This window comes from Paramesorhizobium deserti (genome assembly GCF_001558695.1).
Taxonomy (GTDB): Bacteria; Pseudomonadota; Alphaproteobacteria; order Rhizobiales; family Rhizobiaceae; genus Paramesorhizobium; species Paramesorhizobium deserti.
Map to the genome: position 1 here is coordinate 113,196 of NZ_LNTU01000034.1, position 55,806 is coordinate 169,001.

The following is a 55,806-nucleotide window of genomic DNA, read 5'->3' on the forward strand; positions in this document are numbered from 1 at the left end:
ACCGACGGTGCGCTGGGTCTCGGCCGCCCTTCATGCCATCGATCGGGTCCAGCACCCTGATTTCATCGCGGGCATCAGCATTCCCACGCTCATCATCGCTGCCGGCGCCGACAGCGTCGTCTCGACGCCAGCCATTGAGCGCTTCGCCACGCAGTTACGCAATGGTGCTTTGCTGACCATCGACGGCGCACGCCATGAGATCCTGCAGGAAGCCGATTTCTATCGCGAGCAGCTGCTGGCCGCTTTCGACGCCTTCATACCGGGTTCGGACGAGCCCGAAAACACGACCGCCACCGAACCGGCCGAAAGCCTTTAGGATCAGCTTGCATTGAGCAGATCGAGCGCCGCTTTGTGCAGCTCCGGCGTGGCGGCGGCGATGATGTCGCCGCCCTTTTCCGCCGGGCCGCCGTCCCAGCGCGTCACCACGCCGCCGGCCTTCTCAATGATCGGGATCAGCGCCACGATGTCATAGGGCTGTAGACCCGTCTCGACCGCTATATCGACAAAACCCGCCGCCACCATCGCGAAGGCATAGCAATCCACGCCATAGCGCGGCAGGCGCACCACGGCCTCCAGCCGGTCATAGGCAAGGCGCTTCGCCTCCTTGTAGAGAGCCGGCGTGGTGGTGAACAGGGTGGCATCGGCAAGCGCTGCCGTGTCCCGGGTCTTCAGCCGTTTCGTCTCCCCGGCCTCGCCTGTGCACTGGCGCTCGTAAAACGCAGCCTCGCCATCGCAATAGAAGAATTCACCGGTGAAGGGCTGCGACATCAGCCCGGCCTTGGCCTTGCCGTCCACCATCAACCCCACCAGCGTTCCCCAGACCGGCAGGCCGGAAATAAAGGCGCGCGTCCCGTCGATCGGGTCGATCACCCAGACATGGCTGTGATCGAGATTTTCCGATCCATGCTCCTCGCCCAGGATGCCGTGATCGGGATAGGCGCTGCGGATAACGGATCGGATCGCCCGCTCTGCCTCGCGATCGGCCTCCGTCACCGGATCGAACCCGACGGCATATTTATTGTCGACAGACACGGGACTGCGGAATCGCGGAAGTGTTTCGGCCGCCGCGGCCGCTGCAAGCTGCACAAGAAATGATTTATCGACGACCAAACCGGCCTCCTCATGAGGTATTAAAGACTGCAATCGAGGCAATTTCTGCCAAAACTGCCTTGAATTTAGGCATGAATATCCAATGCACAAATTATCGCTTTTTCAGCTTGACCCTTTGTGCGACGCAGCATAAAGTAAGCATCAGACAGGGCTCCCTGTCTATGCCCTCCTTGGGCGTTTCCTCCCTAGACTTCGGCCGCCTGCGGGCGGTCTTTTTTTTGCCTGCTCCGCTGCCGATGCAGCCGAGCGGCGCCAATTTGTGATTACAGCGATGTTCTGGAAAACGAAACGGCGTTCCCGCCTGCTATTCCGCGGCAAGCGGCGGCAAGCCGAAATGATAATCCGGCAATGACGACAAATCCGCCAGGAACAGGTCCAGGTCCTTGCGCAGCTGGTCGAAACCGGAGCTCTTCTCGAATGTACGCTCGTTGAGGTAAAGGCCGCGATTGACCTCGATCTGCAGCGCGTGGAAGCCCTTCGCCGGCTGGCCGTAATGTTCGGTGATATAGCCGCCCGCATAGGGTTTGTTATGCGCCACCGCATAACCCATATCGCGCAGAAGCTCGATTGCCGAGGCGGAAAGCGCATCGCTGCACGACATGCCGAACCGGTCGCCCACGATGAAATCCGGCCGTCCGATCCCGTCCCCCACCCGGATTCCCGCCGGCATGGAATGGCAATCGACCAGCACGCAGAAGCCGAAACGGCGATGCGTATCGGCGATGAGGCGGCTCAAAACAGCGTGATAGGGCTTGTAGAGCGTCTCTATCCGCTCCAAAGCCTCTGTGAGCGGCAATTTGCCGGGATAGATGTCCTGCCCTTCGCCGACCAGGCGCGGCACCGTGCCGAGCCCGCCCGCGACCCGCGCCGACTGCGCGTTGGCATAGGACGGCAGCGGCTCCGTGAACATGCGTGGATCGAGTTCATAGGGCTCGCGATTGACGTCGAGATAGGCGCGCGGGAAATGCGCCAGAAGCATCGGCGCGCCGAGCGCCACGGCGCCGCCGAACAATTCCTCGACATAGCAGTCCTCCGACCGCCGGATCGCATGCTGGTCGAGCCGGGACGAAGCAAGAAAGCGGGGCGGGTAATAGCGCCCGCTATGCGGCGAATCGAACACGAAGGGAATGCGCTGCTCCGCGGGTGCACGAACCTCATACGGCGGAACCAGGGAAAATTCGCACTCCACTGTCATCGGCCCAACACTATCCCTCGATCATCGTCCCAGGTGTCGCAATGGAGACCATCCGTCAAATGGCCATGTCATAGGGATGAAATTGCCAGCAGAAGCCCATGCTGTCCAGCCCTCCGGCGATCGCCGGTGCCCGGTTCTCGTCAATGTGACCGGACGCAGTTTAGCGCCCGTGCAATGCAGCCTCTCGACAAGCGAGCCCTTCTGTCTCTATTGTCAAGGCCCGCATTCATCCGATATTTACCAAAAAGGCGTTTCTTGAAATGGGTTGAGTCGCCCGCCGCGCACGTGCTGGGCAAATGGCAGGGCAACCGGAAATTTCGGACGGAGCAATGAAAAGAATCCTTCTTGCGGAAGATGATAATGATATGCGCCGCTTTCTGGTGAAAGCACTTGAGAAGGCGGGCTATCACGTAACGCATTTCGACAATGGCGCCAGCGCCTATGAGCGGCTTCGCGAGGAGCCCTTCTCGCTGCTTTTGACCGATATCGTCATGCCCGAAATGGACGGGATAGAGCTGGCACGCCGCGCCACCGAGATCGATCCCGATCTCAAGGTCATGTTCATCACCGGTTTTGCAGCGGTGGCGCTCAATCCCGATTCGAACGCGCCGAAGGACGCCAAGGTCCTGTCGAAGCCGTTCCACTTGCGCGATCTCGTCAACGAGATCGAGAAGATGCTGGTTGCCGCCTGACCGGCATCCGCCGGCAGCAAACGAAAAACCGGCGGAAGTTCAAAATCAGGCATTGACGGGCGCATGCCGATGTGGTGTATGCGCCCTCGTCGGATGGGCGTGTAGCTCAGCGGGAGAGCACTACGTTGACATCGTAGGGGTCACAGGTTCAATCCCTGTCACGCCCACCATCCTTTCAAAAACTTGCAAGCCGACATCGCTGATAGCTGGTGCAGTTGCTGCTCGACCTGCAGTTTCAGAAGTTCTGCGGCACCTCCATCCTGGCCTCATCCTCATCAAGGGGCTCGAAACGAGCTTTAAGCACCGAAAAGGTATTCGCCGCGATGTAGAGACTGCAATCCGGCGCGTTATTGCGGGCCTGAATGCGCTTCCATGCGATCTCGTCGGGGCATGTCAAACGATAGAGCCTGAAATCAGCCCCAAACTCGGTGATGACCGACCGAATACGGTCTCTTTCGGCCTGCGACCAAAATCCAAAGTCGAGAATGACATCCACATTCATGCGAAGACATCGAACCCATAATTCCTCCATAAGGAAGGAAACGCGCTTGGCATATTCCGCAAATTGTTGTTCAGGCGGGTCCTTACCATAGAGCCGCTGCATCCACTCGTTATGCGTGAAGCGGATGGCGGAAGTCTGATGCTCCAAACGTCGTGAAAATGTAGTTTTTCCGGATCCCAAATAGCCGTGAATCAGATGAGCCGTCGCCATGAATGGCACGTTATCACGAAAATTCCTCAACTTGCAGCATTTTAGAGGCGGCACAGCTGCTGGAATATCCCGAGCTATACCGCGCCGGGCGCCTCCCTGGTACGCGTGAGATGGTCATACGGTCAAATTCGTGGTGATCTATGCCGAGAATGTCCACACGGTGACGATCCTGCACCGCATGCAGCAATGATCTCCGCTCAGGCCCGCTCATAAGCGGCACCATACCGCCCCCTGAGAAAACCGTTCGAGAATGCCGTACCCGGCAACAGGGCGGCAAGGCTGTGCCCAGCCTCCTGCCCGCCCATTTGCGCATCGAGAACGCGCCGGAAGAGTTCAGCCACCGCAACCATCTTGCCGCCACCATGCGGTGACAGGCGGAACGATGTAACACCGGACGAGATCAGCCGCCCGATATCCTCCAGGAGACTGCAATAGGTGGAGGAAAGCGTCTGCACGCCGTTGACGGCGAGGAACGCCTCGCCATCCAGCGTATCCACCTCCAGCCCGTCCGGATCCTTACCGCAGACGAACTGGCAATTGTCCTTGGCAAGACCATGCACCCGCGCGTGATAGCAGCGTCCCGAGATGGCGAGCGGCATGCGGCCGAAGGCCCATACCTCTGGCTCGATACCATAGAACGCGGCTTCCCCTGACAAAAGCTCGATGGAAGCAAACGGCAGTTCGGGAGGCAGGCAGATGCGTGTGGCGCCACGCTGCGCGAGATAGGCGAGCGTGCCTTCATTATAGACGTTGATCAGTGGACCGACCGTGAAAGACCGGCCGTGGCCGAGACGGGCAAGCATGGTGAGATCATTGACCTCGACCTCCAGATCGTCATGAATGGCCAAATCAGCACACATCTGCCGCTCGCGCTTCAGGGTGACGAGCGCCAGGGAGGAGAGAATGATCTCTTTTCCCGCCCGCTGCAGCCGCTCGATCGCCTGGGGAATCCGGTCGATATAGAACGGCAGGCGCTTGGAGCAGACCACCTCGCCAAGACAGACGCGGTCGACCGGCGCCTCGTCCGCGATGCGGGCGTAAAAATCGCTCCACTGGTCCGCTGTCCAGTTGAAGAGCAGCGGCCCAAGGGTGATGGTGGAGTTTCTAGTCATGTTCTTCTCTTTCATCGCCATGTCTTGCGATAGGCGCCGGCGGTGGTCGTCTGGCCTTCGCTCAAATGCTGCAGCACGCCGGCCGGAATGGGCTCGCCTGCCATCTGTGCATCAACCGCCCGGCGGAAATTCGTCACCACGTCGCGAATATAGGACCGGCTCCGCTGCCGCCCCTCGATCTTGAACGCGCTGACCCCGGCTTGCACGAGTTGCGGAATAAGCGTTGCCGCATCTAGGCTCACCGGGTCCTCGAAGACATGCCCGCGATAATCGCCCGCCGAGAAGCAGCCCTTGCACAGGGTCGGATAGGGTGCCGGCTGATGCCGCGGCACACGGTCGATGGTGAAATCACCCAGCCGGGAGACGAGCTCGCCCTTCTCCTCGCGGTAGTGTACGTGGCTCGCCGGCGAACAAACGCCGTTCATATTAGGCGACTTGCCGGTGGCGTAGGAGGAGAGCGAGCATCGCCCTTCCGCCATCACGCACAGGCCGCCGAAGACGAAGACCTCCGTCTCGCAAGCCACCTCCCGGTTGATCGCCGCGATCTCATTGACTGTCAGCACGCGCGGCAGCACCACGCGCCTGACGCCGAACTCTTCCACATAGAAGCGGATTGCATCGGCATTCGAAGCCGCGGCTTGCACGGAGAGATGCCGCCTCAGATCAGGATGCCGCTCCCTGGCGTAGGCAAGAAGTCCGATATCGGCGAGGATGACGGCGTCGGCCCCGGCACGCACAGCATTGTCGATGGCCCGATGCCAAAGTTCCGCCGCCCCGGCCCGGGGGAAGGTGTTGATCGCGACGAGAATGCGCGCCCCGCCGGTATGGGCATAGCGCACACCTTCCGCAAGTTCCACGGACGTGAAATTGAGACCGGGAAAGTTGCGCGCATTGGTCTCGTCGCAAAACCCGCAATAGACGCTGTCGGCGCCGGCATCGACAGCGGCGCGCAGCGCCGCAGGCGTACCGGCCGGACAGACGAGTTCCGGGCGCCGGCTATTCTGCATGTTTCAACTCCTGTCCCAACGCGTCAGTGTGAGCCCGGTCAGGTGGGACGCCGCCGGTACCAGGCTTCTTGCGATCCGCTCGATCCCTTCACCCTTCGCGCCAAACATCGCCACCATCTCCGCGACGAGATCGAGTTCCGCATCGTCGAGCGCGTTGCGCAGCGCCAGCACCGCCTCCGTATCGCCCTCGATGATGATATCGCGCGAGAAGAAGAGGGCATCGCCATCCGCCTCACCATGGATCATGCCAAGGAGTGCGCTGAGCGTACCGGCGATCCGCGCATCCCAGACGCCGGAATTTTCACGGCGCAGCGCCTTGATTCGCGGCCGATCGCGGGAGGGGATCATTCGAAAAACGAAGGGAAAATCGGTCGGATCGATGAGGAAGACCTTGTCGCCCTGCGTGCCAAGCCGGGCAAAAAGGTCGGGTTTGCGCCGCCCGACGCTTTCCACCAGCCGCTGGAGAGCGAATTCGAGAGGAGCCAGAGGCAGTGGCGAGAGGATAAGCCGGACCGCACCTGGAAGGGCGGGAAGAGCATGTTCATCATTCATGACCGCAGCATGCAGGAAAAAAGCCTCATGTCTTTGCGCTGGCGCAAAGACATGGAACGGGCGGGAAGGGCATGGAAGCCACCTGAGGAAAAATCCATGCCCTTCCGCGATCTGCCCCCTTTCAGGAACCTGCGTGATTTTCTCGCCCATCTGGTGGCGGAAGATGACCTCGCCTCCATCGCGGCGCCGGTCTCGCTCGTCCATGAGATGACGGAAGTTCATCGCCGCGTATTGATGAACGGCGGCCCGACTCTGCGCTTCGACCGAGCGACAGGTGCGAATGGCGAGCCAGCGACCATGCCCGTCGTCGTCAATCTCTTTGGAACGGTCCGCCGCGTCGCTGCCGGTCTCGGTATATTGCCCGAACATCTTCCCGCCCTCGGCGAGGCGCTCGCCGCGTTGCGGGGACCGCAGCCTATCAACGGCCTGCGCGATGCGATGAGCCGCTGGCCCATGCTCAAGGCCGCACTGCGCACCCGCGCGCAAATCATATCGCGTCCGCCGGTGCAGGCCGTCATCCGCCGCGGAGCCGATGTCGATCTGGGCCTTCTGCCGATCCAGACCTGCTGGCCGGGCGAGCCAGCACCACTCATTACCTGGCCGCTCGTCATCACGCGCCCGCCACATGCCGATCCCGCCGATGTTGCGAGCCTGAACGTCGGCGTCTACCGCATGCAGGTGCTCTCCCGCGACCGCCTGATCATGCGGTGGCTCGCGCACCGCGGCGGCGCGGCGCATCACCGTGCCTGGACGGCGCTAGGGGAGGACACACCGGTCGCCATCGCCATCGGCGCCGATCCTGGCACCATGCTCGCAGCCGCCCTGCCCCTCCCGGAAACGCTGTCGGAGATGAGTTTTGCCGGCCTCATTCGCAGCGAGCGCCCGCGCGGCGCTCCCGCCGTCACCGTGCCGCTGATGGTCCCAGCCGATGCCGAGATCGTCATAGAGGGTTGGGTATCCGCCACCGAAACAGCACCAGAAGGCCCCTATGGCGACCATACCGGATATTACAATCAGGTGGAAAAATTCCCCGTAATGCAGGTGACGGCAATCACCACCCGTAACGACCCTCTCTATGTCTCGACCTTCACCGGCCGGCCGCCTGACGAGCCGTCGATCATCGGCGAGGCGCTCAATCATCTGGCCGTTCCGCTCATCCGCCAGCAGATGCCGGAGATCGCGGACATTCATTTTCCGCCGGATGCCTGTTCCTACCGGCTGGCGGTGGTGTCGATCCGCAAATGCTATCCCGGCCAGGCGCGCCGCGTGATGGCGGGTCTCTGGGGAATGCTGCCGCAGTTCAGCTATACCAAGGGCATTATCGTCGTGGACGACGATATCGACGTTCGCAGCGGCGCCGATATCCTGTGGGCCGCCTCGACGCGCGCCGATCCTTCGCGCGACCTCATGCTGCTGGAGCGCACGCCGATCGATTATCTCGATTTCGCCTCACCGGAACCCGGCCTCGGCGGCAAGCTCGGGATCGATGCCACCACCAAGGTCGGCGCCGAGACGATCCGCGAATGGGGCAAGCCGCTTATCATGCCTATCGAAATTTCCAGAAAAATCGATGCGCTCTGGCCGTATCTCGGCCTTCAGGCGCGAGCGGAGAAATGACGGTGCGTGTCGTGGTCGGGATCAGCGGCGCTTCGGGCGCCGCCATCGGGGTGCAGATCGTCTGGAATCTCCTCAATATTAGCGCCTCCGTCGATCTCGTCATCTCTGAAGCCGCCGAACGCACGATTGCTGAGGAGCTCGGCCGCGATGCCCTCGCCGAAATAGACGCCCTTCCCGTGCGCCGGCATGATGCTTCAGATATCGGCGCGGCAATCGCCTCGGGCTCCACCCCCACATCAGGCATGATCGTCGCGCCCTGCTCCATGCGCACGCTATCGGCCACCGCCCATTCGCTTTCCGACAATCTTCTGGTAAGGGCGGCCGATGTGCATCTCAAGGAGCGCCGTCCGCTCATCCTGATCGCCCGCGAAACGCCGCTGCATCTCGGCCATCTCCGGGCAATGACCGCGGTGACCGAGATGGGCGCGATCGTCATGCCGCCGGTGCCGGCCTTCTATTTGAGGCCAACTGGCATTGACGAGATTGTCGAGCAAATCGCACGTCGTGCCGTCGATCTATTGCGGATTGCACCGGCGACGGCCACTGCGTGGGACGGTACGAACCTATAGATTTTCCGTTCGCAATTCGGTGATTTTTCCATCGAAATCGATGAAAAAAACGTCGATCTTTCTCATTTTCTGCACCACCTCGCGCGCTTGTTCCGGCTCCATCAGGCTGAAAGCGGTAGAGAGCGCATCCGCCTCCTCGGCGCACCGCGCCACGACGGTGACGCTTGCATGGCGTCGTGCGGAAAGACCGCTCAGGGGATCGAGAAGATGATTGTGGCGACCGCTCTCCTCGAAACGAAAGCCGAGCGGACTTGATGTGGCGACCGCCCGGTCCGTGATTTCGAGAATCTTCGCCACCTCACCACTGTTGAGCGGATTATCGATTCCCACCCGCCAGCCACTGCCGTCGGCGGCCGTACCAAGCGCCCGGCACTCGCCCAGATCGGCGAGGCATGAGGTCAGTCCCGCTGCCTTGATCATGTCGATGATGCGGTCGGTGATAGCGCCCTGCGCAACCCCGTTCAGCGTAAGCCCCATGCCCGGTTTCGCGAAGGCGATGCGATTGCGGTCTGCCATCACACCGTCGAGCCCGACATTCGATAGCGCGACGGCGACGCATCTCTCCAACGATCCTTCGCTTGTCCCGGAAGCGAAATACTGCCGATAGGCCTCCCACAATGGCTGAACGGTCGGGTCGAAGACGCCGCCGGTGATCTCCCGATAGTTACGGCAGGCGTCAAGCAACGCCACCAGCTCCCGGGACGGGGAATCGATGGCGCAGTCCCGGTTGAGCACGGCCAGTTCGGAATCGGGAAGATAGAGACTGAATATCCGTTCGAGCCGCCGGATCTCCGCCTCGATCCTCTCGATCAGGCGATGCGCCTCTGCCGGGTCTGGATGATTGAGCGTGAGGCTTGCGGTCGCACCGAGCGCCCTGCCCCGCCACTGAACGGCGGTGGGGACGGCAGCCTGAAGACGGGCGGGCAGCAAGGCAAGTCCCGCCGCTGCGGCGCTGATCTTGATCATGCGACGACGCGAAAGCCTGGGGTGCATGTCACATCTCCTCTCGTCCCGTTGTGGTGGTCGACATACTCGTCTCCATCTCGCTTCCGCTGCCCAGAATGTAGTTTCTGGGTATCTCAGCCAAAGTGACAACCAGACCGCCATGCTGCTGCGAAAAGGCCTTGGCGGCGGCTTCGGTCGAGAAGGGCACCGCCTCGTCGGCGCCCATGCCGCCCTTCACCTCGCTTGCGATGACGAAGAAAGCCTTCGAGGCATCAACCCAGTTGTCCGGGCCGGGCTCCTCCCAGCTCGGCGCGTTGGCCATGTCAGAGACGAAAACGCCCCGGATGTCCTTCGCCTCCTCCGGCAGCATGGTGAAGGCGATGGCATCGCGCGCGGAAGAGAACCAGATCGGATGCTCAAAGCTCGCCACGATAGCCTGTCCCTTTGGACCCGGATGCTCCAGCACGTTCATGCCGCAATAATGGCCGAGCGCCTCCTCCGTCAGTGAAAAAGGCGTGGGGGGCGCATCCGCCTCACGCTGGCAGGCCTGCAGGGAAAGCGTCAGCGCCGCCATTGCGACGGCCAGCAGGAAACGTTTCATAATTCTCTCCGTGAGAAGGCCAGACCGGCAAAGGCGAGCGGCAGGAGGATCCAGACGGCGAGTGCCGCAAGCAGCGCCGGCGCGGTAAGAACGCTGCTGTCGGCGAGCCCCGACATGCCCGCCAGCATGCTCACAGAACCGGAACCGGCGAGATTCAGGAGCCGGTAAACATCGGCGGGGTTGAACAGCAGCACGGCATCGAGCACGGACGCCGTGATCACGCGGCCCTGATCGACGACCAGCACGCCGAGGAGCGCCATATCGAACAGGAGCACGAAGAAGAGCCACACGCCGATGGCGACGCCGGCCGCAGAGCCCCGGTTGGCGGAAAGCGCGCTAATCAGATAGCCGATGGCGACGAACACGCCGCCCAGCACCACCGACGAGCCGATCATCGCGGCAAAGGCGGTGAGGCTCCCGAGATTGACCGATGTGCCGGTTAGCGGCAGTGATGCCGCAGCCAGACCGTAGCCGATGGTGGTGGCGAAGGCGAGAATGGCGATATGTCCGATGAATTTGCCGAGCAATATCTGCCAGCGGGTAAGCGGATAGGAGAGCAGAAGCAGCATCGTTCCCCGCTCCACCTCGCCCACCAGCGCATCATGCGAGATCAGCAGCGCGATGAGCGGCACCAGGAAAATCGTCAAGCTGGAAAGGCTTACGATGACGATGTCTAGCGGCTCCACCCCGACATTGCCCGTCGGTGCGCTGCCTAGGAAGGTGAGTGTCAGCGCCAGCGTCGCCAAGAGCGCGGTAGCTGCGACCACCCATCTGTTGCGCAAGCCCTCCTGCACCTCTTTCAAGGCGATGATGAGAATGCTCTTCATGCCGCCCTCCCATTAAGAAAATGCGCGTAAAGCTCGTCCAGCGAAGGCGGCAGCACGTCGATATCGAGAACCTGGTCCTCGAGCGCCGCCGCATGATGGATGAACTGGATCTTCTGCGAGGATGCCAGATTCACCTCGATCGTCGTGTCGCTCAGCCGCCGGTGGCAGCCATTGAGTCCGAGGTGCGTTTCCACCTGCTGCAATTCGCCGGGAGCCGTCCGCAGGCGGATGCGCGATGGCATGCTGGCGATCCGGCGCAAATCGTCAATCGAGCCGTCCGCAATCTTGCGGCCCTGATCCATGATCACCACGCGATCGGCATAGCCTTCCATCTCGGCCAGCGCGTGCGAGGAGATGAGAACGGTGCAACCCTCGTCCCGCAGCGCCCGCACGATCTCGTAGAAATGCTGTCGCAAGGCGGGGTCGAGGCCCGTCGTCGGCTCGTCCAGGAGGAGAAGCCGCGGCTTGCCGATGAGCGCCTGGGCAAGCCCGAGCCTCTGCCGCATGCCTTTCGAATAGGTGCCGACCCGCCGGCCGCCCGCTTCACCGAGCCCGACATGTTCGAGCAGATCGCGGACCACGCCGCCGCTCTCTCCCTTCAGCCTGGCGTAGAAGGACAAGGTTTCGCGGCCCGTGAGCGCGAGATTGAACGCCACATTCTCCGGCAGGTAGCCGAGGCTGCGACGCACCTCCGCGTCGCCCCGCGCGGGATCGCTTCCAAGAACGCAGATTGTCCCCGCATCAGGGCGGATCAAGCCAAGCACCAGCTTGATCAGCGTCGTCTTGCCAGCCCCGTTATGGCCGACGAGGGCGATCGTCTCGCCTTCTTCCAGCACGAGCGAAAACTGGTCCGTCGCTACGCGCGCGCCATAGCGCTTCACCACGGCGTCGAGTTTGACATTGGATGTCATTGAGAAACCTCCATCGCTGGAACCGGCGAACTCATGAGGGGATGGCTATCGACCACGCCGCCCGGCAGCACGGCCGGGAACTGCGCCTGAGCCCAACGGATCACCTGGGTGGCAGGGCTCGTCAGCAATATCTTGGCGCGCGGCGCGGTCCACAGAACCTTGTCGACCAGATCGTTCGGCCGGTACGGATTGTCGGCCAGGCCGTCACCATCCAGATCGAAAGCGGGATTATCGCTCCAGAAATTGCCACGGCCGTCGCTCGACCAGTCGAGGTTTCGCGTGCCGACATATTTCACTTGGGTTTGGTTCGCGATGAAGGCGTTGCCGAAGATCGCGTTGCCTTCCGAGCCGGCGGTGAAATGGATGCCGATCTCGCAGCCCTCGAAGCGGTTGCCGTGGAAGCGGTTCTTGTTGGCGTTGTACATGAAGACGCATTTCTGCGGCCCGAGGCGCATACCACCCGCCGGCTGAGCAGGGCCTGCGTCTTGATCAGCCGCCGCAGGCGCATGCGCACCGGCAAGCCTGCCGGCATTCTTCCAGCGCTCGGCCGATTGCAGCCGCCCGATCACCACATTGCCGGAAATCTCGGAGCCGTTCGCATAGTTGAGGAGCAGGCCGTGATCGCGGTCGCCACGGGAGCTATTGCCGGCGATGGTCAGCCTGTTGGAATACATGATCGCGAAACCCACCGCATTGCTCTCGGAGCGATTATCGCGGATTTCGCTGTCGTTGGTGTACATGTAATGGATGGCAAAACGCAGGTCGCGGAAACGGTTGCCCTCGAAGAGATTGTGCCGGCTGCTCACCACGTAGATGCCGTCGCGGCCGAAGCGGATATCGTTGCCGATCACCTTGGCGCCCAGCGCATTCCAGACCGAGATGCCGTTGCCCGCCTCGTTGGATCGCCCCTCGCGAATGCCGGTGATCCTGTTGCCGCGCGCGACTGCATCCCGGGCGCCATGGAGATAGACGCCATAGAGATTGCCAACGATATCGTTGTTTTCCACCATGCTGCCATGCGCGGTCTTGGTCACGAATACGCCAGCATCCATGGCCTCGAGGTCGCGTCCCGAACCGCTGATTTCGAGATTCCGGACGATAACATTCTCGGCCTTGACGACGACGACGCTGCCAGCCCCGCTGCCGAGAATCCGGGCGCCGGGTTCTCCGTCGAGCGTCAATTTCTTGCCGATTTCGACCGGTCCCTGATGATTGCCGCGAAGAAGTACGACGACATCATCCTCCGCCGCCCGGTCGATGACCGCCTGCAACGGTTCGGCGCTCGCGGGCACTTCGATGCGCGCCGCAAAAGCCGGCAGTGCCATGGCGGCGGCAAGAAACGCCGCCGCCACGACCGTGCTTATGAGGCGTTGAAGCCGCATCGCCATCACGCAGGCTGAGGTTCTACGAACATCCGCCCCTTCATCTCCATGTGCATGGCATGGCAGAACCAGGAGCAGTAGTACCAGTAGACGCCGGGCTTCGTGGCTTCAAAGGTAACCGAGGCCGTCGCCTGCGGCCCGATCTCCATATTGATCCCGTAATTGACGATGCTGAAGCCGTGCGTCAGATCCTCGACCTCATCGATATTCGTCACATAGACGGTCACTTCGTCGCCCTGCCTCACCGTGAAACTCTCCAGGGCGAAGGCTGGTGCCGCAGAGGTCATGTAGACACGGACCTTGTTGCCGTCGCGGATCACCTCTCCCGCCGTCATGAGGTCGATGCCATCGGCCTCCGCCTGCTTCACCGCATCAGTGAACATCGGATCGTCGCGCTTCCAGACGCTGACGGGGTTGATCTTTGAGCGATGCACAAGGGTTGCGTCGTGCGGCTCGGCGAAGGTCGGATTATCATGCACCAGCACCATCTCCTCGCCCGATATGTCGATCAGCTGATCGTTCTCGGGCTTCAGCGGGCCGACGTTCAGATACCGGTCCTTGGAGAACTTGTTCAGCGAGATCAGCCACTTGCCGTCAGCTTCCTTGGTCTGGCCCATGGAGGTGTGATTATGGCCGGGCTGATAATGCACATCGAGCTTCTGGCGGATCGGATCGACCTCCTCGCCTTGATAGGCACGCTTGGCGTCCTCGATGTTCCACTTGCAGATCTGGCTGTCGATGAAGAGCGTCGTATAGGCATTGCCCCTGCCGTCATAGGCGGTGTGCAATGGTCCGAGGCCCAGTTCCGGCTCCGCCACAACCGTATCGCGCGGCTCGATCTTGCCCGCGAATAGATCGTCGAACTTGCGCACGTCGAAAACGGTGACGGTCGGCGACAGTTTGCCGTTGGCCACCACATGGATACCATCGGGCGCCGTGTTAATGCCGTGCGGACCGTTCGGCACCGGCACATAGCGCGTATAGGACGAGCCGTGACGGCCGTCGAGAACCGGCACGCCGCCCAACTCCTTGTAGTCGCCCTTAGCGACCGCCGCCTCAATCGCCTTAAGGTCGAAGATGACGACCCAGTCCTGCTCCTTCTCCATCATCTCCGCGAGGTTCACGCCCTCCTCGGAATTGTAGCAGGTGGCGAAGCAGTATTTGCCCTGATAGTCGGCATCGACATTGTCGAGATTGCCGTCCACCATCACCTGCCAGGCGATCTTCATCGTCTCGCCGTCGATGGCCGTGAAGATGGCGTGGTACTTCGTCTTGTCATCCAATACCGAGCCGTCATTCGGGATCGGCGCCCGATCCTCGCCGTTGCAGAAGACATAGCCGGTCTTCGGATATTTTTGGACCCGCAGCCCGTGGACGGTGTGCTGGTTGGGCAGTTGGATGATCTTGTCGCACTTCATCACATCGAGACGGATGCGGCAGACGCGCGTGTTCGCCTTGTCGTTGGCGAAGAGATAGCGGCCGTCATAGGTGCCGTCGGTGAAGGACGGATGCGGATGGTGCAGATCGCCGTTGAGATAGATCCCGCCCCGATCCTTCAGGAACTCGACGGTCTCCGGCAACAGCCCTTCGGTTAGGATCTTGCGGCTCTCATTGGTCTGCCCCCAGCCCGTCGCGCTGCAGCGGTTGAAGACCGGGATGCGCATCATCTCGCGCATGGATGGCGCCCCCAGCACGCGGATTTCGCCCGAATGGCCGCCGGAGAAGAAGACATAGTATTCGTCCAGTTCGCCGGGCTTCACCTCATACGAGCCCGTGGAGGATGCCGCCTGCGCACGCGCCGGCGTGACGAATTCGCCGCCGAGCGTCAGCATCCCGCCCGCGCCGGCCGCACCCGCCGCCGCGATGGCTGCCGTATTCCCCAGAAGCTGGCGCCGGCTCAGCCTGCTCTTGTTTTCTTCTTGAGACATGGGATTCTCCTTGCTTGGTTATCGGGTGGTAGGGGATTGGGCGGGTTCGGGTACCTTCACCGGAACGCCCCCATGGGAGATTACGGGCCGGGTCGGACCTTTCTTGCCGGTCCCCGGCGAGGACAGCGCCTGGAACTTCTCCCGCTTGCGCCTGACCTCGATCATGTGCGGGCAGCGCTGGTCGTCGTGATAGAGTTCCTGGCAGTGCATGCAGTAGATGCACTCGTTGACGTTGATCTGCCCCTCCGGGTGGATCGCCTGCACCGGACATTCCTTGGCGCAGCGGTGGCAGGGCGAGCCGCACTCGGCGTAACGCTTCAGCCAGTCGAACATGCGGATGCGCCCGGGGATCGCCAGCGCCGCGCCCAGCGGGCAGAGATAGCGGCAATAGAAGCGCTCGATGAAAAGCCCTGCGGCAAGCACCGTCAGCGCAAAGACGACGAACGGCCAGTCCCGCGCGAATTTCAGGATGATCGCCGTCTTGAACGGCTCCACCTCGGCATATTGCTCGGCAAGTGCAAGCGAATAGAAGGACAAGCCGAAGAGGCCGAGAAAGATGATGTATTTGATCGGCCACAGCCGCTCGTGCAGGCCGAAGGGGATCTTCACCTGCGGCACCTTCAGCCATTGCGCCAGATTGTTGGTGAGTTCCTGCAGGGCGCCGAATGGGCAGAGCCAGCCGCAGAACGGTCCGCGTCCCCAGAAGAGGAGCGCCGCCGCCACCGATGCCCAGAGCAGGAAGATCAGCGGCGCGGAAAGGAAGAACTCCCAGGCAAAGCCCGTCACCAGCGCGTTGAAGAAGGTCAGCACATTGACGACTGAAAGCTGTGCATTCGCATACCAGCCGAGCCAGACGAGCGTGAAGAGAAGGAAGCCCCGCCGTACCCAGGCGAAGAGCTTCGGCCGGCGTACCAGCGCGTTCTGGAAGAAGAAGATACCGGTCAGGATGACGATCGCCGCGACCGTGATCGCCACGGATACCCTGTTCATCTCCCATATGCGGATCCATAGCGCGATCTCGTCATCAGGCAGGTTGGCCTCGGCCGACCGCGTCTCACCGCTCGGCCCCATGGGTTTCACTTGCGCTGCGGTCGCGATAGGCGCGGCTACCGGTTTCAGAAACCGCTCCGGCAGCTGATAGCCCAATGTGAACGGCATGGTGACCTTGTCGCGTGCGCCGACACGGCGATGCACCAGCAATTGCAGGTCCCACGGTTCCGCGACGCGGAAATCGAAGTCCTCGGGAATTGTGAAGAGCGCGATTTCCTTGAGATGCGGCGCGCCCTCGGCCATGATGTCGCCGAGACGCGTATGATCACGGTCGCGGAAGCGGACACCCTGCCCCGCCTGCAGAAGCTCGATGCGGTCGAAGATGCCGCCGCGCACATAGCCCGACCCCTTGAACGAATAGGCGCCGTCGCCGGCGACGAGGATCGCCTGCTGGTCGGGCTTGAGTTTCTCCTTGAGCCGCTCAAAGCCCGTTTCGCCGAGCAGGCTAAGACCAATGGCTGGCACGCTGACGGGCGCAATGTAGAGGTCGATGAACCGGTCGGTGGGGTTTGAGCTTTCGGGATGTTCGGTCCCCCGCTTCTCGCCGGCGCGCAGGAACTCGTTCGTAACCTCGCCGACCGTCAGGCGCAGAGATCGCACCGCTCCCTCGCCGACGAGCGTCTGCCAATCGGATACGTCTCGTATCGCATCGTTGATTTCGCGCGGCCCCGCCGCCGCCATGCCTGGCGACGGATTGCCGCCCAGCCTGCCGCTGCGGATGATCCTGATGGTGGAGCGGACGACGCTGTCGCCCATGACCAGCACGGTCACGGTGGCGCCGCTGACGATATCCACCTGCGGCGCGGGCAGCTCCCCGGCCGCCACGCGCCCCATATCCGCGCCGATGAGCGCGTTGAGCGAGGCCACGACCTTCGCCTCCGGGATGCCGATCAATACGATCGGCTCCTTGTGATCCGCCAGCTTCAATCCGCGGATAGTCCCCTGCCTGTCGAGGCCGACCAGAATATGAATCGGCTTTCCCGAATAGCCGACCGAACTCGTGAAATCGGAATTGAGATAGGCGTAACCAGCCAGTTCCCCGCCCTTGTAGATCGGCGCGAGCGGCGGCTCCCCTTCGATCTCGCCGAACCGGTCGGCTCCGGGGATCAGTTCGCCCGGCGCGACCCTGCCGATATAATCCGACAATCTGCCGGCTGCCCGCGCGCTGTCCAGCGCAACGAGAGCGGCGAGCCCGGTTACGATAAGCAGAAGCAGCAGCGATCTCTTGATGATCGGCTGCGCTGCTCCTGCAGGATTCTGTATGCGAAACGCGGCCATTGAACTTTCTTCGCCGGTGATTCCCGGCCTATGCGGCACTGGAACGGTTCGGGCGTGACCTTCGCCCGAAGGTGGGGGCCATTCCTTGCGCCAGCGCAAATTCGTTTTCGAAACCGCGCTAAAAGGACGGAGCCGCCGCCCCTGCGGCCCCGTCCCCCCTGTCTCTTAGTTGGCGGCGACTACCTGGCCGAGAAGCTCGGCGAAAACGGCTTTCGCCTTGCCCGGATGCTTCACTTCCTTGGCCGCATCGACATTTTCCGGTGTCCCGACCTCGATGAGAGCGACCATGCCCATGCCGTAATGCGGCGCGCACTTGACGCCATAAAGGCCGTCCTTGGTCAGCGTCACAGCGAACTCTTCATTGATCTTGCCCTTGAAGGGTTCCGCCCCATTCGGGATCATCCCCTTGATGGTTTCCGCGCTATGCCCCTTGTCGGTAGGAATGAACCTGATGGTATCGCCCGGCGCGGCCCTGACGAAATCCGGCTCGAAGACCATGACGCCCTTCTCGCCCTTGTTCAGCATTTTGACCTCGAATTCGGCCGCATTGGCATTCGCTGCGAATAGGGCGGCGGCACCGAGGGTCACGGCGGCAAGGATATTGTTCATCGTTTTTTCCTTTCATGAACGAATTCGCTTGTCCGCGCTTATAATGATCCAGCCGCCGGCAATATTTGCGCTGGCTCAAAATCATGATGGTTAGTCCTGGCTATATGCGGGCGAGAAAATCGGAGTGCCCATGCCAAATCTGGATAAATCGTTGATCGCCGGATTCCCGCCGTTTCAGGATCTCTCAACAGAGGAGATGGAGTTCGTGCTCTCCCATGCGCGCTCGGCACACTATTCCAGAGACAGCGCGATTTTTTCGCAAGGTGAGGTGGCCCAGTCCTTCTTTCTGCTTCTCTCCGGCCACGTCAGGGTCGTCAGAACCTCGCCGGAAGGCGATCAGGTGATCGTGCGCTACATCAATGAAGGAGAGCTCCTGGGGATTGCCATAGCCATGGGGGCCCCCACCTACCCCGCCACGGCGGTGGCGGCGGTCGACTGCATCGTCTTGGCCTGGCCGAATGCGGTCTGGCCGCAGATGCAGGAACGGCTCCCCTCCTTCTGCACAAGCACCTATCGGACGATCGGAACGCGCCTGCAGGAGACCCATGATCGCATTCTGGAGATTTCGAACGAACAGGTCGAGCAGCGCATCGCGCGGGCGCTCCTGCGCCTCGTCCAGCAGGCCGGGCGCAAGTCCGATGAGGGCGTAGCCATCGACTTCCCCATCACCCGGCAGGATATCGCCGAGATGACCGGCACGACGCTGCACAGCGTCAGCCGCCTTCTCAGCGGCTGGGAGAGCGAGGGAATTGTCAAGAACGGAAGGCAGAAGGTGGTCGTCACCGACCCGCATCAGCTCGCGCTCATCGCCGAGAACAGGCATACCCGCCGAAAGGCATAAGTCAGGCGCGCGCCGCCGCCCGCGGGCGCAGCCTTGGCATCGTCAGCGCCTGCCCATAGAGAAGGGCATAGCCGAGAAACGCGACCGCCCAGAGCGCGGCGGATGCATGCAGCATGGCGGTATCGGATGCGAATGCCGCAGCAATGCGCAAGCCCGCTGAAAGCGTGACGCCCAGGAAGATCATGCAGGTGCCGAACCCGGCATGCAGCTCCCTCCCCGTATGCCCCAGCGTGGCGCGCGCCATCACGGCGAGCGTCATCGATCCTATCGCGCCGGCACCGAATGCATGAATGGCCGCAGCAGCCGGAACCGCTTCGGGAAACAAGATCGCAAGGCCTGCGAGCAGGAAGCCGGTGGGAACGAATATATAAGCCACATGAAGGACAAGAACGAGCGGATCGCGTAGCGTCCTGTCGCCGGCCCAACGCGCAAGTCGCAAGAGATTGAGTCCACCCGCAGCGATAAGCGCCAGTCCGACCACCGCTTGTTCGGGCATGAAGGTCCACGCGGCAAGTGTCGCGCCGGAGATTACGATCGCCACGGCGTCAAAGCGGGCGAACGGCACCGGCAGGCGGCCAGGATTCTCCCGGACGAGCCAGTTGCGCGTGAAGCTCGGAATGATCCTGCCGCCGATGATCATGATGAGCACCAGCGCCGCGCCGATCCCGAGCCGCCGGCTGATATCCGTCAGCCCGTTCACATGCGCCTCGATGTGGAAGAGGATATTCGCCATGAAGAGGACGGCAACCGGCGCCAGCACCTTCAGATTGCGCCAGTTGCGGCCGGCGACGATCTCCACGCCGGCGGCCGCCGCAACGGCCAGGAGGAAGGCGCAATCGACCACCGCCGCGACCACCCAGCCGATCTCGGCGGAAAAGAACACAGCGAACCGCCCGGCGAGCCAGATCGCCACCAGCACGAATAGTGGCATCCCCTGCACGGGCAGGCGTCCGGTCCAGTTCGGTATCGCGGTCAAGAGAAAGCCCGTGATGATCGCGGCGAGATAGCCGAACAGCATCTCATGGATATGCCAGTCGACCGGGGCGAACAGGCTTGCAGTCTCGAGCCGTCCGTAGAGAAGCGGCAGCCATATCAGGATCGATAGCCCGGCATAGAGGGCGCCCAGGAGGAAGAACGGCCTGAAGCCGTAGGAGAGGATTGCCGGATAGCGTCCTGGTTTTATTCTGGGTACTGGCATCGTCCTGTCTCATCTCATTCCATGATCGGCTCGATGCCGATCGAGGACTTGCCACGGTTGACCGCAATCGCCAAACGGAAGCTGTGCGCAATCCGCTGCGCCCGCTGCATGAAGAGGGTCGCGACCTCCGGCGGACAGTTGGACGTCACCGTCGCCCGGAAAAGCTTGAGCCATTGACGAAAATGCGCTTCGCCGAGTTCCGGAATCCTGAGATGCGGCGGCAGCGGCCGCCCGTCATAGCGGGATGTCCTGAGCAGTGTGGCGGACCAGAAATCGCACATCTTCGCCAGATGGTCCGGCCACCTGTCGGGCTTTATCGCGCCGTCGAAGATCGGGCCGAGGAGCGCATCCTTGCGGATCGCGCCGTAGAAGCCATGAACCACGTCGTGGATCATCTCCTCGGTCAGGACATCAGGCAGAGGCGCCCCGTCGATGAGGATGGTTTTCGCAGAATTTGCTTTTTCGCTCATGCCTGTCTTTCCGTTTTCTCCGGGATGCCCAGATGCCGCTTTGCGGCGTCGTCCATCATTTCGGGGCGCCAAGGCGGCTCATAGGTGAGCCTTACCTCCACATAGTGAATTCCCGGCACATTCCAAACCGCCGTCTGCACGGCATCCCTGAGATAGGCTGTCGCAGGGCAACCGCGGGTCGTGGTCGTCATCTCGACATAAGCGCCGCCATCGCCGCCGACCGCTATGTCATAGATCAAACCGAGATCGACGAGATTCTCTCCCAGTTCCGGATCGATCACCAATCTGAGCGCATCACATATTGCGTCTTCGAGGAGAGTTGTGGTGCTCATATCCGCCCCTTTTCACCGACGCAGGCGCGGATGACGATCCTGTAGGAACCGTCAGCCTCGAGATCGCCCCGCCATTTATGGCCGCGGTTTTGCAATTCCTCGAACAGGAATAGCGGCTCGCGCGGCAGCAGCGCGGCCAGAGTCTGGCCTGGTACAAGGGCCTCGACGGCTTCGAGCGTGCGGACCATCGGCTCCGGCGGATTGAGGTCGCGATTGTCGAGTTCGACAGAAGGCTCCGGCCATCCCGGCCCGTCTGCGGTGCTAATCATAACGGCCTTCGGCGTCTCGGCCCCCGTGGGCGTAAAGATCACCTCCCAATCGCCGCCGCCGATTTCCCGTGCCGACGGCTCGAAACCACGGGCGGCGAGCACCTGGAAGAGCGGCACCGGTTTGAACGGCGCGAGCAGCCGCAGGCCCTGGCCGGGCGCCAGCGCCGCGACAGCCGCCATGATGGCGCCGAAGGGTTCTCCGCCTTCCTTCAGGATAGGCCTGACATCGAGCTCACAAGGGGATTGGGTCATGATCTTCTCCAGTTAAGCGTCGGCGGCAGGAAAAGGCGTGGCTGCATCGTTCCCGGAGGCAGGCGCCTCTCGGCGGCGATATTCGAAAGCCGGCGAGCGCCGATCAGTTCCACCACGATCGCGACGGTCGCCATGAGCGGCATCAGCGCCAGAATACGAAACAATGTCGGTTGATCCGCCAGCAGCGCTGCCGTGCACACCAGCACGCCGAGGAAATAGACGGCGAACCACGGCATGTCGCGCTTTTCCACCACCATGTCCTGAACACGAGGCGTAGGCTGTCGTCCCATCACCGGGCCATAGCATTCGAGCCAGGTGAGAAACGGCACGATCTTGTAGAGCTGTGACAATCCGAGGCCGGTAAGCCAGCCGAAGGCGATGAGATGGATAAGCGCGCCCACGTGCTGTTCAAGCGTTCCGGTGAGGAGAAGCGCAGCGAACAGCAGAACCGCCAGATAGAGCATGGCAAATGCGCCGAGCGCCGCACTGCTGTTCAGCTCGATGGTCCGGCGCCTGCGGTGGCGATAGAAGAAAGTGAGATCGGCGGCATAAAGGCCGAGGGCCAGAAAGGCGAGCAGGCAAGCCACGGTGATAACGGGACCGGTCCCGACCGCCAGCAGCAGCGTGGCGGGGACGATGAGGGCGATCAACAGCAGGGCAGCGCTTCCGCACCACCACACCCAATATGCGGTGGACCGCTCGCTCTCCGGTGAAAGCATGAACATCGGCAGCAGGCGATAGCTGACGCCGATGGCGGTAAAGCCGAGCCAGCCGCCGAAACCGATGGCGACGTGAATGGTGAGGATATGCGGCCTGAGTTCGATCAATGGATCAAACGGAGAAGTCCCGGACAGGACAAAGGCGAATGAAGCCCCGAGCATCGCGACCACGACGACTGCAAAAAGCCCGACCGCGACGAAACGCGCCGGCAGCGCGAGCGGCCGTCCGGCCCAGAGCGTGACGGCGATCACCCAGACCGCGAGCGCGAAGCCCGACGGCAGAAACACACCCGCCATCGCCAGCAGCGGAAGATCCGCGTCAAACGAGCCGGCCAGCTGCAGGAACCCGCCGAGCAGGCACCCAAGCCCTGTAAGCAAAAGCACGAATGCAGGCAGGACCAGCGCCGGATAGCGCAGCGGCGTGGCCACCAGGACCGGAACGAACTGGAAGAGCGCCCCGCACATGAGGAGGCTGAGCCAGCCGATCGTCACCATATGGACAAGCACCAGCGTCTCCGGCGCCTCCATCGGCGCGGCCGGAAAGCCGTAGCCTGCCACCATCAGCCCCTCCGCCGCAATGAGAAAGACGAGCGCGGCGGCGAAATAGCTCATGGTCCAGCGGGAGATCGCCGCGCCCATCATCACGCGGCCGCCTCATAAGCCAGGGGAAAGCGGTTTGCTGCCGCGGTATCGGACAGGTTGGAAGAAAACGGACCCATGATACTGCCTTTCTCGGATCATTTGGAAAGCATGCCGCGGGTCCGATCTTTTCTCTTTGTCCACCGTCAAACAATTCTCACATGCGACTAAGCGCTGCACTGAATACCGGCCTTTGGACCGGCCCGCTCAAGGCAGGCAGATAGGCCCGGAGAAACAAGGCCCATCCCATCATCCAGCATACGGCGGCGAGCGTGACGGGGTCGACGGCCGTATCAGGAAGCCAGTTTGCGGATATCCTGATCACTGCCGAGAGGCAGACGAGGACGAAAGCGCCAGCCATGACCCGGCTGACGAGAAGCCGGTCTCCACGGCGGATCATAGCGGCCCGCATCATGAAGGTCAGGATCATGGTTCCCATGGCTCCCATCGTCAGCGTGTGTAAGGTGGTGGAAGCCGGTAGGTTTTCCGGGAAGATCGATGCTAGGCCCAGAAGCAGCAAGCCGGCCGGTGTCCACATGAAGGCGACATGCATCATGAAGAGAGCCGGATAGCGAACGGTCTTCACGCTCCGCCATGCGGTCATTCGGGCGAACAGCAGTGCCGACGCCAATATCAAGAGAACACCCCTGGCGAGTTGGTATTCTTTTGTGCCGGGACAGATCGCGCCAAGGACGGCAATGACGGCCACGCGCGACAGCATCGGGCGATCTCGAATGGGAGCCGATATACCCGTCCGCTCAAGCCAATGACGCGTGAAAGCGGGCACTGCGCGGCCGCCGATCAGGATGATCAGCACGGCAAACAGCAATGGGGCCGTGTTTCTGATCTCCATGGCGGTCGCCCCGGCAAGATCGGAAACGGACAGGGCGGCGGCTCCGCCAAACACGGCCGGGGCGATGATCGCCCAAAAGCGACCCCAGACGCCCGCGAATAGGAGATGATAGGCGAGAATCGCCGTCAGGCCCGCAAAATAGGCCGATGCCCCGATGAGACGGACGGCAACCGGCACATAGTCCCCCAACAGGCCGGAGAGGCGCGCTGCAAGCCAGAGAATGGCCATTCCAGCGGCAACGGTTGCGGAAACCGGCCCTCGCTTGATCCAGGCCGGCATGGCAGTCAGGAGATAACCGCCCATCGCCGCGCCGCCCATGCCGAACAGAAGTTCATGGGCGTGCCATGCCGCCCGATCGAGGCCGAAGCCTTCCGGAAGGAACCAGACGGCAGGCGCGGCAAACGCCCAAGCCCCGGCCAGCAAAAACAGTGGCCGATACGGCGCTTCAAGGAAGGAGCCCAGACAAGACATAGACTATCGGCAGGTGCGGCCGATCAGTTGCCGCACGTGCAGTCGCAACCGGAATTTTCGTACCGCTCTATCTCCACGCGCCAGACATCCGGTCCCTGCGCAAGATACTGCCAGTGGAACTGACCGGGATAGCGTGCTTCGATCTGGTAATGCAGTGGCCGGGGATCGTGGTCGCTCACCACATGCATCTGTTCGCCGGGCGCGAGCATGGTCAGCGCCCCGAAAATCCTGGGATGGCGTTCGGCGGGTGCGATGACCCTGACATCGATCAGCGGAATATTCGTGGTGTTCGGCATGACTGCTTCCCTGCGCCTTGTTGTACGACCGGGATAAGAAACCCGGCTCTTTCAGCTTAGGAGATATCCGGCCCACGCTGTTTGCTGCCGGACAAATAGAAACAAAAAACGCTCATCGTTTGAGCTTGCTCAAAGATGGCGTGCCGCCCTCTCTTTATGAGAGATCGCTGTTGAACAAGGCAGAGGACCCGATGTCCCAGGCAATCATGGACAAATACGGCGAAGCGCGGCTGCCGCGCTACACCAGCTATCCGACCGCGCCGCATTTCGCGGCAATGCCGGATAAATCGATCTATGCGGATTGGCTGGGGGCTAGTCCATCCGGCGAGCCAACTTCGCTCTATCTCCACATTCCGTTCTGCCGCTCGATGTGCTGGTATTGCGGCTGCCACACTACAATCACCAAGCGCGAACACCCGATCCTTGAGTATCTCGATGTACTGCATCGCGAGATCGAGCTGGTGGGCCGCGCGAGAAACGAGAGCTTCTGCGTAGGAGAGATCCATTTCGGCGGAGGAACGCCGACCATTATCCGGCCCGGCGAATTCGTCGCGTTGATGGATGCCATCCGCAACAGGCTCGGATGCGCCGAGACGCTCAATGCAGCCGTCGAGATCGACCCGCGCACCTTGACGCCGGAAATGGCCGCAGCCCTGGGAAATGCCGGCATCACCCGCGCAAGCCTCGGCGTCCAGAGCTTCGATCCGGTAGTCCAGAAAGCCATCAACCGGATGCAGAGCATCGAAGTCACGGCCCTGGCGGTGGAGCACCTGAAAAAAGCGGGCATTTGCCGGATCAATTTCGACTTGATCTACGGGCTTCCCCATCAGACGGTGGCTTCCTGCGTGGAGACGGTCGAAGCCGCGGTTGCGATGCGCCCGGATCGCTTCGCGGTTTTCGGCTATGCCCATATCCCCGCCTTCAAAAAGCATCAGCGAATGATCGGTGAATCGATTCTGCCCGATGCGCATGCGCGCAGCGATCAGGCGGAGGCGATCGCCGGGGCTCTCGTGGCGGCCGGTTATCAGAGAATAGGATTGGACCATTTCGCCCTGTCCGATGACGAACTATCGCTGGCCCAGCGCGCAGGGCGGCTGCACCGCAATTTCCAGGGTTATACCACCGACGACTGCAAGACGCTCGTCGGCCTCGGCGCCTCCGCCATCGGCAGATTTGCGGAAGGATATACGCAGAACGAGGTTCCGGTCGGGCTCTATGCCAATCGCATTGCAAACGGCGAACTCGCCATCGCCAAGGGCTATCGCCTGACGGAAGAAGACAGGTTCCGCGCGGCGCTGATCGAAAGGGTGATGTGCGACTTCTCCGTGGATGTGGCAACGATCGCCGGCCACCACGGCTTTGACGCCGCCCTGGTCCTCGAAGGCAATCGCCGGCTGGATGAGCTGAAGCGGGACGGCCTCGTCCAGATCTCGGATGGCATCGTCCGCGTGGAAGAGCACTATCGCTTCATCGTTCGCGCCGTCGCCGCTGCTTTCGATGCCTATCTCGGCAAGAGCGGCCGGACCTTCAGCAAAGCTGCCTGACCCGCCTGCGCGTCAGCCGAGCAGCGCCTCGCCAAGAAACGTCGCCGAAAAGGCGCGCGCCTCGCGCCTGATGAAATCGGTCAGGACGCGGATGCGCGGCGCGGCGACCACGTCGTCGTGGCAGCTCAGCCAGTAATCGCGCAGCAGATGCATTTCCTTTGGCAGGACCGGCACCAGCGCATCGTGCTTGCAGGCCATGTAGTAAGGCAGCACGCACAGGCCATAACCCGCAAGTGCGGCGCTCAGTTGCGCGTGGATGCTGGAACTTTGATAGGCCGGCCGGAGCCCGGGCAGGATCTCGCGCATGTAATCGAGCCCGGGCGTGAACACCATATCCTCGATATAGCCGATGAACGGATGGCTGGAGAGATCCTCGCGCTGGCTGATCGGCGCCGCGCGTGCGAGATAATGGCGCGAGCCATAGATGAACAGTCGGTAGGAGGTGATTTTCTCATGCTGATACGCCCCTGTGCGCGGCGGATGCAGCGTGATGGAAAGTTCCGCCTCGCGCCGTGAGAGCGAGACGATCTGCTGGATGGTGACGACCTCCACCGAGAGGCCGGGATAGGCTTGCGCCATCACGGGCAGGCGCTCGGCCAGAAAGAAATTGCCGAACCCTTCCAGCGTGCTCAGCCGCACCACGCCGGAAAGCGACGCCATGTTGCCGGACGCCTCCGTCTGGAACTTTCCCGCCTCGCGCTCCATGATTTCCGCCGGTTCCATCAGCCTTTCGCCAAGCGGCGTCAGCATGTAGCCGCGTGGATTGCGCTCGAAAAGCTTGGCCGACAGCGCCTGCTCCAGGCGGTCGATCCGCCGGGAGACGGTGACGTGGTTGGTTCTCAGCTTGCGGGCCGCGGTGGATAGCTGCCCGGTGCGCGCCACGGCCAGAAAATATTGCAGATCGTCCCATGTGAACTGCCGCATGACCGCCCCTCCAGCAACTCGGCTTCAAAACCCTTTCTGTACATTTCCGTACAAAGTGTGTTCGAAAATTGTTGTTCTTGTACGCATTTGTCAATGCTAGGTTTTTTAGAACACGTGATAGCCGAGAACGAGAAAAACGGCCTATGATGTGGGAGGAGCAACCATCGTACACCCGTTCCGCGACTGGGAGTGTCGCGGAGCGCGTGGAAAATCATCGTGACACAACCGGCACTATCCGGCTGCTGAAACAGGAGCCTTTCCCGTTTCAACGAGCATTGCATCATTGGGAGGAGACCAAGATGAAGCTATTGGCAATCGCATCCGCTGCCCTGTTGGCCGCAACCGTCATTCCGGCGCAAAGCGCCGAGATTTCCGACGGCAAGGTCAAGATCGGCATCCTCAACGACCAGTCGGGCGTTTATGCCGATTTCGGCGGCAAATGGTCCTATGAAGCCGCCAAGATGGCGGCGGAGGATTTCGGCGGCAAGGTGCTTGACGCCCCCATCGAGATCATCACCGCCGACCACCAGAACAAGCCGGACATTGCGTCGAATATCGCGCGCCAATGGTATGATACCGAACAGGTCGATTCCATCATGGAGCTGACCACCTCGTCGGTGGCACTCGCTGTTCAGGGACTCTCGAAAGAGAAAAAGAAAGTCACCATGGCCACCGGTCCGGCCACGACAGAGCTGACCGGTAAGCAATGCTCGCCCTATGGCTTCCATTGGGCCTATGACACGCATGCGCTGGCTGTCGGCACTGGCGGCGCGCTGGTCGAGCAGGGCGGCGACAGCTGGTATTTCCTCACAGCTGATTATGCCTTCGGCTATTCGCTGGAAGAACAGACCGCCAAATTCGTCACCTCGAAGGGCGGCAAGGTGCTCGGTCAGGTCCGCCACCCGCTGGCCACGACCGATTATTCGTCATTCCTGCTGCAAGCCCAGTCCTCCGGCGCCAAAGTGATCGGCCTCGCCAATGCCGGCCTCGATACGTCGAACGCCATCAAGCAGGCCGCGGAATTCGGCATCGTTGCCGGCGGCCAGCGTCTTGCGGCTCTTCTCTTCACGCTTGCCGAAGTCCATGGCCTCGGCCTCGAGGCGGCACAGGGCCTGACCCTGACCGAAGGTTTCTATTGGGACCGGGACGATCAGTCGCGTGAATTCGGCCGCAAATTCTTCGAGCGCACGGGCCGCATGCCCAACATGGTCCATACCGGCACCTATTCCGCGGTAACGCAATATCTCAAGGCTATCCAGGCGGCGGGCACCGACGAGACCGAGGCGGTCGCCAAGAAGCTGCATGAAATGCCGGTGGAGGATGTCTTTGCTCGCGGCGGCAAGGTGCAGGCGAACGGCCGCATGGTCTACGACATGTATCTGATGGAAGTGAAGAAGCCGGACGAAAGCAAGGAGCCCTGGGATTATTACAAGGTGCTGGCAACCATTCCCGGCGATCAGGCTTATCTCTCCGCGCAGGAAAGCGGCTGTCCGCTGGTTTCGCAATAAGGACCTTGGACATGACGGCCACGGTCATGGCTGACACGGCGAAGATGAAAACTTCGCCGGGTCCCGATCACGAAGGTGCGCGGGTGGTTCTTTCCGCCCGCGGCCTGCGGAAGGATTTTGGCGGCTTCAATGCCGTCAACAATGTCGATCTCGATGTGCATCACGCGAGGGTCCACGCGCTGATCGGCCCGAATGGTGCGGGCAAGACCACGGTCTTCAACCTGCTCACCAAATTTCTGCAGCCGACCAGCGGCACCATCATGCTTTTGGGTGAAAACATCACCAGGACGCCGCCCGCAAGGGTCGCCCGGATGGGGCTCGTCCGTTCCTTCCAGATCTCGGCGATCTTCCCGCATCTGACGGTGCTGGAGAATGTTCGCGTCGCGCTGCAGCGGCCGAACGGCCTCGCCATCCAGTTCTGGCGGTCGATGGGCGCACTCGACGAACTCAACGAGCGTGCGATGCAATTGCTTGAGCAAGTCGGGCTGCAGGACGCACCCAACATGCTTGCCGCGGACCTCTCCTATGGCCGTAAGCGCGTGCTCGAAATCGCCACCACGCTGGCGCTCGATCCGAAAGTGCTGCTTCTCGATGAGCCGATGGCTGGCATGGGCCAGGAGGATGTCGGCAATGTCGCCCGCCTCATCAGCAAGGTGGCGAAAAGCCGCGCCGTCTTGATGGTGGAGCATAATCTGCGGGTGGTCGCCGACATATGTGATCATGTGACTGTGCTGCAGCGCGGCGAAATCCTCGCCTCCGGCGACTACCGCACCGTCAGCCAGGACGAGCGCGTCCGCATCGCCTATATGGGAACCGAGCATGAATAAGGGAAAGCCGCTGCTCGCCGTTCGCGATCTCAACGCCTGGTATGGCGAGGGCCATGCCCTGCACGGCGTCAATCTCGACATCTATCAGGGAGAGACCGTCACGCTGCTTGGCCGCAACGGCGTCGGCAAGACAACGACGCTACGCGCCATCATGGGCATCATCCGCAAGCGTACCGGCTCCATCACCTTCGACGGTCATGATCTGATGCGGCTTCCGCTGCACAGGACGGCCCATACCGGTATCGGCTTCGTGCCGGAGGAGCGTGGCATCTTCGCCAGCCTCAGCGTCGAGGAAAATCTGCTGCTGCCGCCAGCCGTCGCCAGGAACGGCATGTCGATTGAGGAGATATTCGAGCTTTTCCCCAATCTGAAGGAGCGGCGCAACAGCCCCGGCACCAAGCTTTCCGGTGGCGAACAGCAGATGCTGGCCATCGCCCGCATCTTGCGCACCGGCGTCAAGCTTCTGCTCCTCGACGAGCCGACGGAGGGGCTGGCGCCGGTCATCGTGCAGCGCATCGGCGAAGTGCTGGTGACGCTGAAAAAACGCGGCATCACCGTGCTGCTCGTCGAGCAGAATTTCCGCTTCGCGGCCAAGGTCGCAGACCGTTTCTACGTTATGGAGCACGGCCATGTGACCGAGAGCTTCGACGTGGCGGAACTGCCGCAGCGCATGCCGATGCTCAACGAAGCCCTGGGAGTATAACGATCATGACCATGATCTTCGGGATACCCGTCCAGGCCCTGCTCGGACAATTGCTTGTTGGCCTCATCAACGGCTCGTTCTATGCCATGCTGAGCCTTGGCCTCGCCATCATCTTCGGCCTGCTGCGCGTCATCAATTTCGCCCATGGCGCGCAATATATGTTGGGCGCCTTCGTCGGCTATCTGCTCCTAACGCTGCTCGGCATCGGCTATTGGCCGGCGCTGATCCTTGCACCGCTCATCATCGGGCTCGGCGGAGCGCTCATCGAGAGAGTGGCGCTGTCGCGTCTCTATAATCTCGATCCGCTCTACGGCCTGCTCTTCACCTTCGGCCTGGCGCTCGTGATCGAAGGCACCTTCCGCTATTATTACGGCGCTGCCGGACAGCCCTATGCCGTGCCGCCCTCGCTCGCGGGCGGAAACAATCTCGGCTTCATGTTCCTGCCCAATTACCGCGCTTGGGTGGTCGTCGCCTCGCTCATCGTCTGTCTCGGAACATGGCTGCTGATCGAGAAGACCAGGCTCGGCGCCTATCTGCGTGCCGCCACCGAGAACCCGACGCTGGTCAAGGCCTTCGGCATCAACGTGCCGCTGCTCCTGACCTTCACCTACGGGCTCGGCGCGGCACTTGCCGGTCTTGCCGGCGTCATGGCGGCACCGATCTATCAGGTCAGCCCGCTGATGGGCTCCAATATCATCATCGTCGTCTTCGCCGTGGTCGTCGTCGGCGGCATGGGCTCCATTCTCGGCGCCATCGTCACCGGCTATCTGCTCGGCCTCTGCGAGGGGCTGACCAAGGTCTTCTATCCCGAGGCGTCCAATATCGTGATCTTCGTCATCATGGCGATCGTGCTCCTGCTGCGCCCGGCCGGACTGTTCGGAAAGGAGGCGTGACATGGCCGAAACTGCGCTGACATCACTGGCACGACAGGAAGGAAAATCCGGCGCGAGCCCCCTGCAGATCGCGCTGATCCTCATCGCGGTCGCGGCACTCATCGCCGCTCCCTTCTTCTTCTATCCGATTTTCATCATGAAGGTGCTCTGCTTCGCGCTCTTCGCCTGCGCCTTCAACCTGCTCCTCGGCTATACCGGGCTTCTCTCCTTCGGCCATGCCGCCTTCTTCGGCGGTGCCGCCTATTTCACCGCCCATGCCGTCAAGGAATGGGGGCTCACCCCCGAGATCGGCATCCTGATCGGCGTCATCGGGGCGGCCGTGCTCGGCCTGGTGATAGGCTTCCTCGCCATCCGCCGCCAGGGCATCTATTTCGCCATGGTGACGCTGGCGCTGGCGCAGATGTTCTATTTCTTCTGCCTGCAATCGGAATTCACCAAGGGCGAGGATGGCATCCAGGGCGTGCCACGCGGCCATCTCTTCGGCCTGATCGATCTCAACGTGCCGATCAACATGTATTATCTGGTCCTTGGCATCTTCCTGATCGGCGTCTTCGCCATCTGGCGCATCATCAACTCGCCCTTCGGCATGATCCTCAAATCCGTGCGCGAGAATGAAAACCGCGCCATTTCGCTCGGCTATTCCGTCGGCAAATATAAGCTCGCCGCCTTCGTCATGTCGGCCGCCCTGGCCGGGCTTGCCGGTGCCACCAAGGCGCTGGTCTTCCAGTTCGCCACCCTGACCGACGTCACCTGGCAGATGTCGGGCGAGGTCATCCTGATGACGCTTCTCGGCGGCATAGGCACGCTCATCGGCCCGATCGTCGGCGCGACGCTCGTCGTGACGCTGCAGAACTATCTCGCGACATCGGATTTTCCGGTCACGGTCGTCACGGGCGCGATCTTCATGATCTGCGTGCTCCTGTTCCGTCGCGGCATCGTCGGAGAGCTCTATGCATCAAGGCTCGGCCGCAAGCTGATGGCGAGACGCGACTGAGCCATGGCCGACATTTACGATTACATCATCGTCGGTGCCGGCACCGCGGGCTGTGCGCTCGCCAACCGTCTCTCCGCCGATCCCAACGTCTCCGTGCTGCTGCTGGAGGCCGGTGCCAAGGACAACTACGCTTGGGTCCACATCCCGGTCGGCTATCTCTACTGCATCGGCAACCCGCGCACCGACTGGTGCTTCACTACCGATCCCGAACCCGGGCTGAACGGCCGTGCGCTCGGCTATCCCCGTGGCAAGGTGTTGGGCGGCTGCTCCTCGATCAACGGCATGATCTATATGCGCGGCCAGGCGCGCGATTACGATCTGTGGCGGCAGACCGGCTGCACCGGCTGGGGCTGGGACGATGTCCTGCCCTATTTCAAGAAATCCGAGGATTATTACGCCGGCCCTGACGAAATGCATGGCGTGGGTGGCGAATGGCGCGTCGAAAATGCGAGGCTTCACTGGGATATTCTCGATGCCTTCCGCGACGCGGCGGAGGCAGCAGGCATTCCGCGCACCGACGATTTCAACCGCGGCGACAATGAAGGCTCCTCCTATTTCAAGGTCAACCAGAAGCGCGGCATCCGCTGGAACACGGCAAAGGCCTTCCTCCGCCCTGCCCTCGGCAGACGCAATCTAACGGTGATGACAGGCGCGCATGTCCGCCGCCTGCTTCTCGATGGGCTCAAGGCGAGCGGCGTCGAATTCGACCAAAAGGCCGGTATGCGCAGCGTCAGGGCGCGGCGTGAGATCATCCTCTGCGCCGGTTCGGTCGGCTCGCCTCATATTCTGGAGCTCTCCGGCATCGGCCGTGGCGACGTCCTGCAAGAGGCCGGCATACCACTCGTTCTGGAGCGCAAGGAGGTCGGCGAAAACCTTCAGGATCATCTGCAACTGCGCTGCGCCTACAAGGTGACTGGTATCCGCACCCTGAACGAGCAGGCGAACCGGCTGTTGGGCAAGGCCGCGATCACGCTCGAATATCTCGTCAGCCAGTCCGGCCCTATGTCCATGGCTCCGAGCCAGCTCGGCGTCTTCACCCGTTCCGACCCCTCATTCGAGACGCCCAACCTGCAATATCACGTCCAGCCGCTGAGCCTGGAAAAATTCGGCGAGAACGTCCATCCCTTCCCGGCCTTCACCGCCAGCGTCTGCAATCTACGCCCTGATAGCCGCGGCTCGATCCATATCCGCAATCCCGATCACCGGGTGCAGCCGGCGATCCGCCCGAACTATCTCGCCGCTGAAACGGATCGACATGTCGCCGCCGACGCCATCCGGATTACCCGCCATATCGTCGCGCAGGAGCCGCTGCGGAAATATGCGCCCGAGGAGTTCAAGCCCGGACCGCAATACCAGACCGAGGACCAGTTGATAAAAGCCGCGGGCGAGATCGGCACGACGATCTTCCACCCCGTCGGCACCTGCCGCATGGGTGTCGACCCCGATGCCGTGGTCGATCCGCAACTGCGCGTCAACGGCATTGAGGGCCTGCGCATCGCCGACGCCTCGATCATGCCGACCATTACTTCTGGCAACACCAATTCGCCGACGCTGATGATCGCGGAAAAGGCAGCCGATATGATCCTCGGGCGAGCCTGAGAGTGGAGATGTGGCCTTGCCTCTCATTGAGAAGCGGATTCCCGGCAATCAACCCATCTGGAAACCCCGTTCCGCGCCCGCCGCACAAACGGAATAATATTTCTTGTTTATCTTTGGCCTCATAGAAATTATGAAGCCCCATAAAGGTGGGAGCAACGGGTTGCCTCACCTCAGTGATTTTGAACGGGAATTCAAGGAAACAAGAAGATGACGCTCTCCTCTCCCAAGTCGCCGGCACGCCGCGCCAGCCTGAAAGCGCTGCTGTTCTCGGCCATTGCGCTTACCGTCGGCTTCGCCGCCCCCGCATCGGGCCTTGCCCAGGACAAGACGATCAAGGTCGGCATCATGGGCGGGCAGGACGAGGAGATCTGGAAGGTCGTCGCCGATGAAGCCGCCAAGAACGGGCTGAAGATCGAAACCGTCACCTTTTCCGACTATACCCAGCCGAATGAAGCGCTCGACCGCAAGGAAATCGACGCCAACGCTTTCCAGCACAAGCCCTATCTCGATGCGCAGATCGAGCAGCATCAGTATAAGATCGAGCCGGCCGGCTATACCGCCGTCTTCCCGATCGGCGTCTATTCGCGCAAGGTCAAGGACCTGAGCGAGCTGAAGGACGGCGCCTCGGTCGGCGTGCCGAACGACCCCTCGAACGAAGGCCGCGCGCTGCGCGTTCTCGAATCTCAGGGCCTGATCAAACTCAAGGACGATGCCGGCATCCTGGCGACGCCAATCGACATCGTCGAAAATCCGAAGAACCTGGAGATCAAGGAGCTCGATGCCGGCGTTGTCGGTCGCTCCATCGATGATCTCGATGCCGCCGTCGTCAACAATGATTGGGCGCTGAAGGCGGGCCTCGACCCCGTGAAGGACGTGATCGCCCGCGAATCGAAGGAAAACAATCCCTATAACAACTTCATCGCGATCCGCACCGAGGACAAGGACGCCCCCTGGGTGAAGACCCTCGTCGCCGCCTTCCAGAACGATGCGGTGAAGGACAAGCTGCTTGAAGTCTACAAGGGAACGGCAATCCCGGCCTGGTAAAACGCCATCCGGCATAGCCAGCTCGTAAGCCACACGGTTCGGATATCCCCTATCCGGACCGTTTGTGCTTAAATGACGCGCCATCCGACGAAGTTCGAGGCAAGATGTGAATACCCAGGCGATCAATATTCTCGCGCATGCCGTCGCGCAGGCGCAGCCCAAGGCAGCATCGGGCGACATCGTCGTCAAGCTGACCGACGTGCGGCGCTCCTTCGGCGAGACACCGGCGATCGATTCAGTCTCGCTCAGCGTGATGCGCGGCGAGATTCTCGGCATCATCGGCCGCAGCGGCGCGGGAAAATCGACCCTGATCCGCTGCCTCAACGGACTGGAACGACCGGATTCCGGCTCCGTTCAGGTCGAAGGCGTGGAGATCACCGCGCTCGATGAGCGCCGCCTGCAGCCGGTGCGCCGCCGAATCGGCATGGTCTTCCAGCATTTCAACCTGCTCTCCGCCAAGACGGTGGAAGACAATATCGCGCTGCCGCTCAAGATCGAGGGACAATCGCGGGCCCAGCGCAGGAAGCGCGTGGCGGAACTGCTTGAGCTCGTCGGCCTTTCCGACAAGGCAAAGAACTATCCCGCACAACTTTCCGGGGGCCAGAAACAGCGTGTCGGCATCGCCCGCGCGCTCGCGGCAAAGCCCTCCCTGTTGCTCTCGGACGAGGCGACCTCGGCGCTCGACCCTGAAACCACGCGGGCCATTCTGGCGCTTCTGAAGGACATCAACCGCCAGCTCGGGCTCACCATCCTGCTCATCACCCATGAGATGGAGGTAATCCGGCGGGTCGCAGACCGCGTCATCGTGCTTGATCGCGGCCGGATCGTCGAGGAAGGGCCGGTCTGGCAGGTCTTCGCCAATCCCGCAGCCGACACCACGAAAAGCATGCTGCAGGTGCTGATACCGGAACTGCCGCCCGTGCTGCGCGAACGGCTTGATCCGGCGACGGGCGACGACGCTGTCGTCAGGGTCCGGCTCTCCGGCGATGCAGCGCGGCGTCCCTTCTTCGCCGGCTTGGCCGAGGCGACCGGCATCGGCGTCCGGCTCCTGCATGGCGGCATCGACACCGTGCAGGACGAGCCGGTCGGCACCTTGTTCCTTGGCCTTCCGGCTCGCGACAGGGCCGCGCTGGAGAAAGCGGTGCAATATCTCAACGCCAATGCGGACCATGTGGAGGTGCTGGGCTATGTCTCAGGCGATGCTTGATCTTCTCTGGCGCTCCTTCTGGGAAACCATCATCATGACCGGCTTTTCCGGTCTGATCTCGCTGGTCGCGGGGCTGCCGCTGGCACTGATCCTCATCCTGACGGATCGTGGCGGGCTGGCCGAGAACCTCTGGATAAACCGCAGCCTCGGCGCGGTCATCAATGGCTTCCGCTCCGTGCCCTTCATCATCCTGCTCGTGGCCTTGATCCCGGTCACCCGCTTCATCGTCGGCACCTCGCTCGGCACCTGGGCGTCGATCGTGCCACTCTCCATTGCGGCTACTCCCTACTACGCCCGCATCGCCGAGGTCTCGCTGCGCGAGGTCGACAGGGGATTGATCGAGGCCGCTCGCTCGATGGGCGCGACGCGCTGGACGATCGTCCGCGAAGTGCTCGTCCCCGAGGCGCTGCCCAGCCTGGTGGCAGGCTTCACCGTGACGCTGGTGACGCTCGTCGGCGCATCGGCCATGGCCGGCGCCATCGGCGCTGGCGGCTTGGGTGATCTCGCGATCCGCTATGGCTATCAGCGTTTCCAGACGGAGATCATGCTCGCCGTCGTCGCGATCCTGATCGTGCTCGTCTCCGGTGTTCAGTGGATCGGCGATCGCCTCGTGGAGCGGCTGGATCATCGCATCGTCAAGCGATGAGGCGGTTTCACCGTCGGATCAATCACCAGTTGGCGTCACCTTTTCCAGAAGGCTCGCCGCGCTTTCTTCATCGGTGATGAAGACGGTCGGACGGATCAGTTTCATCGCGCCGAGCAGCGCCGCGATCTTTTCCCGGCCGCCCGATGTCAATATCCGCACCGGCGCTTTCTGCAGCGTTTCCACGCTCACCGACATCACGCCGTCCTGGATGGGATGATCGACCAGTTTTCCGTCGATGTCATAGAAATGATAGAGCAGGTCGCCGACCGCGCCCTTGGCTGCAAGCGAATCCCGCTGCTCCTCGGTGATATGGCCAACGCGATAGGAGGTCGTGGCGCTTTCGATCCCGCCGACACTGAGCAGCACCAGATCGAGGTCCTCGGCCATTTCGAAGACATATTTCAGACCGCAGCGCTCGATCAGCGCTCGTTTGGTCTCGATACTGTCGACCAGCGCCGGCGCCGGGATCAGATAGCCTTCGCCCTGGAATATCTCGGCGAATTGCCAGGCGAATTCCGCCGGGTTGAAGCGGCGCGGCTGGCTGATGCCGCCCAGCAGCGAGATCACCTTGAGATCATTGAGCGAGCGCGCATTGATGAAGGAAAGCGTGTTGAACAGCGTCCGTCCCCAGCCGACGCCGACCCGCATGCCATGCCGCATCACGTCGGAGAGATAGTTGCCCGTCGCGGCGGCGATCGCATTGATCGGATCGTTTCCCGGCGCTGACAGCGGCGCGACGATGGCGCGCTCCAGCCCGAATGCCTTTTCGAGTTGCCGCTCCAGGCCGATCAGGCTGGATAAATTGCTGTCGATCGAGATCTTGACCTCGTTGCGCGCCCGCGCCTCGGCCAGAAGGCGGACGATGGTCACACGTCCGACACCCAGAACGTCAGCGATGTCGTTCTGCGTCATCTGCTCGATATAGTACATCCATGCCGCGCGGGTTCTCAGCCTATCGGTTCGGCTTTCACCCGGCACACTTCCAGACGTCGCCTCTCCAGCACGACTGCCGCCATGTGCGGCCTTCGTTTTTCCGGTCTGCCGTTCCGCCAAATGTCGTCCTCCTCGTCCACCCGATGCTGATTCATTTTTTTTCCGACGACAGATGGAACCTATTGATTTTAGGTCCGTCCCGAAACAAGATTCTGGCACAACCGTCCTACACGCAAAACGCGCAAATGGTCTAGGTCGATAAACTGGAGAATTACGGTTAAGATGCTCAACCATTTGAACGGCGATAACGTTTTCAGCATGGATGATATCGTTGTCAATTTGAAAGATCGTCTGCGCGATGTGCGCCATCTCATCCGCTCGAACCGCCATGATCGGCTGCTTGCGGACCAGCGATCCAAAAGTCCGGCTGAACTGCCGGAAATGCTCTTGGGAACAGCCGCGACTTTCGTCGATACGGCGCTAACCCTCGCTGAAACCATCTCAATTTCACTGATTTCCGATGATCCGGAAGCGCATGGCCGCTCAGGCCGCGTCGGCAGCCTCAGGCACTACTTCTCCCATTCTGACGGCGGGCGCCTGTTCCACCGCCACATGTATTACCTCACCAAGGAGGTGCTGCGCCGCTCAGGCAGGAATGACGCCTTCATCCATGAAGCGGCGTTTGCCGATATTTACCTGCACCTGAAGCGCGATCACAAAAATGTGTTTGCCCGCGCGCTCGGCTGCGATGCCTCTACCGACGATATCGCCGTGGCTTGCGCCGCAATGGCCGTCGAGACGGTGCGGCGGCACCCGGTGAAGATCATCGAGCCCGGCTCCCCGCTGCCGGCCACCGCACCCCTGCAGCCTGATATCGAGATCACCGTCTTTTCCACAATCAGCCTCGCCTGCGCCCTCGCCACAGCGCGGCCGCAGGATGCGCTGTCCGCAACAAGCCTCACCGATGAGGGGACGGACCTCCTGGAGAGCGCATTCCTTGCGGTCTCCGCGCGGGAAGAGCGGTTCAGCGCAGCCTTCGCGTCGGACCGTCCTGACCGCGCTCTGGCGGAAATCTTCTCGCTCCTGATCCCGCATCTGCCCTGACTGCAGCGGAGATCAGGGCTGGCCAAGCTCAGCTATGCACTTCTTTGCCCGCTGGATCGATGCCGGACTCATGCTGAGTTCCGTCAGCCCCATGCGGATGAACTCCGGAATAAGGTCGGGCCGGCCGGCCGCCTCGCCGCACATGCCGACCATGATGCCTGCTTCGACGCCAGCCTTCGCCGTCATCTCGATCGCCGCCATCACGGCGGGGTTGGTAACGTCGTTCAGTGAGGCGACCGTCGGGTTGAGCCTGTCAGCCGCCATCACATATTGCGTCAGATCATTGGTGCCGATGGAGAAGAAGGCAACCTCCTTGGCCAGCATCGACGCGATCAGCACGGCCGCCGGCGTCTCGATCATCACGCCTGTTTCAAACCGGCGATAATCCTTGCCCTCGGCCTTCAGCTCCGCCTCGCATTCCTCGATCAACGCCCGCGTCCGCACCACTTCCGTGAGGTCCGACACCATCGGCAGCATGACCTTCAGCGGCCCATGGACGGCGGCGCGCAAAAGCGCCCGCAATTGCGGCTTGAAGATATCAGGCCGGTCAAGGCACATGCGGATGCCCCGCCAGCCGAGGAAAGGGTTCTCCTCGTCAGGGAAATCCACGCCCGCGACGGGCTTGTCGCCGCCGACATCGAGCGTGCGCACGATCACCGGATAGGGTGCGAAGGCCTTTGCCAGCGTCGAATAGATCTCCGTCTGCATGTCCTCGGAAGGCAGATGCATATGGCGCATGAACAGGAGCTCGGTGCGGAACAGCCCCACCCCCATCGCGCCCGCCTCCTGCGCCGCTTCGATCTCCTCGAGCGAGCCGATATTGGCGGCCACTTCGATGATCGTTCCGTCGGCACGCTTCGGTACGATATCGCGGAAGACCTTCAATGCCACGCGCTCTTCTTCGGCTTTCCGGATACCCGCCTCGAAGCGGGCCGCTGTCTCGCTGTTCGGATCGGGGAAGACTTCCCCCGTGCCGCCGTCGAGCGCGACGCGCTGGACCGTACGAAGCTGCCCGACCTCACCGCCGAGTCCGAGCACGGCGGGAATGCCGTGGGCACGCGCGATGATCGCCACATGCGATGTCGCCCCGCCATGGCCGCAAATCACGCCGGCGATGCGCTTCAATGGCGCGCGCGCCAGATCCCACGCGCCGATATCCTCGGCGATCAGGATCGCACCATCAGGGATATCCTCAAGCGAGCCTTCCTCGCGCCCCAGCAGCGCCAGGCACAATTGACGGCCAACGGCATGCACGTCGTCCGCACGGGCGTTGAGATAGGGATCATCCATTTCGCCAAATTCGGTTGCAACCTTGGAAGCCGCACCGAAAACGGCGGTCACCGCGTCCATGCCGCCGCGGATGAGTGCGACGGTCTCCTCGGTCAGCGTCTCATCGGCTGCAATGTCCTTCAGCGCCGCGATGATGCCGCGATCGGTTTCCGCGAGACCACCGGCGGCAAGCGAGGCGTCCATCCGCTTCTGCACCGTTGTCACCGCGTCGCGGAAGCGCGTTATCTCCGCTTCGACCTCATCCGGGGCGAGCTTTTGGTTCCCGGGTTTTATTTCCTCCGGGAAATAGGGATAGGCGAGGCCAAGCGCCACGCCCTCGCTGGCGCCCACACCTTTCAACCTGCCATCGACAGGCAATGGCGCGGCGGGCACGGCCACCGCATCGACCTTGCTCTCGGCCGGCTGTGGCTTTTCTCCCGCATCCTCTTCGAGGCCCGATTTCGGGTTCTCCAGATAGCCGATCAGCGCCTCGATAGCCTCGATGGCGTCGGCGCCCTCGGCGCGCACCGTCACCTCGTCGTTCTCCTTGACGCCGAGCAGCATCAGCTTGACCGAGCTCTTGGCGCTGACCGACTTCTCCCCTTTCACCAGATCGATATTCGATTCGAAGCTCTTCGCGAGCTTGACGAAGCGAGTGGCGGGGCGTGCATGAAGGCCCTCATGCACTCTGACGATGGTCGAGCGTTCCATGATCGTCTTTCCAGATTCTCTACATCAATATGGAAGCTGAAACTCAGTTGCCGATGGTGATGATCGTGTCCGTTTTCAGCGCCGTCACCAGCGTGTCGGGATCGACCGCCGATGCCGCGATTTCGCCCGGGCGCTCGGCTTGGGTAGCTCCGTTGAAATTGATCACCACATGGCCGATATCGCGCACCTTCTGCCATGCATAGTCGCCGATCGCCGTGATCTCGGCTGCAACATCGCCGATCCGGATCGGCGTGCCAACGGCGGGTCCGGTATCGCTCGGACCATCCTCCACCGCATGGAGAATGGAGACTTCGGCCAGTTCCGGCGGCGCGCCATCGGCGAACAATATGACCACGCCCCCCTCTGCCAGATCCGCCACCTCTGGACCGATTGCGGTGATCCGCGTTTTCAGAAGAACCGACATGATGGCGTACCTTTCCTTGTCCTTGATGTGGGGGCGCCGCGGAAGCGGTGCCCCCGTTCGTTGCAATTGATCAGAATACCACGAGGCTTACGGCCCAGGCGATGAGCACCGAGACCGGGCCCATGATCTGGCGGCTGAGCAGAACGGCGGGGACGCCGATCTCGATGGTCTTCGGCTTGGCCTCGCCCAGCGCCAGTCCGACGGGTACGAAGTCGCAGCCGACCTGCGTGTTGTAGGCAAAGAGCGCCGGCAGCGCCATCGCCGGCGAGATCGTGCCATTGGCGATCTGCGGGCCGATGATGGCGACGCCGATCACCTGTGCGATCACCGCGCCCGGCCCAAGGATCGGCGACAGGAACGGCAGGCCGCAGATGGCCGAGATGATCAGCAGGCCGATGATATTATTGGCGAGCGGTCCCATGGGCTGCGCCAGGATATCGCCGATGCCCGTATAGAGGATCAGGCCGATCAGCATGGTGACGAACGCCATGAACGGCAGGACGTTGCGGACGACCTGGTCGATGGTGCGGCGGCCGGCATTGAAAAAGATGCCGACGACTCGGCCCATGACCCGGCCGATGGAGCTGATGAAGCCGATCATGCCGCCTTCGCCCTGCTCCACCTTTGTCGCGGCAGCCGTGGCGGCAGGCCCGGCCGATGCCGGAGCTACGCTCGAAGAAGAACCTGCGACCGTTGCCGCTTCCGAGCCATCCGCGAGTGCGATATTCTCCGGCTTGACGCCCGAGACATAGATATCCTCGGTGATGAACTGCGCGAGCGGTCCTGCCTGTCCCACAGGCGTCAGGTTCACGGTGGGGATGCGCTTGCGCGGATAGACGCCGCAACGCGCCGTGCCGCCGCAATCGACGACCACGACCGCCATTTCGCCTTCCACAGGAGGCGACCGGAAGCCGTCGACAGCCTCACCGCCCGTCAATTCGGCGATGCGATGCGCCACCGGATGAATGCCGCCTCCGGTAACGGAAACGATCTTGTTGCGCTGGGCAGTCGGCTCGATGACGAGTGGTCCGCCCCAGCCGCCGGATCCCCTGGAAATCTTTACGGCCTTATATGATTTTACCATTTTCCATCCTCCCCCGGCTCAAAGCTCGATGCCCTGGCGGCGCGCCATGATCGCGGTGATACGCTCGGTCAGCATGCCCTTGAGCAGGATGACGAGGAGACCGACGATCGCGTACCAGATGGCGACCTGGATATGATAGCCGCTGGCGACATCGCCCTTCCTTTCCAGTTCGAGCAAGGCAACCAGAATGCCGCCCCAGACGAAATATTCGCCCGGATTGACGTGCGGAAACAGGCCGAGCGGCGGATGCACATAGGAGACGGCCGCGTCGTAGAAAGCCGGCTTGTGCTTCTCCTCCAGGAACGAGCCAAACGTATAGGCCATCGGATTGGTCAGGAAGAACACCGCCAGCACCGGCAGGACGGTATAGCGTGTCAGCGCAATGCGTCCCGCTCCGCGCGCGATGCCGTGGACCCGCTGCTCGCCGACGAGTTCCGTCAGCGCATAGAAGGCGGTCATCAGCACCACCAGCGTTGGGATGATGCCGGTCACGAAGCCGGCGAACACCTCGCCACCCTTCTGGAAGATGCCGATGAAATATTTGCCGATATTGGCAAGCCAGCCAAGCTGCTCCTCCTGCTGGACGTTCTGCAGCCGCTCTCGGAACTGGTCGACTGTCAGATTGTCGCCACCCGCCTGAGCGAGAATGACGAGATCATTGCCTGCGTGTTGACCTGCATGCAGGACGGCATGTTTTCCGTGCAAAGCTGCATCGGAGACCAGCGAACCTGCCGTCGACAGGTGCTGCATGGTCACGTCGGCGTGTTGCGCCAACATTGCGACTATGGACATCTTGCTCCTCCTCAGAGCATGACTCCGAAAAGTTGCAGACTTTTCGGATAAGATCATGCGGCTATAATAATCAATTACGCCACTCGGCGAAGCTCCCCGCTTCCCGGCGTTTACCTAAGCGCCTATTGTTTTCAGGCCGGAAAGCCCCGGCCTTTCCTTGGGCTCGGCCCGCATCCGGTCGATCTGCTCGATCGCCCGCCTGACGGCCTCCGCCACGCCCGGCTCCCCCTCCCCCAGCGCGTTGGGATCGGACCGGAGAGCATCGAGGGTCATGCCCTCGAATTCTTCACGTCTCCTGAACTTTGCGAACACCGAGCGGCCGCTCATTTCCAGGAGCCGCCGCACCACGAGATCGGGCGTCACCACGATCAGCACGATCACACCCTTGCCGAGGCGTCCCCGGCAATTGCCGGCACCGACAAAGCCGTCATTATATTTTGATGTGACTCCCTTGAGCACATCGGAATAGTGCCGCATCTGGAGCCAGACGCCGAGCGATTGCAGAGCCCAGACTACTGCCAGAGCCAGCAAGCCCCATTGCCAGATTGCCATAAGGTTCCTCCCCTAACGGCGCATCGCGATCCGTCCAAAAAGCGCGCCTTGCCAAAAGAGTGACAGACTTTCCGGCCAAGACAAGCGCCCCTGCGGCGGCTGACGCTTATATCCTCCGATCCCGCCGTTTCATATGGACCTGAACCGGCGCGATCTTATAATCAGCTAATATTCACAGAACATTTGTTTTTCCAAATGTCAATATGTATCGTTAGGCGATTGATCAACCCTTCGCGAGAAACACCCAATTTCTTGGGAAGAGCGGCCGGATATGGTAGGTTTGGGGCGAAAAGGATGGCGGCGGCGATGAAGATATTGCTGAAGAATGAACTCGTTTCTGTACCCGATCTGCGTCATCGCCTGCGCCAGCTGCGCTGGTTCAGGGCGTCTTTCCGAACGAATGCAAAGCTTGTGACGGAAAGCTACGGCGTGCCGTTCGAGATCGACGAGAAGAAGCTGACGCGCGCGTTTCTCGGCTGGGTGGAGATCATCAATGCCCAGAAGGATTATGCCGGCGTTGACCGCAAGGATTTCATCGTTTTCGCCGCCGGCCTGGTGCTATGCGAATTGATCCGCGAACAGCCGGCGAAGGCGCTGCCCCGGCGGATCGGCGCCCGACCGGCCGACACATCCATGCGCGAAATCGTCGATTTCTGGCCGGAAGGCTTCCTCTACACCAATTTCTGCATCGGCGCGGTTGCCGCCGTGTTCCAGCAGGAATTCGGCGAGACGAGATCCATCGACAAATGCGCCGACGATCTGCGTACCTGGTGGTCCTACAAGGAAAACATCGCTGAAATGCCGAGCTATGCCATCGCCTTCCTCGACAAATTTCTTGGCCAGGAACCCAACTGGCTCGTTCCCGACATCGTCTCCGCCCGCGCGGCTATCCGCAAGGCGCTTGGCGAAGGACGGCCAAGCGAGGCGCTCGGCGGATTATAACAAAAGCGGCTCGAGAAGAGATCAGCCCCGTCTTTCGCGGAATCCGACCTCGATCGTGTTGCCATCGGGATCGAAGACGAGCGCCGCGTAGTAGCCCATCTCTTCCGGTCCCTGATAGCCGGGAGGCCCGCTGTCGATGCCGCCGAAGGTAAGTGCAGCCTGGTGGAAGGCCTCCACCGCGTCGCGGCTAAGGGCGGCGAACATCAGATGCAGGTGATCGCCCGGATTTTGCGGGGCGGCAGCCGGCGAATCGGCGGCCGGCTGCGATGCCCCCATCACCCAAATGAACGGAACCGGCGCCCGCTCGCCGCCGCTGACGAAAAACGAGGTGTCGGCATTGCGTATCACCTCCAGTTCCAGCGCCGGCATGCATCCCGCATAAAAGTGCAGGGAGCGGGCAAGATCAGGTGTATGGAAGCCGATGTGATCGAAGAGCGACATGGCGCCAGTATAAGCAGCACCGCGGCGAAGAAAAGGCGTTCCTTTTCAGTATGGTGAAGCGCGGGCGAAGTATGCCCTCCACTTCGGCTGCGGGCATCCAGTGCTCAAAAAGCCAAGAATTTGGCTTTTTGAGCACTATACGGACTGCTCCTCACCCACGCGTTCTTGCAAGCCCGTCCTTGGCTGGCTGATATTTGGGATCGAGCTGCACCGCCCGCGCATAGGATTTCGACGCGCGAGCCTTTTCGCCACGATGCTCATAGACCAGCGCCTGGTTGGCCCAGCTTTCCGCGACATTGCCGTCGAGATTGATGGCCGTGTTGAAATCGTCGAACGCGTTGTCGTAATCGCCCAGCGCGATATAGGAGATGCCGCGGCCATTATAGGGCTCCGGCGCATTCGGCTGCAGCGATATGGCCGTCGCGAAATCCTCGATGGCGAGTTTGTGCTGGCCGCGCGCCTGATAGATCAGCCCGCGATTGTGATAGGCACGTCCATTGGTCGTATCGAGCTGAATGGCCCGCTGGAAATCGTTGAACGCCTCGCCGAGGCGTCCCGCCTGCCGATAGACATTGCCGCGTCCGATATAGGCGGCGTCATATTGCGGGTTGATCTGGATGGCCCGGTTATAGTCGCTCACCGCCTTGGCATCTTCGCCCATGAAGCGGTAGATCAGGGCGCGATTGGCATAGGCCTGATAGAAATTCGGGTTGATCTGCAGCGCCGTATCGAAATCCTTCAGCGCCTCTTTATAGCGCCCCGCCCGCCCATAGGCCGAGCCGCGGACATTATAGCCGTCCGGATCGCGTGGATTGTTCTGAATGACGCCGGTGAGAGAACTGATGTTCTCGCTCGATCCTTGCGCCCTGTCGATGGGCGCCAGAATATTGGTCGAACTGGTCTGGCAGCCCGCGAGCGCCAACACTGCAACGGATGCGAGTGCGAAGAGGCTGGGACGGAAGGAGCTAGTCGGCTGGACGGCGGTCATGAGGTGGCGCATCGGCAGTTCCATTATTCCTTTTTGGCTTCCCCCGCGCGTGACACAGCAAAAAAGGTGGCGGTGACGATCATCACCCCACCTTTGGCTCAATCCTTAAAACCCTCGCGCAGGCGCATGCCGAAAGCGCAGGGGAACGCCGATCAACGGGCAGCTACGCGGCCGCCGCTGACCAGACCTTCACGCTGGGCGCGCTTGCGCGCCAGCTTACGGGCGCGGCGGACGGCCTCGGCCTTCTCGCGAGCACGCTTTTCCGACGGCTTTTCGTAGTGGCCGCGCATCTTCATTTCACGGAAGATGCCTTCGCGCTGCATCTTCTTCTTGAGCGCGCGGAGAGCCTGATCAACATTGTTATCGCGGACGAGTACCTGCACGTGTAATCCCGTTTCAGTTAGAATTTCGGTTTAGCCAAGGTCAGATGATCGGCTGCGAACCTCCAAACACCAAGGCTTCGCAACGGATATCCGAAGCAAATTGGAGTTGGCTGATAGCAGAAACCCGAGCCAATGTCCACACTGCAGCGCGTCAAATATGAGGCTCTCCCGCCCCACAACCGGGCGGCAGCGCGAATCACGGCCGGTTACCATTCGATAATACCAATAAATACCCGACCCCATGAAAGTGAAACGCCATGGTTGGTCGCAAAATGGCAAAATCTTCAAGCCGCGATGGTCTAGTGATAAGGAAACGGGACTATTCCGCCGGCGCTTAGCCGCCGGTCGCCCAGAAGGGAAAAACATGCGCAGATACTCGGTTTTCGCCATCGCCCGCGAGGCGATGCGCGGAGGCAAAGGCTGGGAACAGCAATGGTCCTCGCCGGAGCCAAAGTCAGAATATGACGTCATCATCATCGGCGCCGGCGGTCATGGCCTGGCGACAGCCTATTATCTCGCCAAGGAGCACGGCATCACCAATGTCGCAGTCCTGGAAAAAGGCTGGCTCGGCGGCGGCAATACCGGCCGCAACACCACGATCATCCGCTCCAACTACCTCTATGACGAATCGGCCGGTATCTACGACCATGCCGTGAAGCTGTGGGAAGGGCTGAGCCAGGATCTGAACTATAACGTCATGTATTCGGCGCGCGGCGTCATGATGCTCGCCCATAACGTCCATGACGTGCAGGTCCTGAAACGCCATGTCCATGCCAATCGCCTGAACGGCATCGACAATGAATGGCTGACGCCCGAAGAGGCGAAGAAATACTGTCCGCCGCTCAACATCTCGCAGACAGCGCGCTATCCCGTCGTCGGCGCCGCGCTACAGCGGCGCGGCGGCACGGCCCGTCACGACGCGGTTGCCTGGGGCTATGCCCGCGCCGCATCCGACCGCGGCGTTCACATCATCCAGAACTGCGAGGTCACCGGCATCCGCCGTTCGCCGACAGGTGCGGTGACGGGCGTCGAGACTACGCAAGGCTTCATAGGCGCGAAAAAGATCGGCGTCGTCGCCGCGGGCCATACATCTGTTCTGATGAACATGGCCGGCGTACGCATGCCGCTGGAAAGCTATCCGCTGCAGGCGCTGGTCTCCGAGCCGGTGAAGCCGGCCTTCCCCTGTGTCGTCATGTCGAACACGGTCCACGCCTATATCTCGCAGTCGGACAAGGGCGAACTGGTGATCGGCGCAGGCACCGACCAGTACACCTCCTATTCGCAGACCGGCGGCCTGCACATCATCAACCACACGCTCGATGCGATCTGCGAGATGTTCCCCATCTTTACGCGCATGAAGATGATGCGTTCCTGGGGCGGCATCGTCGACGTGACGCCGGACCGCTCGCCGATCCTCGCCAAGACGCCGGTTTCGGGCCTCTACGTCAATTGCGGCTGGGGAACGGGCGGCTTCAAGGCGACGCCGGGCTCCGGCAACGTCTTCGCCTATACCATCGCCCGCGACGAACCCCATCGCATTAACGCGCCGTTCACGCTCGACCGCTTCCGCACCGGCCGCCTGATCGACGAGGCGGCGGCCGCCGCCGTCGCGCATTAAGGGAGCAAGAAGAAAAATGTTGCTGATCTATTGCCCCTATTGCCAGGAAGAGCGGCCTGAAATCGAGTTCCGCCACGCGGGCGAAGCCCATCTCGTGCGCTCGCCCGATATCGCCGATCAGGGCGAGCTGGAATTCGAGGCCTATCTCTATCTGCGCCAGAACCCCAAGGGCATCGTCGCCGAACGCTGGCGGCATATCCATGGCTGCGGCCGGTTCTTCAACGCCATCCGCGACACGGTGAGCGACCGCATCTACGCCACCTACAAAGCTGGCGAGCCGATGCCGGATCTGGATGCCGTTGTCGCCAACGCTCCCAATACCGCCCATTCCGGAAAGCCGCTGACGTCGACGGCGAGCGCAGCTCGTCCGTCCATGGCGAACGAAGGTCGCTCGTCCGCTGCGCGTGCAGCCAAACCCGCACCCGCCCGCAAATCAAAGGCCTGATCCCCATGTCGTTCAATTCCAAATCAGGTAGCAACCGCATCGCGGGCGCAGGCCGCCTCACCCCGGCCAAGGTCGTCCGTTTCACCTTCGACGGCCAGCATTTCACCGGGCTGGAGGGCGACACCCTCGCCTCCGCGCTCCTTGCCAACGGCGTGCATCTCGTCGGCCGCTCGTTCAAATATCACCGTCCGCGCGGCATCCTCTCCGCTGGTGCCGAGGAGCCAAACGCGCTGGTCGGCATCGAGCGCGACCGTACCCGTCGGCAACCCAATGTCCGTGCCACTGTGCAGGAGGTCTATGATGGGCTGAAGGCCGTCTCGCAGAACCGCTGGCCGTCTCTCGGTTTCGATATCGGCTCCCTCAACGACCTCATGTCGCCGTTTTTCACCGCCGGCTTCTACTACAAGACCTTCATGTGGCCGAAGGCGGCGTGGAAGAGCCTGTATGAGCCCAATATCCGCGCTGCAGCCGGCCTTGGCGAGGCACCGGATGAGCCCGATGCCGATCACTACGCCAGCCGGTTTGCCCATTGCGACGTGCTGGTGATCGGCGCGGGTGCGGCGGGCCTTAGCGCAGCGCTTGCAGCGGCGGAAACCGGAGCGCAGGTCATAATCTGCGACGAGCAGGCTCAGGTGGGCGGTGCGCTGCGCTATGACAGCGGCGCCCGTATCGAAGGCCGGCCGGGCTATGAATGGGCGCAGGAAACTGCGGCGCGGCTTGCAAAAATGGACAATGTCCGCATGCTCACCCGCACCACGGCCTTCGGCTATTATGCCCAGAATTTCGTGGGGCTGGTCGAGCGCGTCACCGAACATATGGCGCGGCCGGCCCACGATCTGCCGCGCGAAAAACTCTGGCAGGTGCGCGCCAGGCGCGTCATCCTCGCCACCGGCGCGATCGAGCGCCACATGGTCTTCGCCGACAATGACCGGCCGGGCATTATGCTTGCCGCCGCCGCCCGCACCTATCTGAACCATTACGGCGTCGCGGTCGGCCGCAAGGTCGGCGTCTATACGGCCAATGATTCGGCTTATGCGGCGGCGATCGATCTGAAGCGCGCCGGCATCGACATTCCGGCGATCGTCGATCTGCGCGATGCGCCTGCCTCTGATCTCATCGAAGAGGTGCGCGGCCTCGGCATCGAGGTGCTCGCCGGCCACGCCGTGAAGAAGGTCGGCGGGACGCGCCGCGTCTCTTCGTTGACGGTGACGCCGAAGAACGGTGGCAGCACCCGGTCCATTCCCGTCGATGCGCTGATCAACTCGGCGGGCTGGACGCCCTCCGTGCATCTCTTCTCGCAATCGCGCGGCAAGGTGCGCTGGGACAAGGAAGCCGAGCGTTTCCTGCCCGGCACCTATGTGCAGGATTGCGTTTCCGTCGGCGCCTGCAACGGCACGGACGGGCTGCAGGAAACGATAGACGAAGCCCTTGCGGCAGGCGAGCACATGGCCCGCGAGGCCGGTGTTGCATCGAAGGCCAAAGGCACGAAGCTCACCGCCTCCGGCGGCGCTTCCTGGGCCGGTGGCATGATCGGTTCGGCGCCCGGCGCCGGCCCCGACACCACCGTCAAGGCCTTTATCGATTTCCAGAACGACGTCACCGCCAAGGATATCCGCCAGGCGGTACGCGAGGGCATGCACTCGATCGAGCACGTCAAGCGCTTCACCACCACGGGGATGGCCACCGATCAGGGCAAAACCTCCAACCTGCACGGTCTGGCGATCGCCGCCGAGGCGCTGCAGCGTGATATTCCGGAAGTAGGGCTGACGACCTTCCGCCCGCCCTATACGCCGGTCACCTTCGGCGCCATCGTCAACCACGCGCGGCACGAACTCTTCGACCCGACGCGCCGCACGCCGATGCATGCCTGGCATGAGGCGCATGGCGCGGTCTTCGAGGATGTCGGTCAGTGGAAGCGGCCATGGTATTATCCACGCCCCGGCGAGGATATGCACAAGGCGGTCGACCGCGAATGCGTGGCGGTCCGCAATGCCGCCGGTATTTTCGACGCCTCGACCCTCGGCAAGATCGAGGTGGTCGGCCCCGATGCGGCAAAGTTCCTGGAGCTTCTCTACACCAACCCTTGGGCGAAGCTCGGTGTCGGCCGCCTACGCTATGGCGTGATGCTGCGCGAGGATGGCTTCATCTATGATGACGGCGTGGTCGGCCGGATCGCGGAGGATCGTTTCCATGTGACGACGACGACCGGCGGCGCACCGCGCGTCATGCATCATATGGAGGACTATCTTCAGACCGAGTTCCCACATCTCGATGTCTGGATCACCTCCACCACCGAGCAGTGGGCCGTCATCGCCGTGCAGGGACCGAAGGCGCGCGATATCATCGCGCCGCTTGTCGAAGGCATCGATCTTTCGACGGAAGCCTTCCCGCATATGAGTGTGCGCGAAGGCAAGATCTGCGGCGTGCCGACCCGGCTGTTCCGCATGTCCTTTACCGGCGAGATGGGCTACGAAATCAACGTGCCTGCCGATTACGGCCAGGCCGTTTGGGAAGCGATCTATGAGAGCGGCAAGCCGTATGGTCTCGCTCCCTATGGCACCGAAACGATGCATGTGCTGCGCGCCGAGAAGGGCTATATCATCGTTGGGCAGGATACGGACGGCACCGTCACGCCCTATGATGCGGGCCTTGCCTGGGCGATCGGCAAGAACAAGACGGATTTCGTCGGCATCCGCGGCCTGAAACGGCCCGATCTGGTGGCCGAAGGCCGCAAGCAGCTTGTCGGTCTGAAAACCAGGGATCCCAAAACCGTGCTGGAAGAAGGCGCGCAGATCGTCGCCGATCCGAAACAGGCGATACCGATGACCATAATCGGCCACGTCACCTCCTCCTACTGGTCGGAGAATTGCGGCCGCTCCATCGCGCTGGCGCTTGTCGCCAACGGTTCCAAGCGCCTGGGCGAAACGCTCTACGTGCCGATGCCCGACGGCGTCATCGAGGTCGAAGTAACGGGACCCGTATTCATCGATGAAAAGGGAGAGCGTCTCCATGGCTAAGCCTGCAATATCCCCGTCCATTGCCCGCAATCTCCCCCTAACCGGCCGTCACGGGGGTACAGGACTCGTCTCCATCCTGCCCGCCGAACCGGCCTTCCGCACTTCCCTGCGCGCCCGTCCCGATGCATTGGGCACGCTCTCCAAGGCGCTGGGCGTCGCGCTCCCCGAAAAGCCTAAATCCTCCGTAACCGCGGGTACGCGCACTGCCCTGTGGCTCGGCCCCGACGAATGGCTGGTGATCGACACGGGCGGCAAAGACCCCGCCGCCGACCTGGCCAAGGTGAAGGTGCTGCACTCGGCGGTCGATGTCTCCCAGCGCAACACCGCCATTCTCGTTTCCGGCCCTGCCGCCGAAGCGACGATCAATGCCGGCTGCCCGCAGGACCTGTCGCTTGCCGTTTTCCCTGTGGGAGCGGTCTCCCGCACGGTGCTCGGCAAGATCGAGATCGTGCTGTGGCGTACCGGCGAGTACACCTTCCGCGTCGAATGCTGGCGCTCCTTCTCGGTCTATGCCTTCACCTTTTTGAGCGAGGCCGCCCGGAACGCAATGATTTAGGCAAGTTTTCCCACCTCCCACCGTCATCCTCGGGCTTGACCCGAGGATCCACGGCAAAGAGGCGGAAACGAAACTATCGGCCGCAACGGGATCGTTAATCGTCGATCCTGATATTGATCGTATCCATTTCACTGGAATGCGTCGATGCGGATAAAAAGGTCAGTGCTCCTCAGCCGTGGATTCTCGGGTCAAGCCCGAGGATGACGACTGGGATGGGGAGATGGACGATGATCCCGGAGGAAAGTGCTGTCTCGCCGATAGCTTTTTAAAAACGAAATACTTTCCCTTCTGCCATAAAACGCTCTAAGAGACGCCCTACTTCCCGCCGGTCTTGGCGGATATTTCGCGCGGAATCCTCGGGTTCCGCGCGAATTTGCATCTACAGAGCATGGTTTATGATCGTCAAAAAGCGTCTCGTTCTCAATTTCACCGGCTATGAAGGTTTGCATCCGGGTGCCGTGCGCGGCCGCCATATGCAGGCCGTCGCCGATTTCGACCGGCTCTGGCATGCCCGCACGCAGGCGACCCCCATGGTGGCGGAGGATGGCGGCTGCGGCTCGATGCAGCTCATGACTGAAGGCGCCGACTGGAAAACCGAAGTCGAGTTTTGCCAGTTCGGCACCGCTGATATTTTCGACGATTACGCCAAACGATCTACATTATCCCGGCTCTCGACCGGTCTTCGTGCTTTTCTCGATATCCTGTTCACCGGTACGCTCTGGCGCTATGCTGTGACTAGCTGGCGCTTCATCCTGTTCTTCCTCTGGCCTTTCGGGCTGACGCTGACTCTTGTCGGTCTTGCCGCATTGATTGCCGTCATCCCTCTCATTTTGGGTCTTGGCACCCTGCATTTCACCTGGTCGCTACCGCTTGCCGTCGCCGCCGGCGCGATTCTCATGCGCTGGCCCGGAAAGAAATTCTTCCTGTCCTATCTCCTGGACGACTGGTCTGCCGCCTATGATCGCATCCACCGCGGCAATTCCAAGCTCAACGCGCGCAGGCACGAATTCGCTGATTTCCTTACCCGGAAACTGCGCGAAACCGATGCCGATGAAGTCGTCATCGTCGGCCACAGCCTCGGCACCGTGCCAGCCGTGGAGGCCATTGCCGATATCAGCCGCCAAAGCCCGGAGCTTCTGGAAAAGCAGCCCGTCTCGCTGCTCGCCATCGGCTCATGCCTTCTGATGATCGCCTTTCATCCAAAGGCCGGGAACCTGCGCGAGGATGTCCGGACGGTCATGGAGAATACATCGGTCCTCTGGGCGGAATTCCAGGCGCTGACCGACATCATCCATTTCTATGATTCCAATCCCGCCCAGGCCCTGGCCATCACGCCGAAAAATCCGCCCGTCATCTCTCGGATCAGATTCAAGAACGTGCACAATGAAAGCCGTTACAAGCGCGCCAAGGGCAATTTCTTCAAGATGCACCTGCTCTTCCTCAAGGGAGCGCAGAAGCGCAATTCCTATGATTTCGGCATGTTCCTGCACGGCCCCTTCGCCCTGCGCGGCCTAGTGACCACCCACAAAGAAAAGGCCGCCCCTCTCGATGAAGAAGGACGGCTTGGTTACACTCCGCTTGCAAGGGGAGTAGGGGAGTATTATCGATACACAGGCAAATAACGCAATTAAACCTACTCCCTTATTCCCTTACTCCCCTATTCCCCCGTCTCAACTACTGCGATCGTCAGCCACGTCGCCGTCAGGGCCGGCTTCAGCGAATTCTCGATCTCCAGCGTCACTTCATAATGGTTGACCACCCGGCCGGAGGGACGGATATCGGCCTCCGCCAACTTGAAGCGGGCGCGCACCCGTGCGCCGCTCTTGACCGGCGCCATGAAGCGCACCTTGTCGAAACCGTAATTGATACCCATCGTCGCGCCCTGGATCATCGGCAGCGCCTCGAAAGCGAGCGTCGAAAGCAGCGACAGGGTAAGGAACCCATGCGCGATGGTGCCGCCGAACGGCGTTTCCTTCGCCGCCCGTTCCGGATCCACATGGATGAATTGATGATCGTCGGTCGCATCCGCGAATTTGTCGATCATCTCCTGGGTTACCACCCGCCACTCGGAACAGCCGATTTCCGTGCCGACGGCATCTCTCAACTGGTCCAGTGTAATTGCTTCTTTCATATCGCCGCTTCTCTCGTGGGCGGAGCCGCAGGGCTCCTCTATGTTCTTACTAGTCGCTGTTTAGCAATTTGGCATGACATGACAAACGGCCCTGATCGATAAAGAGAAAAAGCCACGCCACTGTGGCAATTCAGCCAATAACCAGCTCCGCTATATCATCCCAGCTTGAACAAACGGCGGTCGCGCCCTGTTCCATAAGCCGTTCGGCATGGCCGTCATAGCTGTGGCCGCCGCCGGTATAGCCGATTGCCGTCATGCCGGCCGCCACCGCGCCTTCCATCCCATAAGGCGAATCCTCGATGACGACGCAGCGGCGGGGATCAGTCCCCATCCTTTCGGCCGCATGGAGAAAGAGATCGGGCGCCGGCTTGCCGCGCTTGACCATCGAGGAGGAATAGATCGCATCGCCCAAAAGCCGGCGAAGGCCCGTGACATCGAGGCTGAATTCGATACGCTCCAGGGATGAGGAGGAAGCGACGCATCGTGATGTCTCCAGCCGCTTCAGGAAATCGACGATGCCCGTCGTCGGCTGCAATGATTCGGCAAAGAGCAGTCGCGTTTCCGGCCATATGTTGGCCTCCGCCGTTTGCGGCAGGTGATGCCCGGTCAGTTCCGCGATTTTGAGGATGATATCGGCCTGCTTCATGCCGACACCATGCGCCACGGTGCCTTCAGGTATCGGCATTCCTTCCTTTGCGTAGACATTGTGATAGGCAAGAGCCGCAAGCGGCTCGCTATCCACAAGCACCCCATCGCAATCGAAAATCACCAGATCGAAAGGATTAAGCCCAGTTTTCATTGATACTCCCAGATGAATTCTTCGTGACATCGCCCGTATTCCGACTTCAGGAATGGACATAGGTATTGACAAGGATACAAATGTTCAATAGGCGATTGTATCAACAAAGCGGCGGCGATGCCCGCCCGAAGATCGAGCGCTACCGGCGTCTCGAGGAGGAACAGATGACAACCAACGTAGCATTGACAGGTCTGGCCCGTGATATGAAGGCGCGCGCCGACAGCGGCAAGCCGATCCGCATCGGGCTGATCGGCTCGGGCGAAATGGGAACGGATATCGTCTCCCGCGTCGCCCATATGCCCGGCATCGAGATCGGCGCGATCTCCGAACTGCGCACGCCTAACGCGATTAAGGCGGTCGATATCGCCTATCAGGAAGAAGGCCACGCAAAGGAGGTTTCCACCGCATTGGACCTGACGAAGGCCATGGAGAGCCACAAGGTCGCCGTGACCGACAATGCCGACCTGATCCTCCAGAACGATCTGATCGATGTCGTGATCGACGCGACAGGCGTTCCCGCCGTCGGCGCGGAGATCGGCCTGCGCGCCATGGAGCATGGCAAGCATCTCGTCATGATGAATGTCGAGGCTGACGTGACCATCGGCGCCTATTTGAAAAGCGAGGCCGACCGGCTGGGCGTCACCTATTCGCTGGGTGCCGGCGACGAACCGTCCTCCTGCATGGAGCTGATCGAATTCGTCACCGCCATGGGCCATCCGATCGTGGCCGCCGGCAAGGGCAAGAACAACCCGCTCAACATCGACGCGGTTCCCCACGACTATGCCGAGGAAGCCGCGCGCCGCAACATGAATGTGCGCATGCTGGTCGAGTTCGTCGACGGTTCCAAAACCATGGTGGAAATGGCGGCGATCGCCAATGCCACGGGCCTCGTGCCCGACAAGCCGGGCATGCATGGCCCGACCGCCACGGTGACCGAGCTCAACAAGACGCTGATTCCGGAAAAGGACGGCGGCGTGCTCTCCAAGGTCGGCGTCGTCGATTATTCGATAGGCAAGGGCGTGGCCCCGGGCGTCTTCGTCATCGCCGACATGTCGCACCCGCGCATCCGCGAGCGCATGGAAGATTTGAAGATGGGCCATGGCCCCTACTTCACCTTCCATCGGCCTTATCACCTGACCTCCCTCGAAGTGCCGCTCACCTGCGCCCGCGTCGTGCTCTACGGCAAGCCCGACATGGTGCCGCTGGCGAAGCCCGTCGCCGAAGTCTGCGCCGTCGCCAAGAAGGACCTTAAGCCGGGCGACAAGCTCGATGCCATCGGCGAATACAGCTA

The 55,806-nt window shown here is 61.7% G+C and carries 55 protein-coding genes, 1 tRNA gene and 1 pseudogene (2 of these 57 running past the window's edge); 24 read left to right on the forward strand and 33 right to left on the reverse strand.

What is annotated here, in order from left to right; translation table 11 throughout:
* Positions 1-316, forward strand: partial view of an alpha/beta fold hydrolase gene (locus ATN84_RS16780; RefSeq protein ID WP_068882820.1) — the end only. 674 nt of this gene lie to the left of the window's left edge; only the last 316 of its 990 coding nucleotides appear in the window; its start codon lies off the left edge, out of view; it ends in the stop codon at positions 314-316.
* 2 nt (positions 317-318) lie between these two features.
* On the opposite strand, the gene hisN is transcribed toward ATN84_RS16780, so the two are convergent.
* Both hisN and ATN84_RS16790 read right to left on the reverse strand, forming a co-directional pair.
* A complete protein-coding gene (gene hisN / locus ATN84_RS16785; RefSeq protein ID WP_068882821.1) occupies positions 319-1,110 on the reverse strand; it encodes a histidinol-phosphatase in 792 nt (263 codons plus the stop codon).
* Between the two features lie 304 nt (positions 1,111-1,414).
* Positions 1,415-2,305, reverse strand: coding sequence for an N-formylglutamate amidohydrolase (locus ATN84_RS16790; RefSeq protein WP_068882822.1), 891 nt, complete (start codon positions 2,303-2,305; stop codon positions 1,415-1,417).
* A 329-nt stretch (positions 2,306-2,634) separates the two neighbouring features.
* On the opposite strand from ATN84_RS16790, the gene cpdR reads away from it, so the two are divergent.
* On the forward strand, positions 2,635-2,997 hold the full coding sequence (gene cpdR, locus ATN84_RS16795; protein ID WP_068882823.1) for a cell cycle two-component system response regulator CpdR: 363 nt from the start codon (positions 2,635-2,637) through the stop codon (positions 2,995-2,997).
* Between the two features lie 95 nt (positions 2,998-3,092).
* Positions 3,093-3,167: transfer RNA gene (locus ATN84_RS16800), tRNA-Val, on the forward strand.
* A 65-nt stretch (positions 3,168-3,232) separates the two neighbouring features.
* Here the strand turns inward: ATN84_RS16800 and ATN84_RS16805 are convergent.
* The 4 genes from ATN84_RS16805 to ubiT form a co-directional block, all read right to left on the reverse strand.
* On the reverse strand, positions 3,233-3,709 hold the full coding sequence (locus ATN84_RS16805; RefSeq protein ID WP_082766342.1) for a P-loop nucleotide/nucleoside kinase family protein: 477 nt from the start codon (positions 3,707-3,709) through the stop codon (positions 3,233-3,235).
* 197 nt (positions 3,710-3,906) lie between these two features.
* On the reverse strand, positions 3,907-4,821 hold the full coding sequence (gene ubiV, locus ATN84_RS16810) for a ubiquinone anaerobic biosynthesis protein UbiV (RefSeq protein WP_068883520.1): 915 nt from the start codon (positions 4,819-4,821) through the stop codon (positions 3,907-3,909).
* 11 nt (positions 4,822-4,832) lie between these two features.
* Positions 4,833-5,828 (reverse strand): ubiquinone anaerobic biosynthesis protein UbiU, encoded by a 996-nt coding sequence (gene ubiU / locus ATN84_RS16815; protein ID WP_068882825.1) that lies wholly within the window; start codon positions 5,826-5,828, stop codon positions 4,833-4,835.
* Positions 5,829-5,831: 3 nt separating this feature from the next.
* Positions 5,832-6,380 (reverse strand): ubiquinone anaerobic biosynthesis accessory factor UbiT, encoded by a 549-nt coding sequence (gene ubiT / locus ATN84_RS16820; RefSeq protein ID WP_068882826.1) that lies wholly within the window; start codon positions 6,378-6,380, stop codon positions 5,832-5,834.
* Between the two features lie 96 nt (positions 6,381-6,476).
* Here ubiT and ATN84_RS16825 point away from each other — a divergent pair, with 96 nt between their 5' ends.
* Both ATN84_RS16825 and ATN84_RS16830 read left to right on the forward strand, forming a co-directional pair.
* Positions 6,477-7,997: a UbiD family decarboxylase gene (locus tag ATN84_RS16825; protein WP_068883522.1), complete on the forward strand. Its 1,521-nt coding sequence runs from the start codon at positions 6,477-6,479 to the stop codon at positions 7,995-7,997.
* Entirely contained in the window at positions 7,994-8,566 is a 573-nt protein-coding gene (locus tag ATN84_RS16830; protein ID WP_068882827.1) for a UbiX family flavin prenyltransferase, read from the forward strand. Before ATN84_RS16825 ends, ATN84_RS16830 begins: the two co-directional genes overlap by 4 nt.
* On the opposite strand, the gene ATN84_RS16835 is transcribed toward ATN84_RS16830, so the two are convergent.
* The 8 genes from ATN84_RS16835 to ATN84_RS16870 form a co-directional block, all read right to left on the reverse strand.
* A complete protein-coding gene (locus tag ATN84_RS16835; RefSeq protein WP_082766343.1) occupies positions 8,561-9,559 on the reverse strand; it encodes an FAD:protein FMN transferase in 999 nt (332 codons plus the stop codon). The two genes, ATN84_RS16830 and ATN84_RS16835, sit on opposite strands and share 6 nt — an antisense overlap.
* A 1-nt stretch (position 9,560) precedes the next feature.
* The gene (locus ATN84_RS16840) at positions 9,561-10,112 is read right to left on the reverse strand and encodes a nitrous oxide reductase accessory protein NosL (RefSeq protein WP_068882828.1); all 552 of its coding nucleotides are present in this window, start codon (positions 10,110-10,112) and stop codon (positions 9,561-9,563) included.
* Complete coding sequence (locus ATN84_RS16845) at positions 10,109-10,939, reverse strand: ABC transporter permease subunit (RefSeq protein ID WP_068882829.1); 831 nt, start codon at positions 10,937-10,939, stop codon at positions 10,109-10,111. The genes ATN84_RS16840 and ATN84_RS16845 overlap by 4 nt, the downstream gene beginning before the upstream one ends.
* Positions 10,936-11,850: an ABC transporter ATP-binding protein gene (locus tag ATN84_RS16850; RefSeq protein ID WP_068882830.1), complete on the reverse strand. Its 915-nt coding sequence runs from the start codon at positions 11,848-11,850 to the stop codon at positions 10,936-10,938. Before ATN84_RS16850 ends, ATN84_RS16845 begins: the two co-directional genes overlap by 4 nt.
* A complete protein-coding gene (locus ATN84_RS16855; RefSeq protein WP_425287415.1) occupies positions 11,847-13,232 on the reverse strand; it encodes a nitrous oxide reductase family maturation protein NosD in 1,386 nt (461 codons plus the stop codon). Before ATN84_RS16855 ends, ATN84_RS16850 begins: the two co-directional genes overlap by 4 nt.
* 5 nt (positions 13,233-13,237) lie before the next feature.
* Positions 13,238-15,160 (reverse strand): TAT-dependent nitrous-oxide reductase, encoded by a 1,923-nt coding sequence (gene nosZ / locus ATN84_RS16860; protein WP_068882831.1) that lies wholly within the window; start codon positions 15,158-15,160, stop codon positions 13,238-13,240.
* 18 nt (positions 15,161-15,178) lie between these two features.
* Positions 15,179-17,488 (reverse strand): NosR/NirI family protein, encoded by a 2,310-nt coding sequence (locus tag ATN84_RS16865; protein WP_068882832.1) that lies wholly within the window; start codon positions 17,486-17,488, stop codon positions 15,179-15,181.
* A gap of 165 nt (positions 17,489-17,653) precedes the next feature.
* A complete protein-coding gene (locus ATN84_RS16870) occupies positions 17,654-18,097 on the reverse strand; it encodes a pseudoazurin (protein WP_068882833.1) in 444 nt (147 codons plus the stop codon).
* A gap of 130 nt (positions 18,098-18,227) precedes the next feature.
* Between ATN84_RS16870 and ATN84_RS16875 the strand changes: the two genes are divergently transcribed.
* Entirely contained in the window at positions 18,228-18,938 is a 711-nt protein-coding gene (locus ATN84_RS16875; RefSeq protein WP_068882834.1) for a Crp/Fnr family transcriptional regulator, read from the forward strand.
* Position 18,939: 1 nt separating this feature from the next.
* On the opposite strand, the gene ATN84_RS16880 is transcribed toward ATN84_RS16875, so the two are convergent.
* The 7 genes from ATN84_RS16880 to ATN84_RS16910 all read right to left on the reverse strand — a co-directional run bounded on the left by ATN84_RS16880 (position 18,940) and on the right by ATN84_RS16910 (position 24,437).
* Positions 18,940-20,136 carry an NnrS family protein gene (locus ATN84_RS16880; protein WP_068882835.1) on the reverse strand — a complete coding sequence of 399 codons (1,197 nt, stop codon included), beginning with the start codon at positions 20,134-20,136 and terminating at the stop codon, positions 18,940-18,942.
* Between the two features lie 14 nt (positions 20,137-20,150).
* The gene (locus ATN84_RS16885) at positions 20,151-20,606 is read right to left on the reverse strand and encodes a group III truncated hemoglobin (protein ID WP_068882836.1); all 456 of its coding nucleotides are present in this window, start codon (positions 20,604-20,606) and stop codon (positions 20,151-20,153) included.
* Positions 20,603-20,938 (reverse strand): metal-sulfur cluster assembly factor, encoded by a 336-nt coding sequence (locus tag ATN84_RS16890; protein ID WP_068882837.1) that lies wholly within the window; start codon positions 20,936-20,938, stop codon positions 20,603-20,605. Before ATN84_RS16890 ends, ATN84_RS16885 begins: the two co-directional genes overlap by 4 nt.
* Entirely contained in the window at positions 20,935-21,459 is a 525-nt protein-coding gene (locus tag ATN84_RS16895) for a DUF2249 domain-containing protein (RefSeq protein ID WP_068882838.1), read from the reverse strand. The genes ATN84_RS16890 and ATN84_RS16895 overlap by 4 nt, the downstream gene beginning before the upstream one ends.
* The gene (locus ATN84_RS16900) at positions 21,456-22,820 is read right to left on the reverse strand and encodes a hypothetical protein (protein WP_068882839.1); all 1,365 of its coding nucleotides are present in this window, start codon (positions 22,818-22,820) and stop codon (positions 21,456-21,458) included. Before ATN84_RS16900 ends, ATN84_RS16895 begins: the two co-directional genes overlap by 4 nt.
* 154 nt (positions 22,821-22,974) lie before the next feature.
* Positions 22,975-24,141 carry an NnrS family protein gene (locus ATN84_RS16905; RefSeq protein WP_068882840.1) on the reverse strand — a complete coding sequence of 389 codons (1,167 nt, stop codon included), beginning with the start codon at positions 24,139-24,141 and terminating at the stop codon, positions 22,975-22,977.
* Between the two features lie 23 nt (positions 24,142-24,164).
* The gene (locus ATN84_RS16910) at positions 24,165-24,437 is read right to left on the reverse strand and encodes a DUF2249 domain-containing protein (RefSeq protein WP_068882841.1); all 273 of its coding nucleotides are present in this window, start codon (positions 24,435-24,437) and stop codon (positions 24,165-24,167) included.
* A 191-nt stretch (positions 24,438-24,628) separates the two neighbouring features.
* On the opposite strand from ATN84_RS16910, the gene hemN reads away from it, so the two are divergent.
* A complete protein-coding gene (gene hemN, locus ATN84_RS16915) occupies positions 24,629-25,981 on the forward strand; it encodes an oxygen-independent coproporphyrinogen III oxidase (RefSeq protein WP_068882842.1) in 1,353 nt (450 codons plus the stop codon).
* Between the two features lie 12 nt (positions 25,982-25,993).
* On the opposite strand, the gene ATN84_RS16920 is transcribed toward hemN, so the two are convergent.
* Positions 25,994-26,905 (reverse strand): LysR family transcriptional regulator, encoded by a 912-nt coding sequence (locus ATN84_RS16920; RefSeq protein WP_068882843.1) that lies wholly within the window; start codon positions 26,903-26,905, stop codon positions 25,994-25,996.
* 299 nt (positions 26,906-27,204) lie between these two features.
* Between ATN84_RS16920 and ATN84_RS16925 the strand changes: the two genes are divergently transcribed.
* From ATN84_RS16925 to ATN84_RS16965, 9 genes are all read left to right on the forward strand, one after another.
* On the forward strand, positions 27,205-28,413 hold the full coding sequence (locus ATN84_RS16925) for an ABC transporter substrate-binding protein (RefSeq protein ID WP_068882844.1): 1,209 nt from the start codon (positions 27,205-27,207) through the stop codon (positions 28,411-28,413).
* A 26-nt stretch (positions 28,414-28,439) separates the two neighbouring features.
* The gene (locus ATN84_RS16930; RefSeq protein WP_068883526.1) at positions 28,440-29,240 is read left to right on the forward strand and encodes an ABC transporter ATP-binding protein; all 801 of its coding nucleotides are present in this window, start codon (positions 28,440-28,442) and stop codon (positions 29,238-29,240) included.
* Positions 29,233-29,943, forward strand: coding sequence for an ABC transporter ATP-binding protein (locus tag ATN84_RS16935; protein ID WP_068882845.1), 711 nt, complete (start codon positions 29,233-29,235; stop codon positions 29,941-29,943). Before ATN84_RS16930 ends, ATN84_RS16935 begins: the two co-directional genes overlap by 8 nt.
* A gap of 5 nt (positions 29,944-29,948) precedes the next feature.
* Positions 29,949-30,836, forward strand: a complete 888-nt coding sequence (locus ATN84_RS16940) for a branched-chain amino acid ABC transporter permease (RefSeq protein WP_068882846.1) — start codon at positions 29,949-29,951, stop codon at positions 30,834-30,836.
* Position 30,837: 1 nt separating this feature from the next.
* The gene (locus tag ATN84_RS16945) at positions 30,838-31,830 is read left to right on the forward strand and encodes a branched-chain amino acid ABC transporter permease (RefSeq protein ID WP_068882847.1); all 993 of its coding nucleotides are present in this window, start codon (positions 30,838-30,840) and stop codon (positions 31,828-31,830) included.
* 3 nt (positions 31,831-31,833) lie between these two features.
* Entirely contained in the window at positions 31,834-33,429 is a 1,596-nt protein-coding gene (locus tag ATN84_RS16950; protein WP_068882848.1) for a GMC family oxidoreductase, read from the forward strand.
* 207 nt (positions 33,430-33,636) lie between these two features.
* Entirely contained in the window at positions 33,637-34,473 is an 837-nt protein-coding gene (locus tag ATN84_RS16955) for a MetQ/NlpA family ABC transporter substrate-binding protein (protein ID WP_068882849.1), read from the forward strand.
* Between the two features lie 121 nt (positions 34,474-34,594).
* A complete protein-coding gene (locus tag ATN84_RS16960) occupies positions 34,595-35,680 on the forward strand; it encodes a methionine ABC transporter ATP-binding protein (RefSeq protein WP_425287422.1) in 1,086 nt (361 codons plus the stop codon).
* On the forward strand, positions 35,661-36,326 hold the full coding sequence (locus tag ATN84_RS16965; RefSeq protein WP_068882850.1) for a methionine ABC transporter permease: 666 nt from the start codon (positions 35,661-35,663) through the stop codon (positions 36,324-36,326). The genes ATN84_RS16960 and ATN84_RS16965 overlap by 20 nt, the downstream gene beginning before the upstream one ends.
* Positions 36,327-36,344: 18 nt before the next feature.
* Here the strand turns inward: ATN84_RS16965 and ATN84_RS16970 are convergent, their stop codons facing one another.
* Positions 36,345-37,379, reverse strand: a complete 1,035-nt coding sequence (locus ATN84_RS16970; RefSeq protein WP_425287416.1) for a sugar-binding transcriptional regulator — start codon at positions 37,377-37,379, stop codon at positions 36,345-36,347.
* Between the two features lie 198 nt (positions 37,380-37,577).
* On the opposite strand from ATN84_RS16970, the gene ATN84_RS16975 reads away from it, so the two are divergent.
* A complete protein-coding gene (locus ATN84_RS16975; protein WP_153020277.1) occupies positions 37,578-38,363 on the forward strand; it encodes a hypothetical protein in 786 nt (261 codons plus the stop codon).
* Positions 38,364-38,375: 12 nt separating this feature from the next.
* On the opposite strand, the gene ptsP is transcribed toward ATN84_RS16975, so the two are convergent.
* From ptsP to ATN84_RS17000, 5 genes are all read right to left on the reverse strand, one after another.
* The gene (gene ptsP / locus ATN84_RS16980) at positions 38,376-40,343 is read right to left on the reverse strand and encodes a phosphoenolpyruvate--protein phosphotransferase (RefSeq protein WP_068882853.1); all 1,968 of its coding nucleotides are present in this window, start codon (positions 40,341-40,343) and stop codon (positions 38,376-38,378) included.
* 43 nt (positions 40,344-40,386) lie between these two features.
* Entirely contained in the window at positions 40,387-40,767 is a 381-nt protein-coding gene (locus ATN84_RS16985; RefSeq protein ID WP_068882854.1) for a PTS glucitol/sorbitol transporter subunit IIA, read from the reverse strand.
* A gap of 70 nt (positions 40,768-40,837) precedes the next feature.
* Positions 40,838-41,851, reverse strand: coding sequence for a PTS glucitol/sorbitol transporter subunit IIB (srlE, locus tag ATN84_RS16990; RefSeq protein ID WP_068882855.1), 1,014 nt, complete (start codon positions 41,849-41,851; stop codon positions 40,838-40,840).
* An 18-nt stretch (positions 41,852-41,869) separates the two neighbouring features.
* Complete coding sequence (gene srlA, locus ATN84_RS16995) at positions 41,870-42,643, reverse strand: PTS glucitol/sorbitol transporter subunit IIC (RefSeq protein WP_153020278.1); 774 nt, start codon at positions 42,641-42,643, stop codon at positions 41,870-41,872.
* 114 nt (positions 42,644-42,757) lie between these two features.
* On the reverse strand, positions 42,758-43,195 hold the full coding sequence (locus tag ATN84_RS17000) for a transcriptional regulator GutM (RefSeq protein WP_068882857.1): 438 nt from the start codon (positions 43,193-43,195) through the stop codon (positions 42,758-42,760).
* Positions 43,196-43,501: 306 nt separating this feature from the next.
* Between ATN84_RS17000 and ATN84_RS17005 the strand changes: the two genes are divergently transcribed.
* A complete protein-coding gene (locus tag ATN84_RS17005) occupies positions 43,502-44,137 on the forward strand; it encodes a hypothetical protein (protein WP_068883530.1) in 636 nt (211 codons plus the stop codon).
* Positions 44,138-44,158: 21 nt separating this feature from the next.
* On the opposite strand, the gene ATN84_RS17010 is transcribed toward ATN84_RS17005, so the two are convergent.
* The 3 genes from ATN84_RS17010 to rpsU form a co-directional block, all read right to left on the reverse strand.
* A complete protein-coding gene (locus ATN84_RS17010) occupies positions 44,159-44,578 on the reverse strand; it encodes a VOC family protein (RefSeq protein ID WP_068882858.1) in 420 nt (139 codons plus the stop codon).
* Positions 44,579-44,729: 151 nt separating this feature from the next.
* On the reverse strand, positions 44,730-45,566 hold the full coding sequence (locus ATN84_RS17015) for a tetratricopeptide repeat protein (RefSeq protein WP_068883532.1): 837 nt from the start codon (positions 45,564-45,566) through the stop codon (positions 44,730-44,732).
* Between the two features lie 152 nt (positions 45,567-45,718).
* Positions 45,719-45,949 carry a 30S ribosomal protein S21 gene (gene rpsU, locus ATN84_RS17020; RefSeq protein ID WP_068882859.1) on the reverse strand — a complete coding sequence of 77 codons (231 nt, stop codon included), beginning with the start codon at positions 45,947-45,949 and terminating at the stop codon, positions 45,719-45,721.
* 364 nt (positions 45,950-46,313) lie between these two features.
* Between rpsU and ATN84_RS17025 the strand changes: the two genes are divergently transcribed.
* From ATN84_RS17025 to ATN84_RS17045, 5 genes and pseudogenes are all read left to right on the forward strand, one after another.
* The gene (locus ATN84_RS17025) at positions 46,314-47,567 is read left to right on the forward strand and encodes a sarcosine oxidase subunit beta (RefSeq protein WP_068882860.1); all 1,254 of its coding nucleotides are present in this window, start codon (positions 46,314-46,316) and stop codon (positions 47,565-47,567) included.
* A 16-nt stretch (positions 47,568-47,583) separates the two neighbouring features.
* Positions 47,584-47,859: pseudogene (locus tag ATN84_RS28160) on the forward strand (sarcosine oxidase subunit delta); the annotation flags it as partial.
* Positions 47,860-48,017: 158 nt separating this feature from the next.
* Positions 48,018-51,029, forward strand: a complete 3,012-nt coding sequence (locus ATN84_RS17035; RefSeq protein ID WP_068882861.1) for a sarcosine oxidase subunit alpha — start codon at positions 48,018-48,020, stop codon at positions 51,027-51,029.
* On the forward strand, positions 51,022-51,585 hold the full coding sequence (locus tag ATN84_RS17040) for a sarcosine oxidase subunit gamma (protein WP_068882862.1): 564 nt from the start codon (positions 51,022-51,024) through the stop codon (positions 51,583-51,585). Before ATN84_RS17035 ends, ATN84_RS17040 begins: the two co-directional genes overlap by 8 nt.
* A 395-nt stretch (positions 51,586-51,980) precedes the next feature.
* Positions 51,981-53,207 (forward strand): hypothetical protein, encoded by a 1,227-nt coding sequence (locus ATN84_RS17045; protein WP_068882863.1) that lies wholly within the window; start codon positions 51,981-51,983, stop codon positions 53,205-53,207.
* A 35-nt stretch (positions 53,208-53,242) separates the two neighbouring features.
* On the opposite strand, the gene ATN84_RS17050 is transcribed toward ATN84_RS17045, so the two are convergent.
* A complete protein-coding gene (locus ATN84_RS17050) occupies positions 53,243-53,716 on the reverse strand; it encodes a MaoC family dehydratase (RefSeq protein ID WP_068882864.1) in 474 nt (157 codons plus the stop codon).
* A gap of 130 nt (positions 53,717-53,846) precedes the next feature.
* A complete protein-coding gene (locus tag ATN84_RS17055; protein ID WP_068882865.1) occupies positions 53,847-54,515 on the reverse strand; it encodes an HAD family hydrolase in 669 nt (222 codons plus the stop codon).
* Positions 54,516-54,679: 164 nt separating this feature from the next.
* On the opposite strand from ATN84_RS17055, the gene ATN84_RS17060 reads away from it, so the two are divergent.
* Positions 54,680-55,806 carry the 5' portion of an NAD(P)H-dependent oxidoreductase gene (locus ATN84_RS17060; protein WP_068883534.1) on the forward strand. The gene runs 193 nt beyond the window's last position, so only the first 1,127 of its 1,320 coding nucleotides appear in the window; it begins with the start codon at positions 54,680-54,682; the stop codon falls past the right edge of the window.

Excerpts from the sequence above, each read along its gene's own strand:
- srlA (WP_153020278.1), bottom strand. The coding sequence starts at position 42,643 with ATGTCCATAGTCGCAATGTTGGCGCAACACGCCGACGTGACCATGCAG.
- ATN84_RS16880 (WP_068882835.1), bottom strand. The coding sequence starts at position 20,136 with ATGCCAGTACCCAGAATAAAACCAGGACGCTATCCGGCAATCCTCTCC.
- ATN84_RS16920 (WP_068882843.1), bottom strand. The coding sequence starts at position 26,905 with ATGCGGCAGTTCACATGGGACGATCTGCAATATTTTCTGGCCGTGGCG.
- ATN84_RS16855 (WP_425287415.1), bottom strand. The coding sequence starts at position 13,232 with ATGCGGCTTCAACGCCTCATAAGCACGGTCGTGGCGGCGGCGTTTCTT.
- ATN84_RS16850 (WP_068882830.1), bottom strand. The coding sequence starts at position 11,850 with ATGACATCCAATGTCAAACTCGACGCCGTGGTGAAGCGCTATGGCGCG.
- ATN84_RS16895 (WP_068882838.1), bottom strand. The coding sequence starts at position 21,459 with ATGACCCAATCCCCTTGTGAGCTCGATGTCAGGCCTATCCTGAAGGAA.
- ATN84_RS16910 (WP_068882841.1), bottom strand. The coding sequence starts at position 24,437 with ATGCCGAACACCACGAATATTCCGCTGATCGATGTCAGGGTCATCGCA.
- ATN84_RS16825 (WP_068883522.1), top strand. The coding sequence starts at position 6,477 with ATGCCCTTCCGCGATCTGCCCCCTTTCAGGAACCTGCGTGATTTTCTC.
- ATN84_RS17040 (WP_068882862.1), top strand. The coding sequence starts at position 51,022 with ATGGCTAAGCCTGCAATATCCCCGTCCATTGCCCGCAATCTCCCCCTA.
- ATN84_RS16885 (WP_068882836.1), bottom strand. The coding sequence starts at position 20,606 with ATGAGCGAAAAAGCAAATTCTGCGAAAACCATCCTCATCGACGGGGCG.
- ATN84_RS17005 (WP_068883530.1), top strand. The coding sequence starts at position 43,502 with ATGAAGATATTGCTGAAGAATGAACTCGTTTCTGTACCCGATCTGCGT.
- ATN84_RS16845 (WP_068882829.1), bottom strand. The coding sequence starts at position 10,939 with ATGAAGAGCATTCTCATCATCGCCTTGAAAGAGGTGCAGGAGGGCTTG.
- ATN84_RS16840 (WP_068882828.1), bottom strand. The coding sequence starts at position 10,112 with ATGAAACGTTTCCTGCTGGCCGTCGCAATGGCGGCGCTGACGCTTTCC.
- ATN84_RS16955 (WP_068882849.1), top strand. The coding sequence starts at position 33,637 with ATGACGCTCTCCTCTCCCAAGTCGCCGGCACGCCGCGCCAGCCTGAAA.
- ATN84_RS16950 (WP_068882848.1), top strand. The coding sequence starts at position 31,834 with ATGGCCGACATTTACGATTACATCATCGTCGGTGCCGGCACCGCGGGC.
- ATN84_RS16925 (WP_068882844.1), top strand. The coding sequence starts at position 27,205 with ATGAAGCTATTGGCAATCGCATCCGCTGCCCTGTTGGCCGCAACCGTC.
- ATN84_RS17015 (WP_068883532.1), bottom strand. The coding sequence starts at position 45,566 with ATGACCGCCGTCCAGCCGACTAGCTCCTTCCGTCCCAGCCTCTTCGCA.
- ATN84_RS16945 (WP_068882847.1), top strand. The coding sequence starts at position 30,838 with ATGGCCGAAACTGCGCTGACATCACTGGCACGACAGGAAGGAAAATCC.
- ATN84_RS16890 (WP_068882837.1), bottom strand. The coding sequence starts at position 20,938 with ATGAGCACCACAACTCTCCTCGAAGACGCAATATGTGATGCGCTCAGA.
- ATN84_RS16835 (WP_082766343.1), bottom strand. The coding sequence starts at position 9,559 with ATGCACCCCAGGCTTTCGCGTCGTCGCATGATCAAGATCAGCGCCGCA.
- cpdR (WP_068882823.1), top strand. The coding sequence starts at position 2,635 with ATGAAAAGAATCCTTCTTGCGGAAGATGATAATGATATGCGCCGCTTT.
- ATN84_RS16875 (WP_068882834.1), top strand. The coding sequence starts at position 18,228 with ATGCCAAATCTGGATAAATCGTTGATCGCCGGATTCCCGCCGTTTCAG.
- ubiV (WP_068883520.1), bottom strand. The coding sequence starts at position 4,821 with ATGACTAGAAACTCCACCATCACCCTTGGGCCGCTGCTCTTCAACTGG.
- ATN84_RS16965 (WP_068882850.1), top strand. The coding sequence starts at position 35,661 with ATGTCTCAGGCGATGCTTGATCTTCTCTGGCGCTCCTTCTGGGAAACC.
- ATN84_RS17055 (WP_068882865.1), bottom strand. The coding sequence starts at position 54,515 with ATGAAAACTGGGCTTAATCCTTTCGATCTGGTGATTTTCGATTGCGAT.
- ATN84_RS16865 (WP_068882832.1), bottom strand. The coding sequence starts at position 17,488 with ATGGCCGCGTTTCGCATACAGAATCCTGCAGGAGCAGCGCAGCCGATC.
- hemN (WP_068882842.1), top strand. The coding sequence starts at position 24,629 with ATGTCCCAGGCAATCATGGACAAATACGGCGAAGCGCGGCTGCCGCGC.
- ATN84_RS16935 (WP_068882845.1), top strand. The coding sequence starts at position 29,233 with ATGAATAAGGGAAAGCCGCTGCTCGCCGTTCGCGATCTCAACGCCTGG.
- ubiT (WP_068882826.1), bottom strand. The coding sequence starts at position 6,380 with ATGAATGATGAACATGCTCTTCCCGCCCTTCCAGGTGCGGTCCGGCTT.
- ATN84_RS17035 (WP_068882861.1), top strand. The coding sequence starts at position 48,018 with ATGTCGTTCAATTCCAAATCAGGTAGCAACCGCATCGCGGGCGCAGGC.
- ATN84_RS17010 (WP_068882858.1), bottom strand. The coding sequence starts at position 44,578 with ATGTCGCTCTTCGATCACATCGGCTTCCATACACCTGATCTTGCCCGC.
- ATN84_RS16975 (WP_153020277.1), top strand. The coding sequence starts at position 37,578 with ATGGATGATATCGTTGTCAATTTGAAAGATCGTCTGCGCGATGTGCGC.
- srlE (WP_068882855.1), bottom strand. The coding sequence starts at position 41,851 with ATGGTAAAATCATATAAGGCCGTAAAGATTTCCAGGGGATCCGGCGGC.
- ATN84_RS17025 (WP_068882860.1), top strand. The coding sequence starts at position 46,314 with ATGCGCAGATACTCGGTTTTCGCCATCGCCCGCGAGGCGATGCGCGGA.
- ATN84_RS16940 (WP_068882846.1), top strand. The coding sequence starts at position 29,949 with ATGACCATGATCTTCGGGATACCCGTCCAGGCCCTGCTCGGACAATTG.
- ATN84_RS16790 (WP_068882822.1), bottom strand. The coding sequence starts at position 2,305 with ATGACAGTGGAGTGCGAATTTTCCCTGGTTCCGCCGTATGAGGTTCGT.
- ATN84_RS17045 (WP_068882863.1), top strand. The coding sequence starts at position 51,981 with ATGATCGTCAAAAAGCGTCTCGTTCTCAATTTCACCGGCTATGAAGGT.
- ubiU (WP_068882825.1), bottom strand. The coding sequence starts at position 5,828 with ATGCAGAATAGCCGGCGCCCGGAACTCGTCTGTCCGGCCGGTACGCCT.
- ATN84_RS16905 (WP_068882840.1), bottom strand. The coding sequence starts at position 24,141 with ATGTCTTGTCTGGGCTCCTTCCTTGAAGCGCCGTATCGGCCACTGTTT.
- ptsP (WP_068882853.1), bottom strand. The coding sequence starts at position 40,343 with ATGGAACGCTCGACCATCGTCAGAGTGCATGAGGGCCTTCATGCACGC.
- ATN84_RS16985 (WP_068882854.1), bottom strand. The coding sequence starts at position 40,767 with ATGTCGGTTCTTCTGAAAACGCGGATCACCGCAATCGGTCCAGAGGTG.
- nosZ (WP_068882831.1), bottom strand. The coding sequence starts at position 15,160 with ATGTCTCAAGAAGAAAACAAGAGCAGGCTGAGCCGGCGCCAGCTTCTG.
- ATN84_RS17000 (WP_068882857.1), bottom strand. The coding sequence starts at position 43,195 with ATGGCAATCTGGCAATGGGGCTTGCTGGCTCTGGCAGTAGTCTGGGCT.
- ATN84_RS16870 (WP_068882833.1), bottom strand. The coding sequence starts at position 18,097 with ATGAACAATATCCTTGCCGCCGTGACCCTCGGTGCCGCCGCCCTATTC.
- ATN84_RS16900 (WP_068882839.1), bottom strand. The coding sequence starts at position 22,820 with ATGATGGGCGCGGCGATCTCCCGCTGGACCATGAGCTATTTCGCCGCC.
- ATN84_RS16930 (WP_068883526.1), top strand. The coding sequence starts at position 28,440 with ATGGCTGACACGGCGAAGATGAAAACTTCGCCGGGTCCCGATCACGAA.
- ATN84_RS16830 (WP_068882827.1), top strand. The coding sequence starts at position 7,994 with ATGACGGTGCGTGTCGTGGTCGGGATCAGCGGCGCTTCGGGCGCCGCC.
- ATN84_RS16805 (WP_082766342.1), bottom strand. The coding sequence starts at position 3,709 with ATGGCGACGGCTCATCTGATTCACGGCTATTTGGGATCCGGAAAAACT.
- ATN84_RS17050 (WP_068882864.1), bottom strand. The coding sequence starts at position 53,716 with ATGAAAGAAGCAATTACACTGGACCAGTTGAGAGATGCCGTCGGCACG.